We start from the raw sequence: 49,403 nt of genomic DNA on the forward strand, positions 1-49,403 counted from the left end.
TACCAGCGTTGGACGTTGCGTGGCTTTGATAGAATAGGAAGACGTGTTAAAGGTAGTGGATGTTGGCGGGCTGAAGTCTGAAATCATCGATACTTTAAAGTTTTTGTCAAACTTCATATAGTAGGAAAATACCGCTCTGGGAGCCGTTACGCTCACGCCTCCGTTCATGGCCGATCCGGCGGTAGTTTCTGTCAGTATCCATCCATAAGGGGCATCCGCCAGTTTATTCTGATAGGTGGCCAGCGCTTCAGATAGCCGCTGGTCGGTGGATTTGCCATCTATATTCAGATCCGATTTCCGGTCGCACCCTGCTAACACCGCAGAGATGCAAAGGAGATATATCAATATTTTTTTCATAAAAGCTAATTCAGGTGATACAATTATTGAAAATACCCGGTCAGTTCAAGGCGGCATTTACGTTGCAATGCGTAGAAATCGATCTTCCATGCGCTGGCAAAATAATCCACTACGGCGGCTTCTTTTGCTCTTAACAGGTTATAGGATTCAGAGCCCGGTCCGCCGGTTTGCTCAGCCATGATCTTTTCATAGTCGTCGTAACCAGATAGTCCGTTCCTTCCGCCTATCAGCATGGTGGCGATCATTTCCACAAAATCCTCGCTAGGGTCGGATTCTGCATAGGCGGAAATAAATCCTTCCATCCTGGCATCCTGGTCAGTTACATTGAACCAGTTGCCGGTATAGGCCGGTGTAATGCTTCTGAAAGTAACCGGGTACATGATGTTCTGGTGCAGGATGTGACCAAATTCATGGTGCATGGTGTGCCCCATATCTTTTAAAATGGCGGAGTCTTTTGCCTGTCTCGTGAATTTATTGATTTCATACAACAACATGGCTGTACCTCCTTCGGCCTGACCGAGAATAATGGTACCATTGCTTTCATATTGCGCGGTTCCGGCGAGTTTTAATGTTTTAGGGAGATATTTTCTCAGGAAAGCGGTACTGCCGGTTTGGTCGTTGTACGGCTTAAAAGTTACCGCAATAAGCGCCTCCAGTGCAGGTTTTACCTGCGCCTCCAATGGAGGCACAATGTCATATGGAAAATCCAGCATCCCCGGCTGCCACTTATAATACACTGCAATATTGTAAGGAACGGTGAGGTTGTCGTGGATAAAAACATCCGTGGGCGTGGTGCCGGTGGAATCGCCTCCCAGTCCTACCGGGGGCGTTGTTATATTCAACTTTTCATCTTTGCAGGCGCTCCATCCTCCGGCCAGCAGCAGGATCAGGAGGGCTTTGGAAAATATAGTCAGTTTCATGGTTGCATGTTTAAAGGTGTACATCCGTTGTTTATCTTGGGTTCAGGGCCATTCCTTCGTTTACTACTTCCGGCGGCAGTTGCAGCAATCTTCTTTTATCGCCTGGCGCCAGGATGGTGTTGAAGTCGGGAGAACCGGTATGTCTAACGGGTATGTCTAAACGTAATATATCCAGCCATCTTAACCCTTCCTGCATGTAGGTAATCCTTTTCAGGTCCAGTACCGCTTCTATCATTGCGTCGTCCTGCGGCAGCGGATCATAGAAGGCCATTATTTTGGGAATGGTCACATTATGTGCGGAGGGACTGTACCGGGTAATGTTTTTGCTGATCCAGATATTGAGATCGCTGAGGGTAGCGTTGTAATTTTTCAGGTGTACATTGGCTTCGGCCCTGTTCATCAGTACCTCTTCCATGCTGAGCAACGGCATCACTCTTTTGGAAAATTTCGGGAAATTGAAATATTGCGGACCGCTGCCATAAATAGTGATGGCATAGTTGCCATCAGTTACATTAGGATAGCTGAACAGCGCTGCATTGATGTTGGTACCTATACCATAACGGAACCCGTAGTAGTTATCCGGGTATTTGCTGCCCGGTATTTCCGTTAGCAGGATATTCGCCGGGGTAGAGGAACTGGTATACAGCAGTTTCATATCTACCGGCTGCAGGGTGCTGTAAATTTTTACCTGGTCGCGGATCAGTGAAGCGGGGCTGGCGCTGCCGAAAACCGCGGTAGCATGTGTTACCACTTTTGCATAATCCCGTTTGAACAAATAGAACCTGGCAGCGAAAGCGTGTGCCGCTTGTTCCGTGAAATGGAACTTGGGTGCATCGCCATAGGCTTTATCTTTTATCAGTGGAAGGCCGGTAGTAAGATCATTTTCTATCTGTTGATATACGCTGGCTACATTCCCCCTGTCGTATTTATTAAATACGGTGGTACTCACTTTGGTGATATAGGGGATGCCGGGATCGTTGGCGGCGGTAGCCGGATTGTATGCTTTGGAAAACAGGGTTACCAGCATGAAATGTGCATAGGCTCTGCAAAGCAGCGCTTCGCCCTTTTGAGCGGAAAAATTCGCCGCATCGGGACCATTGCAATACTGGAGGGCCAGGTTGGCAGCCGCAATAGCGGCATAGCAGGAGTCCCAGTAAGCTACGGGCGAATCGGCCATAATATCCTGTACATCCTGGTATTTAAAAGACTGGGTATTGATCAGGAATAATTGGGGATCTATCCCCTGTCCGCCGTTGCCTTTGTCTTCCACATTATCGCTCAGCGCTTCGCAGAACAGCATGTAGCTGCCGTGCGGATAGGCGGTGGTGAGTAACTGGCTTACCTGCTCCGGTGTGGTGATCACGGTTCTGTTGTCGGGAAGCGTTTCCAGGAACTTCTTGCAACCTGCCATAGACAGGATGCCGACTAACAAGCCTATATTTATCAGTAGTTTTTTCATAAATAATACTTTTTGAATTAAAGGCTTACTCTCAGGGAAAAAGTGATTTGCTTATTTACGGGGAGTGCCACACCGCCGGTGTTATAAAACTCCGGATCCTGACCGTGCAGGCGTTCGTCCGCATAAATGAGCCATAAGTTGTTTCCTGTTGCGGTCAGAGAGCCGCCCTTTAACCCGATACGGTTTAACAATGGTACGGGTAACTGATACGTCAGTGTTACTGATTTCAATCTTACAAAACCACCATCTGCTACGCGGTCGTGCGAGAAATTGTAGTTGTTGTATGGATAGGCAGTCTGACTGTTCAGATCTACCTGTGTGTAAATATCAGCAACGGATGGGATGTTCGTCTTTTTATCATCTCCCGGTAAACTCCATCTGCCTTTAAATTCATTTGGCAGCGCATTGAAGTCAGAGTAGTTGGTGGTATATACAGGCGTCAGCCGTATTTTGTTACCTGCCTGGTAGGTTACCAGCGCCGACAGTGAAAAGTCTTTGTAACGGAAGGTATTGTTCCAGCCGCCGGTGATGGTAGGATCGGAAGGACCTTCATACCTGAGGTACTGTACATTATGGCTTTGCAGGTTTACGCCGGGGCTGATGGTACCGGTGTCATTTATAAACTGTGCCACACCGTTGGCGGGGTTCAGCCCTGCGTTCTGCAGGGAGAACAGGCCTCTTACGGGGTAGCCTTGTTGTGCGCCGCCGCCTTCGCCTACCAGGTCCATAATTACCGGGTTGTTTTGGGCATTGGTGATGAGGGTTTTATTAAAGCTGAAGATAAGGGCAGTGTTTAACCCTATATTTTTATGGGCGATGATTTTGCCTGTTACCTGAATATCCATACCATGCGATTTCATGTCGGCATAGTTGGCAAACTGGTTTACCTGTCCGCTGGTACCGGAAGTTCTTACCAGGCCGATGAGGTCAAAGCTTCTTCTCCGGTAATAGTCGAAGGTAAGGCCCAGTCTTTCTTTGAATAACCCGATATCAGTACCGAGGTTTAGTTCATATTTTTTCTCCCAGGTCAGCTCCGAGTTTTCCAGCGATGCCAGGAGTATGGCTGTTTGCTGATCGGTGAGGAAAGGCCGGCTGGTAATAAACGACCGCAGTATGGCGGTGGTATTGGTAGCAGAACCAGTGTTTGCATTGAGCCCGTAGCTGGCTTTTAGCAACAGGTGGCTAACAGCGCCGGCATTTTGCATAAAGTTTTCCTGGTCTACGTTCCAGTTACCGGCTACTGTCCAGGTAGGCAGCCAGCGGGCGGTGGGAGAGCTGCCGAGCCTGTTGGATCCATCTTCCCTGATGGTAGCGCTCAGGGTATATTTGCTATTGTAAGTATACGCTGCATTGGCGTAGAATGCTGCGAAGCGGTCGTATTCGTTGCCCATGCCATAGTATGCCTTATTTTCTTCCGACATCTTTTTCAGGAACAGGTAATCAACAAAGGGTGTTCCTCCAGTATTGTATTGATAACCCACGCCGGTGTTATAGGAATTGGTTCTGTTGGCGAACTTTACTTCCTGCCCGATTAATGCGGCTATCTGGTGTTTATCGTCGTTAAACGACTGGTTATAATTGATCTGGTTACGGAAGGTATAGTTTTTCAGTTCTACGTCTGAGCGTTTATAGAAACCGCCATAGGGCAGTACTACCACAGCCTGGTCGTTAGGGAAGGCGGGGTCTTTGTACAGGAATTTATTCCGGTCGTTTACAATGCTGTTGGGGTTGGCCCGGTACGCATTGGCTTCGTTGGAGGTTTCATATACTTTGTGCTCAATGGTTGTTTTGGCATAACGTATAGCGCCTGTAAATTCGTAGCTGAAATGGTTCCTGAATTTGTAACTCAGGTTACCCTGCAGTTTTAAATCGATCAGGCCAAGATCAGTATAGTTGCTTTTTGTTTCTTGGAGGATATTAAAGGGTGCAAAGTTGCGGGTAAAATATTCCAGGTTGCCTTGCTCGTCATACGCCGTTAAAGCCCTGCTGGTGCTGAGTGCGTAGGTAAAAGGATTGATATCGAAATCCCTGGAGTAGGTCCCCTGCACGGCGTCCGTTATCCTGTCTTCCGTACCCGGTGCTCTTTGCTGGCGCACGTTTCCGTTTACGAGGAAACCATAGCTCAGTTTTTCGTTCGGCGTATAGTTAGCCCGCAGGTTGGCGGTGTATCTTTTTACGTTATCTGCAATCGTCCAACCCTGGTCATTGAAGAAACTGGTCGACAAATAGAACTGTGATTTGTCGGTACCGGTAGAAATGCTCAATGAATGTTCCTGGGTGAGGGAGTTGCGGAACAGGAGGTCGAACCAGTCGGTATTGGCGTTGGCATATTTCATGAGCCATTGCTGTCTGCCTTCCCGGGTATTGAGTACGCTGAATTTATTGGCGTCGTCAGGATATTGCAGCAGCTGTCCCAGTTTTCCGTAGATACCGGAAGTGGGTTCGTTGATCAGTTCTGCATACGGCAGTAACTGTTTGCGTTCCAGTTCGGCGTATACCGACATCTGGTCGGCGGAGTTCATGATATCATAGTTCCTGTAGGATGGTTTCAGCTGCACCCCAAAGTTACCGGTATAGGACACCATCGGTTTTCCTATTTTACCTTTTTTGGTAGTGATTACGATCACGCCGTTCATGGCTCTTGCGCCGTATAACGCAGCAGCGGCGGCATCTTTCAGGATGTCGAAGGTTTCAATATCGTTCATGTTCAACCCGGCCACAGCTGATCCCAGGAGGGTATTTACGTTACCGCTGGTCAGTTGTTCATTGGATACGTTGACGATATCTTCCAGTACCACACCATCTACCACCCACAGTGGTTTATTTTCACCGGAGATGGAGGTAGCGCCACGGATACGTATCTTAGGGGAGGATCCAAAGGTGCCGGAAACGTTTTGTACGCTTACGCCGGCAGCGCGTCCTTCCAACATACGGCTTACATCTACCACCCCATCTATTTTTACGTTATCTGCTTTGAGGGTAACGGCCGATCCGGCAAATTTTTTCCGGTCAATATTCTGGAAACCGGTTACTACCACACCACCGAGTTCTGTTACATCATCTGTGAGGGAAATGACCAGGTTATCTTTTGCTTTTATTTCCATTGGTTTGTAGCCAATAGCGGTGATCACGAGGGTGGCTCCTTCGGGCACGTCGAGTTCGAAAGCACCTGCGGCATTGGTGATAGCGCCTTTGGTATTTCCTTTTACTTTTACAGATGCTCCTGAAATGGGTTCCCCTTTCGCATTACGTACCACGCCATGAATGGGAGCGGCTGCCGCGGGGGCTGCCGGTATCGTATTGGAGCGGGTAATGGTGATCATTCTGCCATCTACCGCAAAATCCAGCGGTTGATTTTTCAGGCATTCCTGCAGAAAGCTGTTCAGTGATGCATCTTTTGCATCGATGGTTACCGGGTTTGTTTCCTGTTGCAGCAGCTTGTAGTCGTACAGAAATACGTATTCCGTTTGCCTGGACACGTCCGATAACACTTTTATCAGCGACGCGTGTCTGGCTGTGTACGTAATCTTCTGAGAGTAGCTTCTGGCGCTTACCTGCAAACAAAAGGCAAGTAAGAATACGGACAGTAGTTTCATAGCTATCAGCGATTTGGTTGACGGTAAGGACCGGAGCGTATCAGGGACTGTAAATACACGCCTGCGCTTACCTTTTTTGGTTGAATGCATAAGCTAGCACATTTGGGTTTAATTCTTATAATAAAACAGATTTTATTTGCTTTCGGTTGACCTGGGATCCAATACGGTTATTCTTCTTCCATCGGTTTCAAACCTGACACCATATTTTCCCAATGCGCTTAGTATGCGTGACAGTGGTAAGTTTTTGTCTATACCACCGCCAAAAACGATATCGGGTATTTTTCCTTCATAAGCAATATCTACATCGTACCAGCGCGCTATCTGCCGCATAATGGCGGGCAGCTGGCGTTGGTCAAAACGGAAAAATCCTTTCTTCCAGGCTACGGCGATTTCCGTATCGGTATTTTCCACCACGATGGCGGCGGCTGATTCCGGCGGGAAAATGGCCTGTTGCCCGGCGATTAACTTTTTGCTGTTGCCTGATCTGGACACCAGCACAGCTCCTTCCAGCAGCGTGGTCTTTACCGCTGCTTCATCTTCATAAGCCATAATATTAAAGCGGGTACCCAGCACCGTTACTTCTCCGTCGCTGCCATGTGCATTAACGGCCACTTTAAAGGGGGCCTGCTCATTGCTGTTCACTTCAAAGTAAGCTTCTCCGGTGAGGATCACCCTGCGATCCCCTTTCCGGAAGGCTACCGGGTATTTAAGGGTAGATGCGGTGTTTAGCCATACCTGTGTGCCGTCGGGTAATACCACCTGGTATTGGGCGCCGCGGGGAGTGGCAATGGTGTTCCAGGTAACTTCACTGGTGGCGGCATGTTCTGTTACATCATAGGTGAGTGCGCCGCCGGCTGTTTTAACAATGCGGGTGCCGCTTTGTTTTGCTACCGCGCCTTGCCTGGCACTATCCAGTACTATAGTGGAGCCATCACCCAGGGTGAGGATGGCGCCCGTTTTACCTGGAGCAATATCTTTTTGGGGAACGACGGCAGCTACCTGCTGTGGGGCGGTGGCGGACTGCTTTCCATAAAAGAAAGCGGCGCCTGTGAGCAGCAGTAAGACAGAAATGAAAACGATTGTTTTTTTCCTTTTCTTACTGGCAGTGGTTGTTTTTTCCAGCAGCCGGGAAGTGCTGGATTCGGAAAACAGGATCTTATCAAGCAGGGCTGTTTGCCGGTCGCCAGGTAAGGGCATATCTCCTTCGCCTGTTTGCCAGTATGCGCTGATCTGCTGTTTGAAAATTTCGTCGAATTCCTCGCTTTTCACATACTGCATTAACTCCTGCTCTTCGGCAGGCGTTAAATTATTTTGTACGTGTTTATCGAGTAATTCGGTGATACGATGCATAGCACAGCGGGTAAATAGCAGGTCCCACTTATAAGACGATGGGGAAAGAGGGAGGGAGTAGTGAGCAGGGAAAGATTTTATTAGCTTTTAGCCATTAGCTGTTAGCTTTTAGTAAATGCAGCGAGCCTGTTGATAGCTTTTAGTTAAGTGCAGTGAGTTAATAGCTAACTGCTAAAAGCTGACAGCTAGAACCCAATCTCGCTGCCCAGGTGCTGACGGATACTTTGCAGTGCCATGGCCATATGCTTCTTTACGGTGAGGCGTGAAATACCCATATGCCTGGCTATTTCTTCGTGGGAGAGGCCGGCAGTTTTGGCCAGGCGGTACACTTGTTTTTGCTGTGGGGGCAGCTGGATAATGGCCTCCTGTAAGAGCAGTTCACACTGGCGATTGCGTAGCAGGTGATCTGTGGTATTGGTAGAATCAGGGAAGGCGGCGGTAAATGCTTTCAGGTGATTGTTTTCGTAGGCGGCCTTTTTGAGGCGATCCAGTATAAGGTGTCGGGTCATGGACAACAGGTAGGCCTCCAGGTTTTTTACTTCGCCGAAGCTGCTGCGTTTAAGCCATAACTTCATAAATACATCCTGGACTATTTCTTCTGCCGGTGCGGCCGATTTCAGAAATCCCAGCGCCGTACCGTATACTTTGTACTGGTACCTGTTAAAGATCCTCGCAAAAGCGCCTTCATCGCCGTTTACGAGTAATTCCACCAGGTAGGGTTCATCGAAAGTATCAGACAGCTGCATAATAGATTATTTCATAGTGCTGCAACTAATTTAGCAAAAAAAAATCAGAAGACTCTCTTCATTTTGCCATACGCATTTTTTGCAGTATTTTGCTTAGCATCAAAAAGCACTAATCCCAATATTCCAAAATCATGCATGATAATGAATTATGGCACTCCTATAAGGAAGGGGATGTAAAAGCATTGGAAGGTTTGTACGAACAATATTATACCCCGCTCACTAATTACGGATTCAAATTCACACCCGATAATGTTTGCATAGAAGAAAGTATGCAGGATCTTTTCCTGAAGCTGTGGCAAAACAGGGAGCGGATTACACGTCCAACAGTGGTGAAGCAGTACCTGTATCTTTCTTTCCGCCGTATCCTGCTCCGGAAACTGGAATACAATCCTTCCCGGCATGAGGAGGAACTGGCAGGCGAACATATTCCCTTTAACCTGGAGTTCTCCTATGAACATCCGCTGATCCGCCGGGAGCGTATGGCGGACCTGACCGCCAAAGTAGAGGACCTGACCTACACCCTCACCAACCGACAACGGGAGGCGGTGTTCCTGAAGTATTATGAGGACCTTTCTTACGAGCATATCGCCGAAATTATGCACATGAATGCTGCAGGCGCCGTTAGGCTCTTATACGGTGCCCTGGAGCGTTTGCGTGAACAGTTTGGCGACTTCACTTTATTGTTATTGCTGTATATATTGAGAAACAGCCGTTAGCTGTTAGCCATTAGCTTTTAGCAGAAATGCAGCGGGTTTTGTCTTTGGGCAGGATTAGAGTGATTTTGATGATTTTAAGGATTTTATTTTTTTGATTTTATCAGATAAAAAGATTCGGGGAGATCTCTGCGAGTATATATGCTGATATCTCTCCAAATCTTTTAAATCAAAAAAATAAAATCCTTAAAATCATCAAAATCACTCTAATCCTGCCCAAAGACAAAACCCGTTGCATTTCCGGGCTCTCTCTTCCCGCTACGCCGTTTTACAGAACGCTATGTGATCATGTATCAACGGTATTTTCTGGTAACCGGTAGTCAACCCTAATTGCAGATCCAGCCATAAAATGTAGGCGCATGGTTCCATACCGCTGGTGCTGAATACTTTGGCGTTGTCGTGGTATTCGGCTGCATACGGTGGAGGGCCTGCGTGGAAGGATGCAGGAAGGGTTGGGTTACCTTCAAACCGGAGGGTAAGCCCTTCGATATGCGGGTGACAGCAGGTGTACTGGGCGGTTACGGTGGTAGTGATGCCTCCGCAGCCATGGCCACTGCCGGTAGTTTCCGCAATTTCCAGCATGGCGGCTGCCATAATTGATTCATCACCGGTATAACCCCAGCCCGGGTGTCTTCTTTGTTTGTAACTCACATTGGAGATCACAATTTTTTCGAGGGTGTTAACGGCGGTAAGGGTAGTAGTACCTACTTTCCTCGCTTCAAAAATAATTTTGAAGGTATGGATCGGTGCGCGCTGCGCCGCTGGTACTGCGGTGCCGGCAACGAGTACGGAAGGCGCAGTGAGATCAAACACGTTGCTCGCAAAAGCGGTGCCGCCGGCGTTGAGGGCTAGGTTGGCCGAGTTGATGGCTGCCAGCACGCCGTTGGTAGGCGTAAAGATACCTGTTACCAGGTTGTTGCCCCGGGGTACCTGTATCCATAGTTCGCCTGAACTGTTGAGGGCGGGGGTGATGATCACCGCTTCATGTGTCCAGGTTAAGGGGCCGGTTTGTTTCAGCAACTCACCTATTTTAAAGGGGAGCATGGCGTTCAGTACCTGGGTGGCCGTCAGCTCGTAGCTGGTATCAGCGTTGATGATGCGGAAGCGGTATTCCATTTCGTTGGAGTTGGTGCCGCTGGGCAGGGTGCCATTCAGGTCAAGGTTGCCGTAGAAAGCAAGTTTGGGTACGTCGGTGGTGTAACCGTTGGCGTCGAACTGGGCGCCTACTGGGCCGATATCATAGCCGCCTACTCTTTCAAAGAGGGCAGGTACTTCGTTGTTGGGAGTGATATCCTGTGGTACGCACAGTTCCACACAGAAGCAGGGACCCCTGTTGGTGCGGTCGGCGCGGTGGCCAACGCTCCGGTCTTCATTCAGCAATACGGCGCCGGATACAGGTTCCGTGATGCGGAAGTAGATGTCAGGGCCTGCGGGCCATTCCACGTTCAGCCAGGGGGATAACAGCGTTTGACTGAAATCAGCCATGGTGTAGTCGATACGGAAATGTCCGCTGGCATCGGTCAGGTTGCTGCCCAGCGGGTCGTCCTGTAACCAGTCTACATCAAATGCAGCTACCCGCAGGCCTTTTAATGGCTCCTGGGTTTTGCAGTTAACAACGCGGCCACAGATCACCCAGGCATCAAATTTTCCGCGGATCAGGCACCACCAGCGGTTGGGGATTACATACTCCCAGGCTGCCAGGAAATCATTTTCCACCTGTCGCCATTTGGGCTGGAGAGTGGTAATGTGGTACTGCAGTACCGGCAATTTTTTGGGGTAAGGTTTTGGGCGTGGCACATTACCACATTCAAAGTCAATATCGAAGGCTTCGCCTCCGTATTTACTTTCGCGGCCAAATTCGATGGTAAAGTTACCTTCGGCATCAGTCAGCGTTTCGGCCAGCAGGCTGCCTGCCTTACTTTTCAATTCTTCTTCGCTTACTTCATGGAAGGTTTCCTTAACAGCTGCAGTGGCCTGCATGACCACTGCAGGGGAAGCGGTGGCACGATAAATCCTGATTTTAACGTTGGCAATAGCTTCTATGCAATATTTGTCGCATAGCAAGCCCTTTAAATTGCCTTTGAACTGATAGCTCATGACTTGTTTTTTTGGGGTTGTTATAAATACGGAGGCAGCAGCGTTTTGGGGTACCGATAAATTGATAAACTTTTTTGGGGAACGTAAATGCTGATAATGGCTGCTGCCCCGGTAACAAATGTCCGCCTAAATTCAATAGTGATCAAGCGGATAAACGCGCAAAATCAGGGATGCGTAGTTATACCGGCAACCCGCCCCGGGCTTTCTTGCCCAGGATTTTTGTCTTGCCCAGGATTAAACTGATTTTGATGATTTACATGATTTTTCTTTTTTGATTTTTAAAAGATTCGGGAAGATATAAGCGAATCCTTATTGATATCTTCCTGAATCTTTTAAAATCAAATTACAATCACCATAAAAAAATCATGTAAATCATCAAAATCTGTTTAATCCTGGGCAAGACAAAATTCGCTGTTATTGTTCTCCAGAATTCCTCCAGAAAGTTTACATATCCTTTGTTCCCGGGACCTTTTTCCGTGCTCCGCCTTGTTATCCGCAGCTGTTGTTGTTTGCATACTTTCCAATACAGTATTCGTTTTGCACTGAATCAGTGCTATTGCAGGAGTATGGCCTGTTAACTAATCATTACCTTATAATTACCTTTCTATTAAGATCATTGTTGCCCATATTATCTCAAAAAAAATAAAATTTCCTTTGCACAAATTCTACAGGATGATAAGAACGATACTCATCTTCTTTTTGTTTTTTTGCTGCCTATCAACCGTCTTCAGTCAGCAGGCTGAAATTGTTTTCAAAGGAAAAATTCTCGATGCCCAAACCAGGGAACAACTGCCCGGCGCCACCATTCGTATGCAAGAGGGAAAACGTGGCGGGAATGCCAGGCTGGATGGCAGTTTCAGTGTGGATAAAATAACAGCAGGCACTTACCATTTGCAGGTAACCTATATGGGTTATCATTCACTGGATACTGTTGTTAATATAGATGGTAAAAGCGCTGTTACCTTGCTGCTTCGCAGTAACAGGAAAGAACTGCATACCGTTAGCGTTAATGGAAAACAAAATGTCGAATCAGGGGCTTCGGCAAAAAAATCGGAGCAGCTGGCAGGCAATGTCATGAACATCGTCTCTGCAAAAGCTATACAGTTATCGCCAGATATTACGATCGCCAATGTGTTACAGCGCGTGTCCGGCGTATCGCTGGAAAGAAGCAGCAGCGGAGATGGGCGCTATGCCATTATCCGTGGTATGGATAAACGTTATAACTATACGCTGATCAACGGTGTGAAGATACCCAGCCCGGATAATAAAAACAGGTACGTGCCGCTGGACCTGTTTCCTGCCGACCTGGTGGAGCGGGTGGAAGTCAATAAAACACTGACGCCAAATATGGAAGGCGATGCCATTGGCGGCACCGTCAATATGGTGATGAAAAATGCGCCCGACCGTTTGTATGTAAATGGGAGTCTTTCTACCGGTTACAGCCAAACGCTGATAGACCGCCCTTTTGATTATTTCCCGGCAGGGGCTATCAACCGTAAATCTCCTTATGAAGTACATGGGCGCGACTACCAGGCGCAACCGGATGATTTTACAAGAGATAATTTAAACTATACAAAGAAAAGTTTTACGCCGAACGCCATCGCCAATCTTTCAATAGGCAACCGTTTCTTTGATAATAAACTCGGCGTGATGCTGGGCGGTTCCTACCAGCATACATACAAAGGATACCATAGCTTGTTTAACCCGGTAGATGAATACCAGGATATGGCCGATGCTTATGGCCAGATATATATCAAGCATGCGTATGACCGTACTTATTCCACCGAAATGACAAGGACAGGTTTAAATGGAAAGGTGGATTACCGGGTAAACGATAACAACAAAATTAGTTTATATTCTTTCACTGCTATACTGGAAGAAGCACAGGCAAGACTGGGGAGGGATACCTTACAGCCACCTCCGCGTACAGCGCCAGGCCTGGGCCAGGTATGGTACCAGAACAGATCCAAGTATCAGCGCCAATCTATCAGCAGCACTACCCTCCAGGGTGAACATGAGGTGTTGCCGGGGCGTTTGAAACTGGACTGGTCTGCCGTGTATTCAAAAGCCAATAACAATATTCCTGATCTGGCAGAATATGAATATGACGGTGGATTTTATGCAGATGGTACCAGTAAGGAACCTTATTTACATCCGAATAAAGTAACGAATTACAGCCGTGAATGGTGGAAAAATAATGACCGCGATTATGCCGGTTACCTGAATGCCGCCTACAGCGGAAAATTAGCGGATATCCCTTTTAAATTTAGTGCCGGTGGTATGTACCGGGCTAAGCACCGGGATAATTTCCATCAGAAATATGATCTTGATAAAGTCATTGAAGGTAACCAGGACTTCCAGCTGTGGACCGACATCTATCATTTTAAATGGACGGTTTCTAACCCTGCCGGCTCGCCTGATGATGGCAATAACTATCGTGCCGACGAAAATATTGCAGCCGGTTATGCCATGCTGAAGTTTACTGTAAAAAAGCTGGAAACCATTATTGGCGCACGTTTGGAGCATACAGATCAAAGCTATGAAACGGATGCGCCTCCCACCATGGAAGCTACACATGGTTCCATTACCTATAGTGATATTATGCCCAGCGTGCATTTTAAATATATGCTGAACGAGCGTACCAACCTGCGCTTGTCTTATTTCAGTTCTATCAGCCGTCCGGCCTATTTTGAACTGATTCCGTTTGGCTACCAGGGAGATGATTATACCGAAAAAGGAAATGCTTTCCTGAAACATACCACGGCCGATAATTTTGACCTGCGCTATGAGTTTTTCCCAAAGCCGGATGAGCAGATTTTGATCGGCGCATTTTATAAGAAGCTAAAGAATCCGATCGAGTATGGATTTGTTTTTACCGGTGTGGGAAATGACAAGGTGTATCAGCCCGGTAACTTCGGAGATGCCACCAATTTTGGTTTTGAAGTGGTGTACGAAAAGTATATCAGCAACTTTGGTGTGCGTGTAAACTATACTTATACCAACTCATCTATAGAAACCTCCAAGCTGAGAACTTTCAACCGGGTAACGGTATCGCCCGCGCCGCTGGAGAAGCGGCCGTTGCAGGGGCAATCAGCCAACGTGGCCAATGCCGCGCTGTTGTATAAGAACCCGAAAATCGGGCTTGATATGCAGCTGAACTGGCAGCTTACCGGTAAACGTATTGCGCTGGTATCGCCTTACTACGGGTACGACTACTGGCAGAAAGATATGAACCAGTTTGATCTGTCTGCAGAGAAGAAGATCGGTCAACACTTTGCAATATTTGCCAAGGTGCAAAACCTGTTGAATACGCCTTATGAATTATACATAAAAGGCGCCCCTTCCAATACTATTCCGTTACCAAAAACAGGTAATGACGAAACACTTATCCAGAAGGATGTTTATGGTCAGAATTACCAGCTCGGCGTACGATTCGTGCTTTAATACTATTCAATAAAATTATCAAAATTTCCAATCAGAAAATTATGAAAAATCGTTTCTTTGAAAGTGGCCTGGTTGCCCTGGTGGCCATGTCTGTGATCTCCTGTAAAAAAGGTGATGAACATGTAGACATCTCCAAACCACTGGTAATTGTTGGACAAACAATCAGCGATACTATTCTCCCAAAGAAAGATGGCAGTGGTAACCCGATCCCGTTGAAAGGTACTATGCTGGCGGGTAAAACCTACCATATCATGTCTGATGTTACCATTAACGAAGGCGATACGCTTTACCTGCAGCCTGGTGTAAAAGTATTGATCCATGGCGATGGTAAAAGTCCTGTTACCAGTCCTGCTATTTATGTAAACGGCGCACTGGTGAGCGACGGTACCAAAGATGCACAGAACTGGTTTACCGTAGCAGAAACCAGCACGGTAAAAAAATCTGATGCTACTTACAAAGATGATGCAGCCAACGATCCGGCTTTCAAAGGCTACTGGGGTGGATTCCAATGCGGCGGCAATGCGAAACTGCTGTTGCTCCGCTGGTCACATATCGAATACACCGGTGGCGCCTGGGGTACCAATGCACCTGATTATGGCGCCGCTTCCGGCGATGCACGGTTTACTATTTACATGAACAGCAAATCTGCTACGCCGGGCAGCCTGATCGTGGAAGACTCCTGGTTCTACGGCAGTAAAGATGATGGTATCCGCCCAAACAACGTATACATGAGCCTGATGCGTAATACCTTTACTAAAATGGGTGCTACCGGAGGAGAATCTGTTAACATCAAAGATGGCGTAATCGGCGATATGGCCTATAACCTGACCTATGGCATTGCTACCAATGGTTTGAAAACATCCGGATCCACCGGTAAAAGTTGCCTGGTGAACATCTACAACAATACCGTGGTAAACTGCGGATTCAGACAAACAAAAGCTACACGCAACGGTTCTATCAACACAGAAACCAATGCAGGTGGTTACATCTTCAATAATATCATCGTTAACTGTAAAGCCGGACTGAGAATTTCTTTCCACTCCGAAAAAGGCAGACCAAGCGATACGCTGAATACCCTGTATAACAACAACCTGACAGCTATTGGCAGAGGTAAGCCAATGGGTGGCGCAGAACAATACATGGTGTTTATTGAGCCGAACCAGTTTACCCTGAAGCAGTCGTATGACCTGAACGGTTATATCAACGGCGACATTGCAGCAGACGGTACCAACAACGGTACTAACGTAGCCAACGACTCCCTCAAATATGATCCGATGTTTGTTAACTACGATATGGCGGCTATGAGCATTGACCGGAACTACCGGATTTACCAGATTCCTGCCGGTGCCGACTTCCACCTGAAATCCGGTTCTCCCGCTATTGGCGCCGGCGTATATGTGGGCGGTACAGGTAAAAATGCAATTCCTGCAAAACCAACTGCCCCGTTGTTGAACCAATACGGTTTCCCAATGAAAGTGGTAACTGCCGGCGGTACCTTCGGCGCTAATATCACAGCGCCTAACAGGGACCTCGGCGCCTTCCCTACAGATAAATCAGGCAACCAGCATACCTACTAATTCCTATACCTGTTACAGGAGAAAGGACGTTGTAAGACGTTCTTTCTCCTTTTAATTTTTAACCCATGAATAGCGTGTACAGCCTTTTTTTGTTATCGGGCTTTATAGCAATAACCGCCTGTGGTAAAAGTAACAAGGGAGAGATAACGCCACCGGTGAAAGATACCACTGCAACGGTGACAGACACCGTGAAAACAGCTACTTATGATCTTTCCCTGCTGGAGTCCTGTACGTTGTTTTTCGCAACCCCGGTAGTAACGCCAACCAAACGGCAGGACTACCAGGAACTATCCGGTGTGGCGCCCAGCCACGTATACCCGGGACTGCTATACGTACATGAAGATAGCGGTAACTCCAACGAAGTATATGTAACCGCCGCCGATGGCAGGGATGCAGGGAAACTGGTATTACAGGGTATCCGTAACCGTGACTGGGAAGATATAGCCGTAGGCCCCGGACCGGAAAAAGGCAAAAGCTATATCTATGTAGCAGAAACCGGTGATAACGACGCAGCCTACCCGAGCATATTTATTTATCGTTTCCCGGAGCCGGATCTTTCCGCCGCTACAGCTGCAACCGTGATCACCATTACAGCGGTCGACAAAATAGAACTCGTATACCCGAAAGGCCCTGTCAACGCAGAATCGCTGCTGCTGGATCCGCTGAGTAAAGACCTTTACATCGCCACCAAACAAAGCGGCAGAAGTACGTTGTATGTTGCCCGTTATCCACAATCCACTGCAACAGTATCCACCTTGACCGCGCTGGATAACCTGCCTTTTGACCTGCTCACCGCCGGTGACATTTCACCCGACGGCACAGAAATATTATTGCGGAATACCGGCCAGATCTGGTACTGGAAAAGGCAGACCGGAGAAACCATTGCAGCAGCCCTGTTGCGTAAACCACAGGATGCTCCCTACGCACGCAATGAGCAACAGGGAGAAGGCATCTGTTTTGCACTCGACGGCAGCGGTTATTTTACCAATTCGGAAACCAAAAAATACGCCGGTGAAAAAGTGGCGTTATCATTTTACAAAAGAAAATAGTTACTATGAAAATGAACATCACCTTTTGGCTGCCGGTGCTGACTGCAGTCATTGTATCGGGTTGTAATAAAAAAGATGACCCGGTAAAAGAAGAACCAGCCGCCGTTGTACAGTTTGTATTTACTTCCGATGCACACTACGGTATTGCCCGGGCTTCCTTCCAGGGTGCAGCTAACGTTGACGCACATACGGTGAATGCTGCGATGGTAGCAAAAATGAATACGCTGCCAGATCTTACCCTGCCGGATGACGGTGGTGTAAATGCAGGCAAGAAAATTACTAATGTAGACTATGTAATGGAAGCCGGCGACATCGCCAACCGCATGGAAGTAAGTGCTGGTGTGCAAACTGCCGCTGCCTCATGGGCACAATTCAAAACGGACTACCTGCAAAGCCTGACGCTGAAAAATAAAGATAATCAACCCGCCGGTTTCCTGATGGTACCCGGTAATCATGATGTTTCAAACACCATTGGTTACTATGCTAAAATGCAGCCGTTAACAGATGCCAGTTCCATGGCGGAGATCTATAACCTGGTGTTTAAACCTTCATTGCTTAAAACAGCCCTGACGTACAACTATAACGGCGATCGTATTAATTACTCCCGCAACATTGCCGGTGTACATTTTTGCTTTATCCAAATGTGGCCCGATTCCGCAGTCAGGGTTTGGCTTAATACCGATCTGCAAAGTGTGCAGGCTGCAACTCCCGTGGTGATTGTGGCGCACGATCAACCAGCTGTAGTGTCCAATCACTTTACCAATCCTAATGGTAATCACAGCATCAACAGCACAGATAAATTTGATAACGTACTGGACGAATATTTTAAAGATGGCGCAGCACCATCCGCAGCCGGCATAATAGAGCAACGCGCCTTTGCCGCCTTCCTGAAGCAGCATATCAATATCCGTGCATACCTGCATGGGCATGTACATGAAAGTAAATTTTATACCTGGACCGGGCCGGATAACGATGTGTCATTAAACGCTGCCAGCGCTGATTCCCCGATGAAGGGAGTAGCGTCTGCCGCAGATGAAACCAAACTGAGTTTCCTTTTTGCCGCGCTGGATCCTGCAACTATGCGGTTGACACTGAGGGAATGTTTTTGGAATACAGTGCCTGCTGTGCCGTCGACACCGGTGAAATGGGGGAACACGGTAACCATTGATCTGAAGAAGAAAGGATAAGGCGGATGTACGAGGTTGATTTTTTTAAAAGGTGTCGCATTTGTGACGCCTTTTTTTGCTGTGTATGATGGCGGATAGTACTTTCTGAATGCTAAGGTGTATGGTTGTTAACCATTTTAGAGAAGCAATGAGTCAGAAGTATTCAAGAATATTAATACAAGAAGATCAGGTCGATTTTTTTTTAAGACACGTACTCGACTTTGATCATTCACATTTGGAGGGAATTGTGCCGAAAATTGTGGAAGGGGAGTTGGGTTTATTGAAAGTTCCTCCGGAAAAACAAACTTATTTTGATAACTCCTATCGCGATTTGCAATTCGTAGACGACTCCTCCAGGGATCAACTGCGGATTTCTATAATTAATGAACTGTTATCTCTCGTACGATTGGAGAATGATGAGGACATTTGTCTGGGGAAAGGTGGCGCACTACCGGTAAGTGGTATTAGAAGGGAGAAGAAGGCATTTATTCTGATTGGTTTACCTGCATCCGGTAAATCATTTATTGCTTGTCGTATTGCGGAAGAGTATGGCGCTATTATCCTGGATGCTGATTTTGCAAAAAGAAAGCTACCGGAGTTTTCGAAGTATCCTTTTGGAGCATCACTCGTTCATGAGGAATCCAGTAGGATTGTTTCAAATTTGGGGGCTGGGATACCATCCTTAACTTTGAGGGCTGTTGAGTCAGGGTATAATATTTTACTACCCAAAATTGGCCAGGATGCTGGTGCTATTGTAAAGCTTGCAGCAGGACTATACGCCGAAAAATATGAAGTCCATTTAACACTAATTTCGCTTCTCAGGCATAAAGCTACAATCAGAGCTATACACCGATATCACGAAACGAAAAGATATGTTCCTATCGGATTGATTTTTGATGGATATGGTAACGACCCTTGTCTGACCTATTATTTGGTAAAAAATAAGGTGTATAAATTCATCTCAAGTTATGGTGCATTATCAACAGATGTTCCAAAAGAAACAATGCCCATTTGCATTGACATATTGAATGATAACCCGGCTAAAATGTTCCAGTTCCGTGAAAATGTGCTAATTTAGTAACGTATGAAAAAGAAAATCCCAATTAAGTCAAACATTATAAAATCTGCAAGTGCTGCTTCAAAGCCAATGAGAATTATTTCTGACGCTGGAAAGGTTTCCGCAAAGAAGGACGCGAATGTCGCATCTAAGGAAGTGACGAAACAGTACGCTACTATTATGTCTTATTATTACAATGCTGAAGCATCAGAAATAGAAGGAATGGTTAACGCCCTCAAAGCCGCCAGAAAAAAAGGTCCCCAAAAGTAATCAAGTCCCCTGTCCATTTCCGGACACTTCCCCGTTCTTAATCGGACAAATTAGAATAAAACAGAATCCGATAGCCCTTGATCTTAAACTCCTCTGACTCTGGCATTTACTTCGCGCGCGCGTAGCGGCATCTGTGAGCCAGACTATCAACTCAACTGCTACTCATGTTTAAGAACTATCTCAAAATTGCCTGGCGCAATCTCTGGAGAAACAAGGTATTTTCCCTTATCAACGTATTGGGACTGACCATAGGGCTCACCGCCTGTTTTTTTATATTCCTCTATGTACACTTTGAATGCAGCTATGATAAATTTCATGCTAAAGGTGACCGCATATACCAGGTGTTCTGTGATATAAAAACGCCCAGTGAAACCATCAGGGGAGGCATTACGCCGTGGCCTTTCGGGCCTAATATGCAGCACGATTTTCCCGAAATAGAGGCATTTACGAGGTTTAGTACCGCTAACCTGCTGGTGAAAAAAGGCAGCGTCAGTTTCCAGGAAGATCATTCTTTGTTTGCCGATTCATCGATATTCCGGGTGTTTGATTTTAAGTTGCTGAAAGGAAACCCGGCAACAGCGCTGAAGGATGTGAACAGCATTGTGATGAGTAAGTCTTCCGCGAAGAAATATTTTGGAGAGACAGATCCTGTTGGTCAAACGGTGTTGCTTACCGGCGACCTGATGCCGGCAACGGTGACGGGTGTAGTGGACGACATGCCCGAAAATTCGCAGATCAAGGCAGACGTGCTGGTATCCATGAGCACCCTGGTAACGCTCAATAAGGGGATTGATAAAGCATGGGGCAATTTCGGGGCTATCACCTTCCTGTTGCTGAAGCCCCACACCAATCCTGACGCGCTCGCAGCAAAATTTCCTGATTTTATAGAACGGCATAACGGCAATGAACGCCGGATGGCGAAAATGTTTTACACAGTGGGACTGGAGCCTTTGCAAAAAATTTATCTGTATTCCAGCCGCTCGGCCTACGAAAAGGGTAGCATTACCAACGTGTATATTTTTTCCGTTATTGCCATATTTATTCTCTTTATCGCCTGTATTAATTTTATCAACCTGACAACAGCGCGTTCCGTAGAGCGGGCAAAGGAGATTGGTATCCGTAAAGTGGTAGGCGCTACCAAACAGGAACTGGTCCGGCAGTTTATTGGTGAATGTGTGTTGCTGTGTTTGATGGCATTTGTGTTAACGATAGTTTTGTTCAGCGCTTTGTTGCCAACGTTTAATCTATTGGCCGGTAAAACAATCAGTACGGGGCTTCTGGCCAATGGCAGGCATGTGCTGATGCTGTTGATATCTTCCATAACTATCGGTTTGCTGGCGGGGATTTACCCGGCGCTGGTATTATCTTCTTTTAAGCCTGTTACCGTATTAAAAGGACGTTTTGCTACCGGCGCAAAAGGCACTTTTCTCCGTAAAGGCCTGGTGGTAACACAGTTCGCCATCTCTATCGCTTTGATCATTAGTACTATCATCGTGTACCTGCAAATGAACTACATGCGCAATAAGGATTTGGGCTTCAGCAAATCACAGATGCTGGTGATCGACACCCATGGAGATCCGGCGCGGGAAGCGCTGAAACAGGCTATCGCCGGCTTACCTAAAGTAAACAGTGTATCGCTTTCAGGTGGCATTCCCGGCGGTAATAACAGCGGCGCCTATTCTGAAATACAAAATAAGCAAGGCGATATGCAGGTGGCCAACCTCGACCTCTACTCCGTTGACTACGATTTTTTGAAGCAGTACCAGATCAAAATGGTGGCGGGCCGTGCTTTTTCAAGGGAATTTGGTGCCGATACCACACATGCCATGATTATCAATGAAACAGCCGCCAAACTTTTTGGCTATGCTACTCCTGCAGAAGCCATCGGCAGGGGCTACCGGCAGTGGGGCAGGGAAGGTGTGATTATTGGTGTGATAAAAGATTTTCACTTCCGCTCGCTGCAGCAGAATATAAAACCGCTTACCATGCGCCTGGAGCCACAGGATTGTGATATGCTCACGGTCAACCTGGCGCCCGGCGATTTGTCCGGCACCATTAAGGCGATGGACAGCAAGTGGAGAACGCTCATGCCCAACCGGCCTTTTAACTATTTTTTCCTGGATGAATTTTTTGATAAACAGTATCGTACGGAACAACGGTTTGGGAAACTCTTCCTCAATTTTGCCGTACTGGCTATTATTATTTCCTGTCTGGGTTTACTCGGACTGGCCTCTTACAGCGCCGTGCAGCGTACCCGCGAAATCGGTATCCGTAAAGTAATGGGTGCTTCTGTGGCTGATATTGTAAACCTGTTATCAAAAGATTTTCTGAAGCTGGTACTTATTTCCTTCGTCATTGCTACGCCGGCAACCTGGTACTTTATGCACAAATGGCTGGAGGTATTTGCTTACCGCATCAGCATTGGCTGGTGGGTATTCGTGTTATCAGGTATCATCGCCATGGTGGTGGCTATTGCTACTATCAGCTACCAGGCGTTAAAGGCGGCGTTGGCCGATCCTGTGAAAAGTATGCGGGCGGAATAAAACTCCCGCAAAATGTTGTAAGCGGTTTTGGATTCTTTATTATTCCTGTTACTTTTGATTCCCTGGTAAAAGCGCTGTCGGGTAAAATGCAGATTTTATCCGATCACGGTACCAATAGGTTCTCTTTTAAGTAAAGCCGGTAATGATAAAATTCCACCATCTTTGTCTAAGTATCCTCCTGCTGATATTTTGCGTATCTACAGCCTCCGCACAAACGGATGGACTGGGGTTCTGCAGTCATGAGGCGATACCGGACAAGAGAACGGGGCTGGCACTGGGAGCAGATCGGCCGCTGTGTTTTACTGGTAGTTTTGAATTATCTTTTGAAGTTTCTTTCACACCCCGTCAAAAAAATTACTTTGGTTACGTAGTACGGCTCATTCAAAATGAAGAGCGGAATATTGATATCCTGTACGACTATGATCCTAAATTCGGGGATAAGCATTTCAGGGTGATCATCGGCGACAGCTATTCCGGTATTTCCTTTAGCATACCGGATCTGGGTGTATCCGATGCCTGGCACAAGATCCGCCTTAACTTTGATGCCGGACAGGGTGTGCTCACCGTGACCCGCGACCAGGAATCTTTCCGGGAAAAATTAGCTTTCCCCGCGTCTTCCTGTTACCGCGTTTTCTTTGGGGCCAACGATTACAAAACGTTTAGGAACGCCGATGTGCCACCGATGCAGATCCGGAATGTAAGGGCCGGAGAAAATGGCGTTACCCGGCATGTATGGCAGCTGAATGAGGAAGATGGCGCTGTGGCGGCGGACTCGCTGGGCAGGCGCGCGGGTACTGCCGTGAATCCTGTTTGGATCAGGAAGATGCATCGCAATTGGCAACCCTTACAGCGGGTTACGCTTAACGGCCCCACCAGCGTTGCTTTTAACCAGGAAGAAGGAATATTATATCTTGTTACCCGCGACTCTCTTTTCAGCTATCACCTGCTCTCCAACAAAATAGTACCCGCTGCCTATACTACTGGTGAACAAAATTTGCACAACGCGTATCAGTCGGTGTATAATCCGCGTACCCGGGAAATTTATACTTTTTCGCTGGATCTGAAAAGGATCGGGCGCCTGAAAGTGGACTCCCTGGCCTGGAACAGGCAGCTCGATCCACCAGACCGCTCTTCGGGGTATGGGCATTTTAATAAATACCTGCAGGGCGACAGTCTTCTTTATACTTTTAATGGCTACGGTTTTTTTCAATACAGAAGCGATATCTACAGCACTGCTGTACCGCTTGCACCGGGTAGTCACCCGGATTCGGCCGGCAGTACCATCACACCGCGTTACCTGGCCGCTGCCGGCGCAGATACCAACGGATTGTATTTGATTGGCGGCTATGGCAATGCCTCGGGAAAGCAGGTGCTGAATCCAAAGAACCTATACGACCTGCAATATTTTGATGCGCATCAGCATACGTTTAAGAAATTATATGAGCTGAAAAAAGATACAGAAGAATTTGTATTTGCCAACTCGCTGGTGATCCGACCGGCAGAACAGGCCTATTTTGGCCTCATCTTCCCAAAACATAAGTTTAACTCGGCATTACAAATGATCAAAGGCTCCCTGCAGGAGCCCGTGTTCGAGGCGGTAGGCAACAAAATCCCTTTTGAATTCCAGGATGTGGATGCCTATGCCGATTTGTTTTACAGCGCCGCAGCCAAACGTTTTGTGGCAGTTACCCTATACAGTCCCGACGATCACAGCAACACTACTGTCAACATTTATTCCTTATATGATCCGCCGTTCCCGGCGGAGGGCCCGCTGGCGGCCCGGCCAGGGATTGGAAAAAACTGGTTGCTCGCCATTGCGGTGTTGACTGTTTTGTTGTTGCTGGGCGCTATCCTGAGCAGGGTAATAAGAAAGGAAATAATACCGGGAGATACCAACGCGTTGTCTGCAGATGTATCTGCAGCCGATTTCGCCGCTGAGCCTCCCCGGAAAAGCGCTATCTACCTGTTCGGCGACTTCCAGGTGTTTGATGCCGGCGGAACAGACATCACCAAACTGTTTACCCCGCTCATCAGGGAGTTGTTTCTCATCATCCTTTTATATACCGTGAAATGGGAACGGGGAATCAGCGCCGAAAAGCTTAAAGAACAGCTATGGTTTGATAAATCGCCCGACAGCGCCCGGAATAACCTGGCCGTTAATATTGCCAAACTTAAAAATATACTGGATAAAGTAGGTTTTTGTGAGATATCAAAAGACACCCGCTATTGGAAAATAAAAACCGGCGACCAGCTGTATATAGATTATATGGCCTATTTACCCGGTACAAAGCAAACGGGCAAGCCTACCCGGCAGGAGCTTATTGCATTGGCCGGCATCATCCGGCGTGGTAGTTTTCTTCCTACCGGGGAATATGAATGGCTGGATCCTTTCAAAGCAGAGATCCCTCATGACATAACAGAGCGCTTCCTGCAATACGCCGGTTCAACGGAAATAAAAGAAGATCCCAACTTCCTGATCAGGCTGGCCGATTACCTCTATGCATTTGATATGGTGAATGAAGACGTAATGCGTCTGAAATGTAAAGCATTGATACACCTGGGTAAACATTCCCTCGCACACGCCACTTTCGAAAATTTTGTCAGGGAGTATCACAAATTATATGGGGAAAACTACTTGCCGGACTTCCAGCAAACCATCTCTTAATCTTATCGTGACCTTCCGTTAAGGTGAAATTAATACGTTTATTAAGACGCCTTTCAATTATTTAGGGGTAAAAATGTCTATTTCCTGCCCGATTAATCTTTTTTTAATCATTTATTATTCCTCAGTGTGTTACTTGCATTAGCAAAAAAAAACAATCCGTCGATTATGAAACGTTTAGCTATTCCGGTGATGTTGCTGCTGACGATGAGCACCACTTACGCACAAACAAAGCCCGGCGCGGGCGCAAAAAAGACCAGCCCCAAAACAGTTGCCAAACCTAAAGCCGCTCCCGCTATAAAAAAGGAAGATGTTGACGAAGGAAAAGTATTATTGACCAAATCAGACTGCCTGGCCTGCCATAAGGTGGATACGAAAGTAGTAGGGCCTGCCTATGCCGATGTGGCAAAGAAATATCCATATTCCACGGCTAATGTGGACCTGTTATCCACCAAAATTATCAATGGTGGTTCCGGTACCTGGGGAGCAGTGCCTATGGCGGCACACCCGGCTTTGGCAGCTGCGGATGTGAAAAAAATGGTCACATACATTCTCTCTTTAAATGCTAAATAAAGTTCCACGCAAATGAAAAGAAACAGATTACTGGTATTAGTGCTGGCAGGATTCAGCCTGTTTATTTACCAATGTAAGGTATCCCGATCTTCCGGTGTAAAGCGCGACGCGGCCGGTAATATTATTGTAAATCCACATCCCTCGCCTGCTTTTCAGTCTGCTAAGCAAAGCCTGAAATCCATACAGGTACCGGAAGGTTATCACGTGCAACTGGTAGCCAGTGAGCCGATGATCAAAGAACCCGTGGCCATTGTATGGGATGGCAACGCCCGTATGTATGTGGCGGAAATGCGCACTTATATGCAGGATATTAACGGTACCGGCGAAAACCAGCCCATCTGCCGTATTTCCATGCTGGAAGATACTAACGGCGACGGCGCTATGGATAAAAGCTCGGTGTTTATCGATAGTCTGGTACTGCCACGTATGATGCTGTGCATTGGCCATAAATTGCTGGTCAACGAAACATTTACCTACAATATCTGGAGTTATACAGATACCAATGGCGATGGCGTAGCCGATGCCAAAGAACTGGTGTACAAAAACGATCGCCCCGATACCCGCAACCTGGAACACCAGAAGAGCGGGCTTGTCTGGAATATGGATAACTGGATCTATGTTAGCTGCGATCCTGTACGCTACCGTTACAAGGCCGGTAAATTGGTGCCTGATAGTCTTACGAATTCCCCTGGCGGACAATGGGGATTAGGGAACGACGACTACGGCCGCCTGTATTTTTCGTCCGCAGGTGCAGAAATCCCGGCACTGGGTTTCCAGATCAACCCGGTATACGGTTTCCTGAATCCTAACGACCAATACAACAAAGACTTCCTCGCCGTATGGCCCATTATTGCCACGCCGGATGTACAGGGCGGCATGAACCGCCTGCGCCCCGATACTACCCTTAACCATTTCACGGCCAGCTGCGGACAATCTGTTTTCAGAGGCGATGCACTCCCCGCCGACATGAAAGGCGATCTCCTGATCTGTGAGCCTGTAGGCCGTTTGATCAGGCGGGCAAAAGTAGCCGAAACAGATGGTAAGGTTACATTGAAAAATGCCTGCGAGGGCCAGCAGGAATTTATCACCTCCTATGATATGAACTTCCGCCCGGTAAACACGGCCACTGGTCCGGATGGTTGCCTGTATATTGTGGACATGTACCGAGGCATTATCCAGGAAGCAACGTGGACGGCCGAAGGCAGCTTCCTCCGCCCGCGCATCCTGCAAAAAGGTCTCGAGAAAAATATTGGCCGCGGCCGTATTTACCGCCTGGTACACGATGGCTACAAACCCGGTGAAAAACCCCATTTGCTGGACGCTTCGGCCAACACATTGCTGACGTATCTCGATCATCCCAATGGTTGGTGGAGAGACAATGCACAGAAAGAAATCATCGCCAACGGTGATTTATCTGTAGTACCTGCGCTGAAGGAAATTGCCATTGGCAAACATGCCGGCATCGGTAAAACAACCGGCGCGCTGGCACGTATTCATGCCCTGTGGACGCTCGAAGGGCTCAACGCTATCGACAAGGAAACATTATACACCGCCTTGGCAGATACAGATGGGCAAGTGAGAAAGGCCGCTGTATGGATCAGTGAAAGCTACCTGAAAAACGGGGATGAAGAAATGATCGCGAAACTGGCTACATTAAAAAATGACCCGGTTGCCGCCGTACAGGTACAACTGGTGCTGTCATTATCTGTCAGCAAATCAGAAAAGGCGAAAGCTATACAACTGGCCATGGTCAACAATTCGGCTTATACAAATATGCTGCACAGCGTTGCCAACAGTGTAGAAGTAAATACCAATACCAAGCTATTCGGCAGCCGTTTAGCCAATATGTCCGCTACTCACCGGAATCTGATCCTCAACGGCGCCACCATTTACAAACAACTCTGTTCTACCTGTCATGGGCCGGATGGTAAAGGCATTTTCGTGGGTGGAAACACCGCCGCAGCGCCGCCTTTTGTGGGATCCAAACGCGTAAACGGCGACAAGGAACTGCTGATGAAAATTTTACTCAATGGCTTGTCAGGTCCTATCGATGGCAAAACCTATACAGACGTGATGGCGCCTTTCGGTGCATCCAACTCCGACGAATGGGTAGCTTCCATATTGAGTTACGTACGCTACAATTTTGGCAAAAACGAAAATCGCAAATCGCCCGTAGTAGAAGTGGAAAGTGTGAAGAAAATGAGAGCAGCCGTAGCCGGTCGTGATAAATTGTGGACGCTGGAAGAGCTGGAACAGCCGGCCAGATAAAAAATTATAACGGGACATACACCCAGCTATAATTTTGGTATTTTGGAAGAGAATTAGCAGAATAAATCAATTCCACGAACTATGACACGCATGCGAAAAGAAACAAAAAAAAAGATAGCCGTTTACGTGATAGCGCTGCTGGCGTCGGCGCCGGCATTTTCACAACAGCAGGATCTGAAACTATGGTATGATCATCCGTCAGGTAAAGTATGGGAAGCCGCTTTGCCGGTGGGCAACGGCCGTTTGGCCGCCATGGTTTACGGCAACCCCGGGGACGAACTGATACGGTTAAACGAAAATACCGTTTGGAGCGGCAGTCCCAACCGCAACGAAAACCCGCATGCGCAGGCGGCCCTGCCGGAAGTCAGACAACTGATATTTAATGGTAAAATGAAAGAGGCCGGTGAGCTGGCTGAAAAAAACATGCAGTCCGAGAAGATCAATGGCATGTGTTATCAGCCCGTGGGTGACCTGCAGCTGCATTTTCCCGGTCATGAACAGTATAATCATTATTCCCGGGAGCTGGACCTCAAAACCGCGGTAGCCAGTACCTCCTACAGCGTAAACGGTGTGAACTATCACCGGGAGGTATTTGCCTCCATTCCAGATCAGGCCATCATCATAAAACTCAGCGCCGATAAACCCGGGAGTCTCACTTTTACTGCAGGGATGAAGAGCCCGCAAAAGTCAACGGTAGGAGTAAATGGTAATAATGAACTGGTGCTGTCCGGCATTAGCGGTGATAAGGATGGCGTACCCGGTAAAGTAAAGTTCCGGTCGCAGATCCGGTTCAAAGCAACAGGTGGTACTGTTGCCGGAAACGGTGAAGAGATTCAGATAAATAATGCCGATGCGGTAGTAGTTTATATTTCCATTGCCACCAACTTCGTTAACTATGCAGATCTGGGCGGAGATGAGGTGAAACGTGCTTCCGGCTATATGAACAAGGTATGGCCCAAAAGCTATGCCGGTATGTTGAAAGACCATGTTGCATCCTATCAGCATTTTTTTAACCGCGTACAACTGGACCTTGGAGCAACCGATTCGGTAAGAAATCCTACCGATATACGCGTAAGAGATTTTGCGCATGGCAACGATCCGCAGCTGGTAGCGTTGTATTTCCAGTTTGGCCGGTACCTGCTCATTGCTGCATCGCAACCCGGCGGCCAGCCTGCTAACCTCCAGGGCATCTGGAATCCGTTGATGAATCCGCCATGGGGAAGCAAGTATACCATCAACATTAATACGGAGATGAACTACTGGCCAGCCGAAGAAGCCAATCTTACAGAGATGCATGAACCCCTGGTGCAGATGGTAAAAGACCTGTCTGTTACCGGTCGTGAAACCGCAAAAGTGATGTACGGCGCCGGCGGATGGGTAACGCATCACAATACGGATCTATGGCGGATCACAGGCCCGGTAGATCCCATCTATTACGGTATGTGGCCTATGGGAGGCGCGTGGTTGAGCCGCCATCTCTGGGAAAAATATATGTTCAGCGGCGACAAAAAATACCTGCAATCGGTATACCCTGCATTGAAAGGTGCAGCGGAATTTTATCTCGATTTCCTGGTGGAAGAACCGGTACATAAATGGCTGGTAGTATGTCCTTCCATGTCGCCCGAAAACAATCCGAAGGCATATCCCGGCGTATCTATCACCGCAGGTGCTACCATGGATAACCAGCTGGTTTTTGATCTCTTTTCCAATACTATTCATGCAGCGGAATCATTAAAAACAGATAAGGCGCTGGTGGAAAAAATGAAGGCCGCCCGTAAAAGACTGCCGCCCATGCATGTTGGGCAATACGGGCAGTTACAGGAATGGTTGCAGGACCTCGATAATCCGAACGACAAACACCGTCACGTGTCACATTTGTTCGGGCTTTACCCGGCCAACCAGATCTCTCCTTATCGTACACCGGAATTATTTGCCGCTGCACGCACTTCCTTAGTACAGCGGGGAGATGTGTCTACCGGCTGGTCTATGGGCTGGAAAGTAAATCTATGGGCCCGCCTGCTCGACGGCAATCATGCCTGGAAGCTGATCAAAGACCAGCTCACCCCGGCGGGTGTAAACAAAGGCGAAAACAGTGGTGGTGGCACCTACCCCAACCTGTTCGATGCGCATCCCCCGTTCCAGATAGATGGCAACTTTGGTTGTACGGCGGGCATCTGTGAAATGCTGTTGCAAAGCCAGGATGGTACCATACATCTGCTGCCCGCCCTGCCCGACGACTGGAAGCAGGGGCGTGTGAGCGGTTTACGTGCCCGTGGGGGATTTGAGATCACAGAAATGATATGGGAAAACGGGCAACTCAGTAAAATCAGTATCCGTTCCACCCTGGGAGGTAACTGCCGTTTACGGGTACCTAATGCGCTAAAGAATAACGGGCAGTTGAAGACCGTAACCGCTGATCAACCGAATGGGTTTTTCCAGCCGGATACCACCGCCGCAGCAGTGATCAATGCTGCAATAAAACCGGGTAGCAACGACGTAAAAGAAACGATCTTATACGATCTGGCTACCAAAGCTGGACAGACGTATACTTTCACCAGCAAGTAACGAGGGCGTTTTCTTGCCGCGGGTTTTTTCTTGCCCAGGATTTTTTCTTGCCCAGGATTAAACTGATTTTGAGGATTTAGAGGATTTTCTTTTTTTGATTTTAAAAGATTAGCGAAGATAGAAGCGAATTTGCTTACATCTTGGCTAATCTTTTAAAATCAAATTATAATCACAATAAAAAAATCCTCTAAATCCTCAAAATCAGTTTAATCCTGGGCAAGAAAAAATCCTGGGCAAGAAAAAATCCGCGGCAAGAAAAAATCCGCAGCAAAGACAAACTACAGGACCAGTTGCTGATGCAACCGCAGCAGCGTGTTTTCCGCGTTGCTGCTGCAAAAGCCGGGATGTACTTTTGATGTTTGTATAATACTGCTGCGCGTAGCGGTGAGCCAGCGGAAGCGACCTGCTATATCTAATTGTGCGATGGGCCCACCTGCTTTGCTGCCTTTGCTGATTTCTACAAAAGCGTCGAGGTAGGGCTTGATGGTACTGGCCTCTATATGAGGTGAAAATGCACGGAGCCGTTCTTCATCCAGGGTGTATACTGCCTGTAAAAATTTCTGTTGTTTACAGTAAAGGATAACGCCAACATTCAAAAATTCTTCCCGCTCTACACTCGGTACTACGCGTATCACGGCATATTCATATAAGTGCTTGTCTTGCATGTTGTGCTTCTTTTACAAAAATTTCGGAGTGGCTGATCCTGGTCGTTAGAAAGTCAAAGTATACCTGCCGGCGTTCTTCCGGCGTTTCGCTGATGTCTTCGCTCATCAACCATTCATCAGGAATAATACTTACAATAGCGCGTATACGCTCCGGCGTTAGCAGGAGCCGGAAGGCGGCGTCTGTGCTTTCCAGTTCGCCGGCTTGTGGCAGCAGCACATGATCTTTCACCTGTACAAAAGGACGAAGCGCCTGTTCCCGCCAGTTGTGCCAGTTATGATGAAAATACAGTGCGGCGCCTGCATCTATGAGCCATAGCTCATTGCGCCACATCAGCATGTTGGTATTACGGGGTGTACGGTCTACGTTGGTCAGCAAACAATCGAGCCACACAATTTTAGATGCCAGCGCCGGCGGAATAGTATTAACGGTAGGATCGTAGGTGGTAGCGCCGGAAAGATAGTGCAGGGCAAGGTTGAGTCCCACACTTCTTTTTAGCAGATCCTGTATTTCTTCATCGGGTTCTGTACGGCCAAAGGCTTCGTCGAGATTGGCAAAAACCAGCTCTGGTACTTTAAGACCAAGCACCCGTGCAATTTCATCACCAATCAGTTCTGCGATGAGTGCTTTTACCCCTTGTCCTGCTCCGCGGAATTTGAGTGCATACAGGAAACCGTCGTCTGCTTCAGCAATGGCGGGCAAGGAACCCCCTTCCCGCAACGGCGTTACGTAGCGGGTTACATTGACCGTTCTTAGCTGAAGTTGAATGTCGTCTATCATCTAATGAGTGTTTCAAAGCATCAAATATCGCGAATTTTTGTTTTTGCCCAGGATTAAACTGATTATGATGATTTATAGGATTTTTATTTAAATGATTAAAAAAGATTGGAGAAGATGTAAGCGAATATCAACTTTTATCTTCTCTATCTTTTTTAATCTTATAATATCAAAAAAATAAAATCCTGTAAATCGTCATAATCAGTTTAATCCTGGGCAAAAACAAAAATTCGCGTCAGGAGCTTTTTCCAAGAAACGCGGCGTAAGCCGCAGCAGCCCTGGCAACCGCGGCATCGTTGGTTTTATGGTTGGGCAGCAGTTGCGTTTCCACCACTATTTTATTTTTTACTTCTTTCCTGCTCCACTGACCGCAGATTTGGCCATTGACCACTACCACCGGTTTAAAGATGCCGTAGCCGGCGGTTACATGATGCGACGGGTGAAGAATATCGCTGCGGTCTTTATAAGCCACTGCGTATTCGTCGTAGGCGGGGAGCAGGAGTGTAGCGGGTTTGGGTGCTTTGACAGGACGGGCATCTTTCGAAAACCAATAGGCCTGACCGTTAGCAACGCTGTGCGTGAGGATGTCGTTGTTGAGCAGTAGTCCTTTTTTTATCTCCGTCATATTTAAGCCGCTCCACCATTGAAAGTCGTTGACGGTGGCGGGGCCGCGGCTGCAGAAATAGAGCCTGGTAATTCTGGCCACCGCTTCTTCGCGATCTATGGAAGGTGTTGCCGGCGCCCTCTCGGATAGGAGGGCATAAGTAAATTGTTTTCCCTGTCGCGGACCGCTGCAGATAAGGCCATCCAGTTCGGCATCCATGAGATGGAAGCCCATGCGGATATCGTCGGTATTGATCTTTGCTTTGGTGAGCAGCGGTACCAGGGCGGTGCGGGTCAGGTAGTTGTTATCGCGGAGTGCATTGGCGATAACGGTTTTGCTGCGTTTAAGATCTTTATCGCTGATGCCTAGTTTGGCGTGCAGGTTTTTATTGAACGCTTTTATTTTGGGGCCGGTAAGCTGCAGCATCCAGCCAATATCTTCCGGCGCAACAAAATGCCAGGTAGGCCGCAGCACATGAGTGCGCAGCAGGAGGCCGGCGTTAAAATCCCGTTCAATGCCGGCATCCGTGCTGTCCTTTACACGGTTGCCAATAGCCCATTTGGCCCCTGCATAATCCTGCGCCTGTATACATCCCATCCACCTCAGGAGGTCGGCGGGCCGGGTGGCGTGTGCAGGCAGCAATTGCTGCTGCTGCAACCGTAATTGTGTGATCTGCTGGCTGTTCATGATCCGAAATTAAAGACCGTACATGACAACAGTATGTCAGTTGTAAAAAGAAGCTCAGGAAACTTTTTCCAGCATTTCCTGCAGGCGGTCTTTTACCAGGGTTTTCAGCGACTCCGGGGTAATGATGGTGGCCTGGTCGGCAAAGGTGATATACCAGCGGGAAAATGCCTGTATACAGGGCGCCTGGAACTTCATCCGGGTTACTTTGGTGGTCATGGTTTCCTGGTCAAATCCATAATTGAATTTTTGTTCTACCAGGTAGCGGGCCATCTCATTTTTTACTTCTATGGTAACCGGGAAGGAAGGACCTGTATGTCTTGGCCTGCCGGCAAGATATTCCCGCAGGGAGAGATGTTGTTTGCGGAACGCTTTGCCATTGGCTTTTACCGCCAGTATCCTTTCTGTGCGGAAAGGATGGTATTGCTTTGCGGTGCTGCACCAGGCGATGGCATTCCAGGTACCGTGTTCATGATAGATACCGATAGGCTCAATATCTCTTTCATTTATGCCGGTTTCGGTAGCATACTGAATATGTAACCCCTGTTTTTCTCCAACAGCCCTGATGAGCAGGGGCAGCACATCGTTGAGCAGACTGTTGTGCTCGGATACCTTTTCCTTTACGGCAATACTTTCTTCCAGGTCTTCCAGTACCTTTTTCTGTGCGCTGCGCAGTACGGCTTTTATTTTGTACATGGCACTTTTAAACCGGAGACTGTTGGTAAGGTCGGAGTGATTTTCCAGTACTTTTTCCGCCATCAGGAAGGCAACAACTTCTTCTTCGGTAAACATGACAGGGGGAAGGCGATAGCCTTCCATGATAGAGTAGCCAAGTCCTTTTTCGCCGAGAATGGGGACGCCTGCCTGTTCCAGGGAGCGGATATCCCGGTAGATGGTACGCAGACTCACGTCGAAACGATCGGCTATTTCCTGGGCCAGTACCAGTTTTTTTGATTGCAAGTGTACAAGAATGGCGGTTAATCTGTCAAAACGATTCATTGTAGGCTTAAAATTAATGGATGTTAGATAATGGTTTGACCGAAGATATGATTTTTTACCGGCAGACCGTTATCTTTGCCTGCGCCGGTAAATACCCGGTTTTGATACACGCTATATGAGGAAACATTTGTTTGTTATTACATGTTTGCAGCTGAGTATACTTACTGTCGTTTTCGGACAATCCCCGGCAGAGGCCCTGAAAAAGAAAAATGTCAGCGATACCATCTTACAAAACCGCAGCCTGTTACTACAGGGGACTTTTGATGCGCAACGCGCGCTGTTGCAACTGTTTCCGGGTAAGCATTACCGGCTGACAGACGGTAAAAATGTGAATGAGATGATCAACTGGGAATGTAAAAGCTGCGCTGCTAAAAATTACCCGGATGTGAATGAAGATGCCCTGGGCGCCTTTCCTTATAAAGATGGCGTAGCCACCAGACTGATTAATGTGATGGATTTTAAAGATTCTACCGGACAACAATATAAAGTGATCAGCTTTAACCATTCCGGGTTTGATGAAGATGGTACGCAAACATCCCGGTTTACAGGTGGTTTGCTGGGACTGGCAAAATTTGTATTGACAGATAATGGCTGGAACCTCCGTATGTTTCAACCGGCGATCAGCGCCTATGGTGCGTTTTCCCAGTGCCCAACACCTAAACCGCTCCTGATCGGAAAGGACCAGTATGCATTTGTGATCAAGCATAGCAACGGCGGAGGCGGTGGCCCGTTCGATGGCAACTACTATCTTGTTGCAGGCGTGAATGGCGGCTATCAGCAGGTAATGGCGGCTTATGGAATTGAAAGAACGGTGGGCGGCGATGAGGAGCAATCTTCCTGGCAGAGCACTTATACGGTGCCGGCGAGTGATAAAAAATATTTCCGGGACATCCTGGTTACCTTAAAAGGCACTGTCAATGCAAAGGACCTGGATGGTTTGCCCAACGAAGTAAAAAACCTCGTAAAAGGGAAAAAACAGGCGCATTTTACCGCTGAAGAAAGATATGTGTATAAAGGCGCTGCCAAAGGATATGAGTTACAGCTGCCGGTAAAGGCGGCCCTGGTTCCTTAACGGCTCAAGATAGATTCCGGATAGGGCGCCTGCTCCACAGTGCGCCCGGTAATCTTCTGACGATGCATAGTGCCCCAGGCGCTTAAAGCAGTCAGCACATCTCTCAACGTATGACTATAGTCGGATAGTTCATATTCTGTTACCTCCTTCGCGGTGGCGCTGGTTACCTTTTTCACAAAATCGTTCAGCTCCATTTCCTTCAGCTCATTCGACAATACTTTGGCGGAAATACCGGTTACCTGTCGTTGCAGCTCATTAAAGCGTTTGTTGCCGCTCATTAAGGCAATAATGATCTTCAGTTTCCATTTGCCGCCGATGGCGTACAAAGCATCCCCCAAAGGGCCTAAGGCCGCTGTGCACCCCTCCGGTGTCGGTATTATTTTCGTTGTCTGATCTTTCACGTTATAGTTTTTAACTAACCTGCAGGTTAGTAGTAACCTACAGGTTAGGTTGTATTCCCGGTTACCAAAGGTAAGTACTTTTGAGGCATTAAAACAGGATCTTACTATGAGTAAAATATTAGTAACGGGGGCCACAGGCCCTCTCGGAAAAGCGGTAGTAGAAGAACTGCTGAGAAATACCGGTGCCGCCAACATTGCCGTGCTGGCAAGAGACCCCGTTAAGGCAGCTGATTTCGAAGCAAAGGGTGTTACCGTATTGAAAGGTGATTATAACGATTATGCTTCCCTGCTGCCGGCTTTCGAAGGAATAGATAAGCTCTACTTTGTGTCCGGCAACGACGTACAGGGACGGGGTGCCCAGCATGAAAATGTGGTGAAAGCAGCGGTGGCCGCAAAGGTGGGACATGTATTTTATACCAGTGTTTCACGCAGAACAGAAGACGGCAGTTCAGCGATTACTTTCGTGGTAGGGGCGCATCTGCATACAGAAGCCCTGCTGAAGGCATCCGGGCTTACCTATACTATCCTGAAGCATAATCTCTACGCTGATATGCTGCCGGCATTTATCGGTGATAAGGTGCTGGAAAGCGGTATCTATCTGCCGGCAGGCAAAGGAAAAGTAGCCTTCGCTACCCGCAATGATATGGGGATAGCGGGTGCAAAATTACTCCTGGGCAGCGGTCACGAAAATAAAGTGTATGAAATTGCCGGTGATACCGCTTATTCTTTTGACGACATCGCCACTATGTTAAGCGATTTATCAGGAAAAACGATTACCTACATTTCGCCCTCTACCGAAGATTATATCGCGCAATTATCGACAGCAGGTGTGCCGGGAGAATATGCGTATGTTTTTGGCGCCTTTGCCCAAAGCATTGCGCAACAGGAACTTGACCTCCCGGATGCCACCCTGGAGCACATACTGGGTAGGAAACCGGAATCGGTGAACGATTACCTGAAAAAAGCGTTCAGCCTTTAATGCAGCGAGGTTTTTTTGCCGGGGAGTTTTTTTTGCCCAGGATTAGACTGATTTTGATGATTTTCAGGATTTTTATTTTTTTGATTTTATAAGGATTTAAAAAGATTTGGGAAGACTACAACGTATATATTCGCTGAGATCTTCCCAAATCTTTTTTAAATCAAAAAAATAAAAATCCTGAAAATCATCAAAATCAGTCTAATCCTGGGCAAAAAAAACTCCCCGGCATTTATTGGGCTGACAGTTCCACGAAATCCTCTTCCGTTAATTCAATGCTACCTGCCCGGAGGTTTTCATCGAGGTGCGCAAGGCTTTTGGTGCCCGGAATGAGCAGCACGTTGCCGGCGCGTTTCAGCAGCCAGGCCAGCGCTATTTGGGCGATGGTGGCGTTATAACGGGCAGCAATTTTGCCGATCTTTTCTTCCAGCGTTTGCGGAGCGGCGGCCAGCGGGTACCATGGAATAAAGGCAATACCTTTTTCTGTGGTGTAATCCAATACCTCTTCCCATTTCCTGTTACCCAGGTTATACAGATTTTGCACCGATACAATGGGCAGTACTTTCGATGCCTGCTCAATCTGTTCTACCGATACTTCGGAGAGGCCTACGTGTCTTATTTTACCGGCCTTTACTGCCGCTGCTACCGCCGTCATCGTTTCTTCCACCGGTACGTTAGGGTCGATGCGGTGCAGCTGCCAGAGGTCGATATGATCAACCTTCAGATTTTTGAGGCTGTCATCTATATTTTTGGTAATCCAGGAGGGGCTGCCATCTGGCATCCATTGTTCTGCGTTGGGGCGTTGAAAACCACCTTTGGTAGCGATGATGAGATCTTTTTTATAGGGATGCAGGGCATCGCCGATAAGGCGCTCGTTTAAATCAGGGCCATAGGCTGCCGCGGTATCAATGAAGTTAACGCCGGCAGCTACAGCATGCTGTAATACCCTGATGGAATTGGAACGGTCTGCCGCTTCGCCAAAAGCGCCGGCGCCTGCCAATCGCATGGCCCCGTAACCTACACGGTTTATATTAAATTCTCCACCGAGGAGAAAAGTAGTAGCCGCACTTATTTGTGTTGTTTCCATTTTTTTGAATTTTGTAGATCAAAGGTAAGTGCGGCACCTGTTCCGGAAATTGTGAAAATAGCAGATCAACTTGTAGATATCAAAGAATTGATTTTTCCCGGTAAAAAAAGGCGGGTAGACACCCGCCTCATACCATCTTCATGCATTTTACGATGAAAAATCTGACAATAGTTGGTGTAGAAAACAACAGCACAAAATTACCCGCACAGCGGAGCGCTGGTGTCAGTATTAGTGAGGGTCTCTGAAAATCAGTAGTTGTACTTAGTAGCTGTTGGGCCGGTCGGTAAGCGCCTGCATAAACGCAATGATATCCTGTATTTCTGTAGTGGTGAGTCCCAGTTTGGCGGGAGACAGCGTTTGGTAAGCATCTTTCAGGCCCAGCCCGTTGCCGCCGCCGGCATTATAAAATTCCATTACTTTTTCCAGGCTGGCAAAAGCGCCGTTGTGCATATAGGGAGCAGTCATAGCGGTATTACGAACGGTGGGCGTTTTGAATGCGCGTTTGTAAAAATCTATGGGGAAAAAATCAAATCTGCCGGCATCGTTATCTGCCTGCAGATGTTCCAGGTCATCATTGGCGGGCACGCCCAGGTTTTCGAATTCGGTGAACCGGTAAAAAGGCGGCGTGAGCCCGTTGAACAGTGGCGCAAAATGACAGGTTGCGCATTGTGCTTTGCCCATAAATAAATTGAAGCCATGTATCTGTGCTGCTGTCATCGCCTGTTTGTTGCCTGCAAAGTAATCGTCCATGGCGCTGTTCATCGGCGCTAAGGCGCCGAGGTATGCGGCAATGGCGGAAGAGAGCTGGTGCATGGTAATGGCGCTGTCGCCCATGGCAGGAAATGCTTCGTTAAATGCCTGCCGGTACCTGGCGCTGTCCTGTAAACGACTAAGCACTACTGCATGTACGCCATTCATTTCCTGTGGATTACTGATCACATCCGCAATTTGTTTCGACAGGTTGCTGGCCCTGCCATCCCAAAACTGCGCGTATTGAAAGGCGGTATAATACAGACCGGGCGCGTTTCTGCGGACATGATTTTTTTCGTCAATCGCGAGACTGGTACGCAGTCCATCACTGAAATATTTTTCCGGCCGGTGACAGGTGGCACAGCTGCGCTGATTATTTCCTGAGAGCGCTTTTTCAAAAAACAGTTGCCGCCCCAGTGTTTTCAAAGCAGGTGTTGCGTTCATGCTGTCGGGAAACGCGGCAAGATTCAGCGCATCTTTGCTGAAAAGGTTTTTGGCGTTGTAGTTTAATGCGCTCCTGGTGTGCAGGTCCAGCTGCAGCGTATGGATCATATTACTCAATTGTTCCTGTAAGGGCAACGCGTATTCCGTAAGAAATTCCAACCGGTTAAAGTCATCGAAACCAGGATGCTGTTGCAGGTATTGAATACTTTGGGTAAGGTATTTTTGTACGGGTATATTTTCGGGAGATGGTGTACGAAGCCAGGGCTGCAGCACTGCCCGGATCGTTTGCATCGATTGTGCGGTTTCGGCGATACCGCTTTTGAGTTCGGGAGCATCATAGCCGGTGATGCCATTTGCGTATAGGCGTACCAGTTCTATACGCAGACTCTCCATAATGGCTTTATCGCTGGTACTGAACCGGTAGAGGAGGGAGGGAAGATCTGTGGCGGAGGAGCTGATCACCGCTGCTTCTTCCATCAAAGCTTTTTTATGTGATACGGGATCCTGATCAAACAATAATACAGCTATCTGTTGCAGTCCGGCGGGCGCCTGGTACTCCATGTAAGGTTCATCGATTTCTGTTTTGGCGGGGCGGTTATATGCCTGGGAGGAGCTGAAAAAAAAATAGTCGAGGAAAAATTCAATTCTTTTATACTGCAGGCGGCATTTGCGGAGGGATGTTTTTGCGTGATCGACGGTAGCGGGATTGCCGGCGTCGAGCGCATACAGGGCCTGTTCCATTTCCAGGGAGGCTGCCGCAAAACCGGCGGCGCCTTCCCTGAATAGGTTGATGGTATTGATAGCCCCGTTATCACCGGCCGATTGCTTAAATCCCCATGCGCTGAAAACGGCCGCCAGGGCAAACAAAGGCCAGATGATCCACCTGGTCTTATTTCGATACATGTACGGTGAACGTATCTTTTATATTGTTGAACGGATCTGTAACAGTGTATTTGGTAACACCTGCAGTGGGTGTTACGGTGATACTTCTGCCGGTTTCTTTGCTGTTATTCCATTTGTAGGCGCCCACAAAAGAAGCGGTTAGTACTGCCGGCGTCCCTTTTTTGACGGTGATATCGGTGTGCCTGTTTACATTTTTCATGATGGTAAACTGATCCCGGATAGTGCCATCTGCGCAAATCCATTTCAGATCGAGGCGGTTGCCCTGTATTTCCAGCAGGCTGGAACCACCGTGGTCTGCATCTGCAAAGTACATGGCATTATGAGGATATACTTTTTGCTTGCCACCCAGTTTCCCTGCGGAGCCGCTTACTACGTATACGGTACCGGTGTTGCGGATACTGTCTTTGATATAAGGCGCCGCGTTGTTGCCGCCGTCGTACCGGCCGGAAGAATTGCTGACATTATGTTTGGCCGGATCAAAGGTGTTAGCCATACCATAATGTCCTTTTATCAGCCGGGTTCTTTCATAGTCGTGACTGTGACCATTAAGCACCAGGTCTACACCGTTACGCTCCAGCACTTGTATAAAGTTCTCGCGGATATGTATCAGTTCATCTTCCTCATCGGAATTATGCGACCCCATGGTATAGGGTGGGTGATGCCAGTAGGCAATTACCCAGTCTTTGTTTTTATTGGCGGCCAGATCTTTTTTAATCCAGGTTACCTGCGGCCCCGTGGTATCGTAGATGCGGTAAACGCTGTCTTCCTTGCCATAGCTATCTAGCGACAGGAAATGGATATTCCCGATATCAAAAGAATAGAATGCCTGCGTATGTGAGGGCACACCGCCGGATTCTCCTTCCGAGGGCATAGAGAAGTTCTGGTAGTAAGATGTTTGATGTGTTACCTGCGCCCACTTTGCAGAGATGTCGGAATCATTGTAGTCATGATTGCCTGGTGCCGGGAAAAGCGGGTACTGTTTCAGCAGGTCATCTTTGTATACATTGAAGAACTTGGTTTGGTATTCTGCATCCATACCGCTGGAGTAGGCGTTGTCGCCTAATAGGATCCATGCGGTCAGCGGGTTGTTGCCGAGGTATTTCAACAGCTGCTCTTTTACCTGGCGCTGGTTTACGGAGTTGTCGCCACAGTCGCCGAGGGCGGCAATGCGATAGGTGCCTGTTTTCCCGGCTTCTGGCAGGGTGGTGAAAGTGTTGGCAGCATCGCCCTGCAGTACATCCTTGTAGCTGCCTATTGAATAATAGTAGCGGGTATCGGGCTGAAGGCCGGTGAGCCGCACTATATGTTCGGTTGTAAGACCGGCATCATCGGTTTGCCGATCCAGCTTATCGGGTGCGGTGCCGTATTTTACGCGGCTCCTGGTGGAAACATCTGTACGCCACCTGATCAAAATGGTTTGGCTGGTGGCCGTTTGTAAGTAGGGGCCACGCAGCAGTTTAGGCGTAAGTGCTGATGCTTTAACCGGTGCGTCCTGTGCCTGTGTAGCGGTAATGCCGGCCATCAGCAGGAGGGAAGCAAGAACAAGAGATTTCATATGGAGGATACTATTTTTTTGTTGGCGCCAACTGTAGTTGTTTGCCGGCAATGTCTTCCCACCTGTAATAATGGAAAGTCCTGTCATCACTCATCACTACAAACAAACCATGTTGGAAGGTGTCATTCAGCGGGATGTTCACGATATCGGAGCCGTCGCTGTGCCCGGCGCTTACTTTTACCACTTTCAGCAGCTTATGTGTGGTGCCTTCCCGGCTGAAGATATGAAATTTATTGGCTCCCTGGTCGGACACCAGGATGTAACCTTTTCCGGCTGTTGTTTTATATATGGAGATGCCTTCGTGATCTTCTGTAAAACCGGTGGTGCCGAAGCAGGCCAGTTCTTCATTTCCCTTTTCAGGGTCAGCATGGTATTGTCTTACGCCGTATTGTTCGTCTGAATAATAGATGTATCCTGCTTCGTTATCTACCGCAATCGACTCTATTTCTTTTTTACCGCTGTAGTGTCCAAATTTACGTACCAGGGTGGCCTTTACTTTTCCAGTGCCATTATCCGACAAGCGGTATTGCCAGAGATAGGTGCCATCCTTCGGACCTGTTTTACGGCCTACGATGGCATATTGTTGTCCTTTTTTATCGGTGTATACTGCGATGCCCATGAGATCGCGGTATTGTTTTTCTGTTTCACCTTCAAATACGGGGATGCCGCCATCATCAATGGGTTGCATGTCGGGCAGGGAAAAAAAGCGAAGTTTATGGGTAATGCGTTCGGTGGTAACGGCGTAGTCTGTACGTTTTCCGTTGAGTAACAGGCCATAGGCGATGTCCACGTTGTTGGGCCGCTGCAGGTGTGGTACCACCTGTTTTATTTTTCCTTGCAGATCAAATACATAGAGGGCGCCGTCGGCATCTTTATCAGTACCGATCACCAGGCTTTGTGCCGGGTTGGCGGGATTTATCCAGATGGCAGGATCGTCGGAGTCGAATTGTACGGGCGCTGTTACGATAACGGGTTGAATGGTAATGGGAGTATCCGTGTAGGCGTTGCTGTTACTTACTGCTTTACTTACCGGTCTTGCACAGGCAAGAAAACACAGCAGTCCGGGAACTGCTGTGAAGAATAATATATTACGTTGCGTCATTTACGTTAGTTTTTTACGGGAAAGGCGCCGATAGTAGAAGAAGGCGCCGGAGAAGCATAATTATAACCGTTCATTTCCAGGCCTGCGGCGAAATTGCGGGTAAAGGCAGTAGTACCTGCGCCGATGGCGGGCGATCCTGCCTGCAGGCGGAAGTCCCAGCTGCTGTTGAAGTCGGCATTATTAACAGCAGTGTTAAGCGGGTAGTTTACGAATTTAGGGTCGTTTTCGCCTGCTTTGGTACCAATAATGTCTTTGGTGCCGCCTACTACATCTTTGGATGGCTGGAACTGATCTACAGTGGCCTGGTCAAAGCCATAGTAAAGGTTCTGGCTGATCACGGAGCGTGCGTCTTGCGGTTTTTTGGTATCTCTTTTAATCCCAAAACGTGTGTTGGCAAACAGGTTATTGTGTAGTTCCGCAAACACTGTTGCCTCCAGCCAGATAGAGCCGCCTTTTACAGTGGGTCTTCTCCAGCCGGTGTTCAGCATGGTATTGTTATAGGCAATCACATGCGCCTGGGGAGAGCGGTCGCCCGAGTTCGAGAGCTTCAGCGCGTTGGTATTGGTGGAATAGAACAGGTTGTAGGCCACATCGGCAATACAGCCGGATTTGATATTGATACCTTCACCGCCTGTGATACCGGTGGTATAGAATGCGTTATTAGAGAAGATGATTTTGCCGCCTTCGATGTAGGTGCAGTCTTCATTAAAATTCCTGAAAACACAATCGGTTACTACCAGCTTACCGTTTACGTTGCTGTACCATAATGCCGGGAGATTTTCACCGCTGCTGGCTTTATACAAACCGAGTTTTACCGACATGGACGATTCTGTGGTGGTAGCGCCGCCATATTCCAGGATGGTATGATCCAGCAATAGTTCTGCACAGGTAGGCGCTGCCAGGATGCCGCCCCATTGCTTGCCGAATTTGCGGCTTTCGGTACGCAGGTTTTCTTCGATGGTAAATTTTACCGGGTTTTCCGCTGTGCCCATTGAATAGAAGTTACCTTTTACGATTATTTCCGGTTTGGTAAGTGTATCCAGCAGTACGATTACGCCTTCCTCTATCACCAGGGTTTTACCTTCCGGGATAATGATATCGCCTGTAACACGTTGTGTGCTTCCTTTCGACCAGATGCCGAATACTTCTCCGTGAACGCCACCGGTGCCTTTGGTATCTTCCGAAAGATCCACATCAATATTGGCTTTTTTACAACCGCTGATAATAGCGGCCATAGCTGCGATATAGAAAAGAATATGTTTGTATGTCATGAGTATGAATATTTTGAAATGCGTTTATAATTTGTAACGTACGCCCAGCAGGTAAGTTTGTTTGTAATATTCTTTCCTGATCAGTGTTTCATTGGTCTTGCCCTGACCGGGTATGGCGGCATTTTTATCGTTGGCGCCTTTGATGAATATTTCTGCCGGCGTATTCAGCAGGTTGCCCGCTTTGGCGAAAATGCTGAAGTTGTTACCGAATCTTTTTTCCACAGAGATATCCATCTGTATAAATCCTTTCTGCCAGAAATCATTATCCACAAACTGCGATACCACATTGATACGTGGGCCGGTATAGCTGCCCGCCAGCTGGGCATCCCAACCGTGTTGTGTGTCTTTGTACAGCACAGACAGGTTAGCGATGTGGGCCGACTGGCCATACAGTGGTCTTGTTTGCTGGGTAGCGCCGGTGTGGATATCACCTTTGTCGTCCCGGTAGCGATAGCTCTTGGTAGTAGTGATGGAAGAATTAGTATAGGTATAATTGGCCTTGAAGCCTATGTTGTGGAAAAATTTGATGTAATCCAGTTCCAGTCCGTAGTTACGGGCGGTACCAAAGTTGCCTGGCATATAAAACTGATCCTGGCCGCGGATACCGCCGGGAACAATTGTATTTTCAATAGGATCTTTGATGCTCTTATAAAATACGCCTACCAGTAACTGATCGGTATGATTTGGAAACAGTTCGTAGCGCAGGTCGAGGTTATCGGCAATGGCGCGTTTAAGATCCGGGTTACCTACTTCGGTGTATTCTTCCTGCACAATAGGACCGGGAACCAGTTCAAAGAAGCCGGGGCGGTTCAGTGAACGGAAGTAGGAAGCATGCAGGTTCTGGTGTTTGGCAAGTTCGTACTTCAGCGTAAGACTGGGCAATACATCCGTGTATACCTGGTTGCCGTTGGGACGTGGCTCACCTTTGGGGAACAGCATATGATATCCCTGGTTGGTATGTTCTACACGTACGCCGCCGGTTACTTCGAGTGAGGACGCTTTGAATTTGAACATACCGTAGCCGGCAGCGGTTTTTTCGGATGCGTCGTAGGTCAGTGCATTATCAACCGAACCGGTTGGGTTTTGTAATTCCCATTTGATGTCTGTGTAGCTGTTAAAGTCTTTGCCATATACATCGTTCACGTTAAGTGGTTTGAATACATAGTTGTTGACGAAACTGCTTCTTTGTTTATCGCGGTACAATCCACCGGCGGAGAAATCGACTTTTGTACCGGCGATTTTTGCCGTATAGGTAAGATCTGCATAACCGGCAATATCATTATCTGTATTGCGTTCCCAGCGACGGGTGGCCTGGTCTATGGTATTGCGTGTTTCCTGGAAGTTTTTTCGTACGCCATCTATACTGATAGTGGTATTGTCAGGCACTTCGTTCTGTGCGGAGGAAGCTACAGCCGACCATTGCAACTTTAGCCTGCCGGGGATGAGCTTATGCTCGCCATGCAGTGTAGAGTTGAAGATCCGCTGATTTATTTTCCTGGAACGGTCTTTAAATGTGATCTGGGCATTCCCGGCGGCAGGATCAAACTCGGCATTGGAGATATTGGTGGTGATACCTGAACGGGTCTGGTAGCTTTGCAGGTTCATGTAGGAGGTGTAGAGCGATACTTTATTGTCGTCGTTAAAGGCATAATCTACCTTGCCATGAAGGCCACCTCGTTTTTGTTGCTCGCTGTACTGGCGGTTTTCCATACCGGTGATCACCTGGATTTTATCTGTCTCCACAGCAGCAGCATTATAAAAAGTGCTGGTAGTGCCACGATAATTGTTCTGGAAGCTACCTGCCAGGATTACGCCCAGCTTATTATCAAAGAAGCGCTGACCAACGGATAAACCCGCTACCACATTGGGTGCAAAGTTTTTAGGCTGATAGTTCAGGGTACCGGTGGCAAAATCGGCGGGAGTAGCTTTGTAGTTTTTGCCATTGATTTCATAAGGTGATTTGCCGCGGATGCCGCCGGCGTCAAAACCGGTGTAACCTTTATCGAGGAGTATCTGGCTGTAACCGGTGGCGATGTTAGCATTGACAGACAGCTTATTGGGTGCATCTTTCATGACCATGTTGACCACGCCGCCAATGGCATCACCTTCCATGTTGGGCGTTAATGTTTTGTATACTTCCAGGCGTTCCAGCAGTTCGGATGGGAAAAGATCCAGCGGAACATAGCGGTATTTATTATCCGGACTGGGTATTTTCACGCCGTTGATCAAGGTGTAGTTGTATCTTTTATCCATGCCGCGGAGAATGGCATACTGTCCGTCGCCATTGCTGCTGCGTTCTATGGATACGCCGGAAACGCGCTGGATCACGTTGGCCACCGTTAAATCGGGTGATACCTCTATGGCGGCGCCGGATACCACGTTCATGATTTGTACCGACTGTTGTTCCAGCTTCCTGGCTGTTTTTTCGGTAGATCCTTTGGTGTTGGCAGAAACTACCACCTCGCTGAGACTCTTGCTGTTGCGGTCGCTCAGGTAAATGGCGATATGCGGATTGTCTTTCTCCGTTACTGTTACCTGTTTTGTTAATGTTTTGTAGGTAAGATGGGAAATAACGAGGGTAAACTGCCCTGGTGTTACCTTTTTGAATTCGAAGGAACCATCCAGGCCGGTAAGGGCTACCAGTTTGGTTTGTTCCAGTATAACGGTAACGCCTACCAGCGGTTCCCCGGTTTTCTGATCGTAAACATGTCCTTTCAGACCATCCGCTTTAGCGATGGCGGTGCTGAGCAGCAGACATAAAAACGTTTTTAAAAGTGTCTTCATTTTTAATGAATTTGATACCGTTCGAGTTAGTTGCAAATGGTATCGCAAATGTGATCTGCCGCGTAAAAAATTGCAAGAAAGTGCCGTAAGCAAAACGTATACAGCGTTAACAAGCGCGTAAACAAAGCGTAATCAGCGTATACAAATGAACTGTAAGTAGTTGATAGTTAACTATTTATTTGTAACAAGAACCGCCATTACCATTATGTTAACAAGCAAAAAGCAGAAAGTGTAAAGCAAAAAGCTATTGTGGCGAATGATCAAACGGATATGAAATTTTGGGCTTAATCATTCGCTACAATAGCTTTCTGCCTTCTGCTTCCATAACTCATAATTCTTTCACAGTCCATGTACAAAAGTGTTGAGGGTATCGCCTTCGGGGATGTTTAATTTTTTCCGCAGGCGGTACCTGGCTACGCGTAAGCTATCGGGTGAAATCCCGAGAATGGTAGCCATATCTTTTGAGTCCATATTCATTTTATGGAGGGCCAGCAATTTGATATCGTTGGTGGTAAGATCGCTGTAGCGTTCATTGAGTTTATCAAAAAACACCTGGTGTACCTGTTCAAAGATGCCGGTAAATTCTTTCCATTGTTTTTCGTGATTTACGTTCTGGTTTATTTTCAGCACCAGTTGCTGCAGTTGTTTTTTCTGGTCCCGTTTTTCTTCCTGTACCATCAGTGAGAGGGTATTTCTCAGTTCATCGAGGAATTGGTTGCGTTGGATCACGTCGAGGGTATGGGTGGCCAGTTGTTTGCTTTTCAGTTCCAGCTGGTCTTTTTGCACGCGGTTGATCTCTGCATTTCTTTCCGATACGGCCTGGGCCTGGCTGATCTTCAGTTTTTGCCTGGAAATGGTGAGCAGGCAAAGGATCACCAGGAGTACTACTACAATCACTACCGCGGTGTAGATGATGCGGTTTATCTGATGGCTGTTTTCCAGCTGTATGATCTCATCATTCTTTTTGTTGGTATCATAAATGATCTGGAGGAAGCTCATTTGCTGGTTATTTTGGGCCGAATATATTTCTGCGAGGCATTTCCGGCTCCACTCCATATAATGGTAGGCGCTGTCGTTGTGCCCGAGCAGGTTGAATGTTTTGGCAATATCCTTACAGGCTGCGGCTTCCTGGTATTTGTTGTTGGTTTGTTGGGCGATGGCCAGGGCTTCCTTTGAATACGGCATACTTTGTTTGTAGTTACCTGTTTTCCGCAGCACATCACCTATATTATTAATGATTTCAATACCTGCCATGCGCTCATGATGCAGTTCGTAGAGTTGCAAGGCGTTGCGGAAGTAGTAAAGGGCGGTATCGTATTTTTCCAGGTCCTCGTGGATGGTGCCCAGGTGTTCATAGATCCCGGCCATGCCGAAGGTGTCGTGCACGCCCTGGTATTGTTTCAGCGCCAGTTGCTGGAAATAGAGGGCGCTGTCGTATTGCTGTTGTTTTTCGTAATGGTGCCCGATATAACCGTATGTTTCTGCGATGCCGGCCCTGTCATTTATTTGTTGGTACAGCCGCAGGGCTTTGTCGTGCTCATTTTTAGCGGCCTTTTTATTAATATTACGATAATACAGCAGCCCCATATCATTGAGGGTGGCGGCTTCTGCGGCTTTCTGCCGGTTGGCGGAAAAGAGAGTGGCAGCCTGCTGGTAATATTCCAGCGATTTGGCATAGTGTCCGAGGGTGAAGCAGATCTGTCCCATTTGTTGCAGGCATTTGCCTGCACTTACCTCGTCGTTGTTACTTACCGCCTGGTCGTGCATTTTACGGAGGGCCAGGAAGGCCGCATCGGGCGATTGCTGGCTCAGTTTCTCCGCTGCCTGTAAACGCAGCTGCAGGGAGTCCTGTCCGGCGATACCAGCCATAGGGAAGATAAGCAGGCATAGAACGATTAACCGGAAAAAACGTTTCATTTTATGATAACACGGTATAATTAAGCATAAATAATCCGCAAAGAATGTTTTTTAGTATTAACTGTATGTTACCAAACGGTTAACCGCCGACATAAAAATGCTTGCGTTCCGATAGTATTTTATATATTATTGTGGCGGCGGTTATTTTTTTTGACCCGAAAATTAGTCCAGTTTAAAAAACGATTATGAAAAGAAAATTCTTATTTACCATGCTCTTAGCTGGTGGATTTTGTGCAGCAAACGCCCAGGAGAAAGCTAAACCTGAAGATACAGAGGTATATACCCCGGTGCCACCGGAAGTAACGCCCGCCAAAAAAGCCGGTGCCGCACCTTCTGATGCCATCGTATTATTCGACGGGAGCAACCTGGACCAATGGGTAATGGCCGACGACCGCGACAAGCCCGCTGAATGGCTGGTGGGAAAAGGCATCCTTACCGTTAACAAAAAGGTAGGCAATATCGAAACCAAAAAAGCCTTTAATAACTACCAGCTGCATATTGAATGGCGCGTGCCTTCCAATATCACCGGCAGCGGACAGGCCCGCGGCAACAGCGGTGTTTTCCTCGCCTCCCTTGGTAAAGGCGATGCGGGTTACGAATTACAGGTATTGGATTCCTATAAAAATAAAACATATACCAACGGACAGGCAGGCAGCATCTACAAACAGTTTGTGCCGTTGGCCAATCCAACACTGCCTCCCGGCGAATGGAACACTTATGATGTAGTGTGGAATGCACCGGTATTTGGCGCCGATGGCGCATTGGTAAAACCTGCAAAAGTAACCGTGATCTTTAATGGGGTAGTGGTACAGAACGATGCAGAGCTGAAAGGACCTACACAGTATATCGGACAGGCAGCGTATCGTCAGGCACATGGCGCCAGCCCGATTAAACTGCAGGCACATGGGGATAAGAGCGAGCCGCTGAGCTTCAGGAATATTTGGGTGAGAGAGCTGTAGGAGTGGAGTTGATAAAAAGAGATTTACTGAACTTCATAAAAGG

Annotated in this window: 34 protein-coding genes (1 of these 34 only partly in view); 15 read left to right on the top strand and 19 right to left on the bottom strand. The window is 47.7% G+C overall.

Features of this window, described 5'->3' with window-relative positions; translation table 11 throughout:
* The 6 genes from KE626_RS28025 to KE626_RS28050 all read right to left on the bottom strand — a co-directional run.
* Positions 1–357, bottom strand: the start of a protein-coding gene (locus KE626_RS28025; protein ID WP_211976346.1) for a DUF4302 domain-containing protein. The gene continues 1,035 nt to the left of window position 1, outside the view; 357 of the gene's 1,392 nt are visible here — the first part of the coding sequence; it begins with the start codon at positions 355–357; the stop codon falls past the left edge of the window.
* 23 nt (positions 358–380) lie between these two features.
* Positions 381–1,277: a putative zinc-binding metallopeptidase gene (locus KE626_RS28030; protein ID WP_211976347.1), complete on the bottom strand. Its 897-nt coding sequence runs from the start codon at positions 1,275–1,277 to the stop codon at positions 381–383.
* A gap of 31 nt (positions 1,278–1,308) precedes the next feature.
* On the bottom strand, positions 1,309–2,736 hold the full coding sequence (locus KE626_RS28035; RefSeq protein ID WP_211976348.1) for a RagB/SusD family nutrient uptake outer membrane protein: 1,428 nt from the start codon (positions 2,734–2,736) through the stop codon (positions 1,309–1,311).
* A gap of 17 nt (positions 2,737–2,753) precedes the next feature.
* Positions 2,754–6,332 carry a SusC/RagA family TonB-linked outer membrane protein gene (locus KE626_RS28040; protein ID WP_249207752.1) on the bottom strand — a complete coding sequence of 1,193 codons (3,579 nt, stop codon included), beginning with the start codon at positions 6,330–6,332 and terminating at the stop codon, positions 2,754–2,756.
* 132 nt (positions 6,333–6,464) lie between these two features.
* A complete protein-coding gene (locus KE626_RS28045; RefSeq protein ID WP_211976350.1) occupies positions 6,465–7,682 on the bottom strand; it encodes a FecR family protein in 1,218 nt (405 codons plus the stop codon).
* A 185-nt stretch (positions 7,683–7,867) separates the two neighbouring features.
* Positions 7,868–8,428 (bottom strand): RNA polymerase sigma factor, encoded by a 561-nt coding sequence (locus KE626_RS28050; protein WP_211976351.1) that lies wholly within the window; start codon positions 8,426–8,428, stop codon positions 7,868–7,870.
* A 131-nt stretch (positions 8,429–8,559) separates the two neighbouring features.
* Between KE626_RS28050 and KE626_RS28055 the strand changes: the two genes are divergently transcribed.
* Entirely contained in the window at positions 8,560–9,144 is a 585-nt protein-coding gene (locus KE626_RS28055) for an RNA polymerase sigma factor (RefSeq protein WP_211976352.1), read from the top strand.
* 255 nt (positions 9,145–9,399) lie between these two features.
* On the opposite strand, the gene KE626_RS28060 is transcribed toward KE626_RS28055, so the two are convergent.
* Positions 9,400–11,238, bottom strand: coding sequence for a hypothetical protein (locus KE626_RS28060; protein WP_211976353.1), 1,839 nt, complete (start codon positions 11,236–11,238; stop codon positions 9,400–9,402).
* 672 nt (positions 11,239–11,910) lie between these two features.
* Between KE626_RS28060 and KE626_RS28065 the strand changes: the two genes are divergently transcribed.
* The 11 genes from KE626_RS28065 to KE626_RS28115 all read left to right on the top strand — a co-directional run bounded on the left by KE626_RS28065 (position 11,911) and on the right by KE626_RS28115 (position 30,412).
* On the top strand, positions 11,911–14,682 hold the full coding sequence (locus tag KE626_RS28065) for a TonB-dependent receptor (RefSeq protein ID WP_211976354.1): 2,772 nt from the start codon (positions 11,911–11,913) through the stop codon (positions 14,680–14,682).
* A 41-nt stretch (positions 14,683–14,723) separates the two neighbouring features.
* Positions 14,724–16,259 carry a hypothetical protein gene (locus KE626_RS28070; protein ID WP_211976355.1) on the top strand — a complete coding sequence of 512 codons (1,536 nt, stop codon included), beginning with the start codon at positions 14,724–14,726 and terminating at the stop codon, positions 16,257–16,259.
* Positions 16,260–16,324: 65 nt separating this feature from the next.
* The gene (locus KE626_RS28075) at positions 16,325–17,308 is read left to right on the top strand and encodes a hypothetical protein (RefSeq protein WP_211976356.1); all 984 of its coding nucleotides are present in this window, start codon (positions 16,325–16,327) and stop codon (positions 17,306–17,308) included.
* A gap of 5 nt (positions 17,309–17,313) precedes the next feature.
* A complete protein-coding gene (locus KE626_RS28080; RefSeq protein WP_211976357.1) occupies positions 17,314–18,495 on the top strand; it encodes a metallophosphoesterase family protein in 1,182 nt (393 codons plus the stop codon).
* Between the two features lie 100 nt (positions 18,496–18,595).
* Positions 18,596–19,552, top strand: a complete 957-nt coding sequence (locus KE626_RS28085) for a zeta toxin family protein (RefSeq protein ID WP_211976358.1) — start codon at positions 18,596–18,598, stop codon at positions 19,550–19,552.
* A gap of 6 nt (positions 19,553–19,558) precedes the next feature.
* Complete coding sequence (locus tag KE626_RS28090; RefSeq protein WP_211976359.1) at positions 19,559–19,801, top strand: hypothetical protein; 243 nt, start codon at positions 19,559–19,561, stop codon at positions 19,799–19,801.
* Positions 19,802–19,965: 164 nt separating this feature from the next.
* Positions 19,966–22,344: an ABC transporter permease gene (locus KE626_RS28095; RefSeq protein WP_211976360.1), complete on the top strand. Its 2,379-nt coding sequence runs from the start codon at positions 19,966–19,968 to the stop codon at positions 22,342–22,344.
* A 142-nt stretch (positions 22,345–22,486) separates the two neighbouring features.
* A complete protein-coding gene (locus KE626_RS28100) occupies positions 22,487–25,009 on the top strand; it encodes an AfsR/SARP family transcriptional regulator (protein ID WP_211976361.1) in 2,523 nt (840 codons plus the stop codon).
* A gap of 165 nt (positions 25,010–25,174) precedes the next feature.
* The gene (locus tag KE626_RS28105) at positions 25,175–25,579 is read left to right on the top strand and encodes a c-type cytochrome (RefSeq protein ID WP_211976362.1); all 405 of its coding nucleotides are present in this window, start codon (positions 25,175–25,177) and stop codon (positions 25,577–25,579) included.
* Positions 25,580–25,591: 12 nt separating this feature from the next.
* Positions 25,592–27,847 (top strand): DUF7133 domain-containing protein, encoded by a 2,256-nt coding sequence (locus KE626_RS28110; RefSeq protein ID WP_211976363.1) that lies wholly within the window; start codon positions 25,592–25,594, stop codon positions 27,845–27,847.
* Positions 27,848–27,937: 90 nt separating this feature from the next.
* Positions 27,938–30,412, top strand: a complete 2,475-nt coding sequence (locus KE626_RS28115; protein ID WP_211976364.1) for a glycoside hydrolase family 95 protein — start codon at positions 27,938–27,940, stop codon at positions 30,410–30,412.
* A gap of 278 nt (positions 30,413–30,690) precedes the next feature.
* On the opposite strand, the gene KE626_RS28120 is transcribed toward KE626_RS28115, so the two are convergent.
* From KE626_RS28120 to KE626_RS28135, 4 genes are all read right to left on the bottom strand, one after another.
* On the bottom strand, positions 30,691–31,077 hold the full coding sequence (locus KE626_RS28120) for a DUF3037 domain-containing protein (protein WP_211976365.1): 387 nt from the start codon (positions 31,075–31,077) through the stop codon (positions 30,691–30,693).
* Positions 31,055–31,855, bottom strand: a complete 801-nt coding sequence (locus KE626_RS28125; RefSeq protein ID WP_211976366.1) for a HipA family kinase — start codon at positions 31,853–31,855, stop codon at positions 31,055–31,057. The genes KE626_RS28120 and KE626_RS28125 overlap by 23 nt, the downstream gene beginning before the upstream one ends.
* A 232-nt stretch (positions 31,856–32,087) precedes the next feature.
* A complete protein-coding gene (locus KE626_RS28130) occupies positions 32,088–33,143 on the bottom strand; it encodes a winged helix DNA-binding domain-containing protein (RefSeq protein ID WP_211976367.1) in 1,056 nt (351 codons plus the stop codon).
* A gap of 54 nt (positions 33,144–33,197) precedes the next feature.
* Complete coding sequence (locus KE626_RS28135) at positions 33,198–34,139, bottom strand: helix-turn-helix transcriptional regulator (protein ID WP_211976368.1); 942 nt, start codon at positions 34,137–34,139, stop codon at positions 33,198–33,200.
* 115 nt (positions 34,140–34,254) lie between these two features.
* Here KE626_RS28135 and KE626_RS28140 point away from each other — a divergent pair, with 115 nt between their 5' ends.
* Positions 34,255–35,211, top strand: coding sequence for a hypothetical protein (locus KE626_RS28140; RefSeq protein WP_211976369.1), 957 nt, complete (start codon positions 34,255–34,257; stop codon positions 35,209–35,211).
* Here the strand turns inward: KE626_RS28140 and KE626_RS34970 are convergent.
* A complete protein-coding gene (locus KE626_RS34970; protein WP_346344501.1) occupies positions 35,208–35,612 on the bottom strand; it encodes a winged helix-turn-helix transcriptional regulator in 405 nt (134 codons plus the stop codon). The two genes, KE626_RS28140 and KE626_RS34970, sit on opposite strands and share 4 nt — an antisense overlap.
* A 106-nt stretch (positions 35,613–35,718) precedes the next feature.
* On the opposite strand from KE626_RS34970, the gene KE626_RS28150 reads away from it, so the two are divergent.
* The gene (locus tag KE626_RS28150; protein WP_211976371.1) at positions 35,719–36,591 is read left to right on the top strand and encodes an SDR family oxidoreductase; all 873 of its coding nucleotides are present in this window, start codon (positions 35,719–35,721) and stop codon (positions 36,589–36,591) included.
* Positions 36,592–36,820: 229 nt separating this feature from the next.
* Here the strand turns inward: KE626_RS28150 and KE626_RS28155 are convergent, their stop codons facing one another.
* The 7 genes from KE626_RS28155 to KE626_RS28185 all read right to left on the bottom strand — a co-directional run bounded on the left by KE626_RS28155 (position 36,821) and on the right by KE626_RS28185 (position 48,401).
* Positions 36,821–37,675, bottom strand: a complete 855-nt coding sequence (locus KE626_RS28155) for an aldo/keto reductase (RefSeq protein WP_211976372.1) — start codon at positions 37,673–37,675, stop codon at positions 36,821–36,823.
* A 261-nt stretch (positions 37,676–37,936) separates the two neighbouring features.
* Complete coding sequence (locus KE626_RS28160) at positions 37,937–39,772, bottom strand: cytochrome-c peroxidase (protein WP_211976373.1); 1,836 nt, start codon at positions 39,770–39,772, stop codon at positions 37,937–37,939.
* Positions 39,759–41,327 (bottom strand): purple acid phosphatase family protein, encoded by a 1,569-nt coding sequence (locus KE626_RS28165; RefSeq protein WP_211976374.1) that lies wholly within the window; start codon positions 41,325–41,327, stop codon positions 39,759–39,761. Before KE626_RS28165 ends, KE626_RS28160 begins: the two co-directional genes overlap by 14 nt.
* 10 nt (positions 41,328–41,337) lie before the next feature.
* Positions 41,338–42,429 (bottom strand): phytase, encoded by a 1,092-nt coding sequence (locus KE626_RS28170; RefSeq protein ID WP_211976375.1) that lies wholly within the window; start codon positions 42,427–42,429, stop codon positions 41,338–41,340.
* A 5-nt stretch (positions 42,430–42,434) separates the two neighbouring features.
* Positions 42,435–43,700, bottom strand: a complete 1,266-nt coding sequence (locus tag KE626_RS28175) for a right-handed parallel beta-helix repeat-containing protein (protein WP_211976376.1) — start codon at positions 43,698–43,700, stop codon at positions 42,435–42,437.
* A 24-nt stretch (positions 43,701–43,724) separates the two neighbouring features.
* Entirely contained in the window at positions 43,725–46,484 is a 2,760-nt protein-coding gene (locus tag KE626_RS28180; RefSeq protein ID WP_211976377.1) for a TonB-dependent receptor, read from the bottom strand.
* Positions 46,485–46,823: 339 nt separating this feature from the next.
* Complete coding sequence (locus KE626_RS28185; protein WP_211976378.1) at positions 46,824–48,401, bottom strand: tetratricopeptide repeat protein; 1,578 nt, start codon at positions 48,399–48,401, stop codon at positions 46,824–46,826.
* Between the two features lie 185 nt (positions 48,402–48,586).
* Between KE626_RS28185 and KE626_RS28190 the strand changes: the two genes are divergently transcribed.
* On the top strand, positions 48,587–49,360 hold the full coding sequence (locus KE626_RS28190; RefSeq protein ID WP_211976380.1) for a 3-keto-disaccharide hydrolase: 774 nt from the start codon (positions 48,587–48,589) through the stop codon (positions 49,358–49,360).
* The last annotated feature ends 43 nt before the right edge of the window (positions 49,361–49,403 follow it).

Source organism: Chitinophaga hostae (genome assembly GCF_018224885.1).
Taxonomy (GTDB): domain Bacteria; phylum Bacteroidota; class Bacteroidia; order Chitinophagales; family Chitinophagaceae; genus Chitinophaga; species Chitinophaga hostae.

Bases quoted from the DNA above. Each gene is read 5' to 3' on its own strand.
- KE626_RS28030 (WP_211976347.1), bottom strand. From the start codon at position 1,277: ATGAAACTGACTATATTTTCCAAAGCCCTCCTGATCCTGCTGCTGGCC.
- KE626_RS28035 (WP_211976348.1), bottom strand. From the start codon at position 2,736: ATGAAAAAACTACTGATAAATATAGGCTTGTTAGTCGGCATCCTGTCT.
- KE626_RS28040 (WP_249207752.1), bottom strand. From the start codon at position 6,332: ATGAAACTACTGTCCGTATTCTTACTTGCCTTTTGTTTGCAGGTAAGC.
- KE626_RS28045 (WP_211976350.1), bottom strand. From the start codon at position 7,682: ATGCATCGTATCACCGAATTACTCGATAAACACGTACAAAATAATTTA.
- KE626_RS28050 (WP_211976351.1), bottom strand. From the start codon at position 8,428: ATGCAGCTGTCTGATACTTTCGATGAACCCTACCTGGTGGAATTACTC.
- KE626_RS28055 (WP_211976352.1), top strand. From the start codon at position 8,560: ATGCATGATAATGAATTATGGCACTCCTATAAGGAAGGGGATGTAAAA.
- KE626_RS28060 (WP_211976353.1), bottom strand. From the start codon at position 11,238: ATGAGCTATCAGTTCAAAGGCAATTTAAAGGGCTTGCTATGCGACAAA.
- KE626_RS28065 (WP_211976354.1), top strand. From the start codon at position 11,911: ATGATAAGAACGATACTCATCTTCTTTTTGTTTTTTTGCTGCCTATCA.
- KE626_RS28070 (WP_211976355.1), top strand. From the start codon at position 14,724: ATGAAAAATCGTTTCTTTGAAAGTGGCCTGGTTGCCCTGGTGGCCATG.
- KE626_RS28075 (WP_211976356.1), top strand. From the start codon at position 16,325: ATGAATAGCGTGTACAGCCTTTTTTTGTTATCGGGCTTTATAGCAATA.
- KE626_RS28080 (WP_211976357.1), top strand. From the start codon at position 17,314: ATGAAAATGAACATCACCTTTTGGCTGCCGGTGCTGACTGCAGTCATT.
- KE626_RS28085 (WP_211976358.1), top strand. From the start codon at position 18,596: ATGGTTGTTAACCATTTTAGAGAAGCAATGAGTCAGAAGTATTCAAGA.
- KE626_RS28090 (WP_211976359.1), top strand. From the start codon at position 19,559: ATGAAAAAGAAAATCCCAATTAAGTCAAACATTATAAAATCTGCAAGT.
- KE626_RS28095 (WP_211976360.1), top strand. From the start codon at position 19,966: ATGTTTAAGAACTATCTCAAAATTGCCTGGCGCAATCTCTGGAGAAAC.
- KE626_RS28100 (WP_211976361.1), top strand. From the start codon at position 22,487: ATGATAAAATTCCACCATCTTTGTCTAAGTATCCTCCTGCTGATATTT.
- KE626_RS28105 (WP_211976362.1), top strand. From the start codon at position 25,175: ATGAAACGTTTAGCTATTCCGGTGATGTTGCTGCTGACGATGAGCACC.
- KE626_RS28110 (WP_211976363.1), top strand. From the start codon at position 25,592: ATGAAAAGAAACAGATTACTGGTATTAGTGCTGGCAGGATTCAGCCTG.
- KE626_RS28115 (WP_211976364.1), top strand. From the start codon at position 27,938: ATGCGAAAAGAAACAAAAAAAAAGATAGCCGTTTACGTGATAGCGCTG.
- KE626_RS28120 (WP_211976365.1), bottom strand. From the start codon at position 31,077: ATGCAAGACAAGCACTTATATGAATATGCCGTGATACGCGTAGTACCG.
- KE626_RS28125 (WP_211976366.1), bottom strand. From the start codon at position 31,855: ATGATAGACGACATTCAACTTCAGCTAAGAACGGTCAATGTAACCCGC.
- KE626_RS28130 (WP_211976367.1), bottom strand. From the start codon at position 33,143: ATGAACAGCCAGCAGATCACACAATTACGGTTGCAGCAGCAGCAATTG.
- KE626_RS28135 (WP_211976368.1), bottom strand. From the start codon at position 34,139: ATGAATCGTTTTGACAGATTAACCGCCATTCTTGTACACTTGCAATCA.
- KE626_RS28140 (WP_211976369.1), top strand. From the start codon at position 34,255: ATGAGGAAACATTTGTTTGTTATTACATGTTTGCAGCTGAGTATACTT.
- KE626_RS28150 (WP_211976371.1), top strand. From the start codon at position 35,719: ATGAGTAAAATATTAGTAACGGGGGCCACAGGCCCTCTCGGAAAAGCG.
- KE626_RS28155 (WP_211976372.1), bottom strand. From the start codon at position 37,675: ATGGAAACAACACAAATAAGTGCGGCTACTACTTTTCTCCTCGGTGGA.
- KE626_RS28160 (WP_211976373.1), bottom strand. From the start codon at position 39,772: ATGTATCGAAATAAGACCAGGTGGATCATCTGGCCTTTGTTTGCCCTG.
- KE626_RS28165 (WP_211976374.1), bottom strand. From the start codon at position 41,327: ATGAAATCTCTTGTTCTTGCTTCCCTCCTGCTGATGGCCGGCATTACC.
- KE626_RS28170 (WP_211976375.1), bottom strand. From the start codon at position 42,429: ATGACGCAACGTAATATATTATTCTTCACAGCAGTTCCCGGACTGCTG.
- KE626_RS28175 (WP_211976376.1), bottom strand. From the start codon at position 43,700: ATGACATACAAACATATTCTTTTCTATATCGCAGCTATGGCCGCTATT.
- KE626_RS28180 (WP_211976377.1), bottom strand. From the start codon at position 46,484: ATGAAGACACTTTTAAAAACGTTTTTATGTCTGCTGCTCAGCACCGCC.
- KE626_RS28185 (WP_211976378.1), bottom strand. From the start codon at position 48,401: ATGAAACGTTTTTTCCGGTTAATCGTTCTATGCCTGCTTATCTTCCCT.
- KE626_RS28190 (WP_211976380.1), top strand. From the start codon at position 48,587: ATGAAAAGAAAATTCTTATTTACCATGCTCTTAGCTGGTGGATTTTGT.